Annotated in this window: 53 protein-coding genes (1 of these 53 running past the window's edge); 37 read left to right on the forward strand and 16 right to left on the reverse strand. The window is 40.3% G+C overall.

All coding sequences use genetic code 11. The features are described 5' to 3' along the window. The coding region (locus F3059_RS09740) for a T9SS type A sorting domain-containing protein (RefSeq protein ID WP_151168700.1) at positions 1 to 1,589 on the forward strand (1,589 nt) is incomplete at its 5' end. A gap of 103 nt (positions 1,590 to 1,692) precedes the next feature. Further along, on the forward strand, positions 1,693 to 2,445 hold the full coding sequence (locus tag F3059_RS09745; protein ID WP_151168702.1) for a glycosyltransferase family 2 protein: 753 nt from the start codon (positions 1,693 to 1,695) through the stop codon (positions 2,443 to 2,445). Here F3059_RS09745 and F3059_RS09750 read toward each other — a convergent pair. Next, entirely contained in the window at positions 2,426 to 3,451 is a 1,026-nt protein-coding gene (locus tag F3059_RS09750; RefSeq protein ID WP_151168704.1) for a glycosyltransferase family 9 protein, read from the reverse strand. The two genes, F3059_RS09745 and F3059_RS09750, sit on opposite strands and share 20 nt — an antisense overlap. 54 nt (positions 3,452 to 3,505) lie before the next feature. After that, positions 3,506 to 4,609: a putative type IX sorting system protein PorV2 gene (locus tag F3059_RS09755; protein ID WP_223274593.1), complete on the reverse strand. Its 1,104-nt coding sequence runs from the start codon at positions 4,607 to 4,609 to the stop codon at positions 3,506 to 3,508. Between the two features lie 68 nt (positions 4,610 to 4,677). Between F3059_RS09755 and F3059_RS09760 the strand changes: the two genes are divergently transcribed. The 8 genes from F3059_RS09760 (at position 4,678) to F3059_RS09795 (ending at position 10,438) form a co-directional block, all read left to right on the forward strand. Further along, entirely contained in the window at positions 4,678 to 5,667 is a 990-nt protein-coding gene (locus F3059_RS09760) for a cation diffusion facilitator family transporter (protein WP_151168706.1), read from the forward strand. A 12-nt stretch (positions 5,668 to 5,679) separates the two neighbouring features. Then, positions 5,680 to 6,048 (forward strand): hypothetical protein, encoded by a 369-nt coding sequence (locus F3059_RS09765; protein ID WP_151168708.1) that lies wholly within the window; start codon positions 5,680 to 5,682, stop codon positions 6,046 to 6,048. Between the two features lie 6 nt (positions 6,049 to 6,054). Then, positions 6,055 to 6,441 carry an OB-fold protein gene (locus F3059_RS09770; protein WP_151168710.1) on the forward strand — a complete coding sequence of 129 codons (387 nt, stop codon included), beginning with the start codon at positions 6,055 to 6,057 and terminating at the stop codon, positions 6,439 to 6,441. Between the two features lie 3 nt (positions 6,442 to 6,444). Then, positions 6,445 to 6,990 (forward strand): YceI family protein, encoded by a 546-nt coding sequence (locus tag F3059_RS09775; RefSeq protein WP_151168712.1) that lies wholly within the window; start codon positions 6,445 to 6,447, stop codon positions 6,988 to 6,990. Then, positions 6,987 to 7,895 carry a DUF5777 family beta-barrel protein gene (locus F3059_RS09780; RefSeq protein WP_151168714.1) on the forward strand — a complete coding sequence of 303 codons (909 nt, stop codon included), beginning with the start codon at positions 6,987 to 6,989 and terminating at the stop codon, positions 7,893 to 7,895. Before F3059_RS09775 ends, F3059_RS09780 begins: the two co-directional genes overlap by 4 nt. A 36-nt stretch (positions 7,896 to 7,931) precedes the next feature. Continuing rightward, positions 7,932 to 8,804: a CDP-alcohol phosphatidyltransferase family protein gene (locus F3059_RS09785; protein WP_151168716.1), complete on the forward strand. Its 873-nt coding sequence runs from the start codon at positions 7,932 to 7,934 to the stop codon at positions 8,802 to 8,804. A gap of 54 nt (positions 8,805 to 8,858) precedes the next feature. Then, a complete protein-coding gene (gene purS / locus F3059_RS09790) occupies positions 8,859 to 9,119 on the forward strand; it encodes a phosphoribosylformylglycinamidine synthase subunit PurS (protein ID WP_151168718.1) in 261 nt (86 codons plus the stop codon). A gap of 203 nt (positions 9,120 to 9,322) precedes the next feature. Further along, positions 9,323 to 10,438, forward strand: coding sequence for a hypothetical protein (locus F3059_RS09795; protein WP_151168720.1), 1,116 nt, complete (start codon positions 9,323 to 9,325; stop codon positions 10,436 to 10,438). A 20-nt stretch (positions 10,439 to 10,458) separates the two neighbouring features. Here F3059_RS09795 and secA read toward each other — a convergent pair whose 3' ends face one another. The 4 genes from secA to F3059_RS09815 all read right to left on the reverse strand — a co-directional run bounded on the left by secA (position 10,459) and on the right by F3059_RS09815 (position 15,608). Beyond that, entirely contained in the window at positions 10,459 to 13,854 is a 3,396-nt protein-coding gene (gene secA / locus F3059_RS09800; protein ID WP_151168722.1) for a preprotein translocase subunit SecA, read from the reverse strand. 193 nt (positions 13,855 to 14,047) lie between these two features. Continuing rightward, positions 14,048 to 14,269 (reverse strand): DUF2795 domain-containing protein, encoded by a 222-nt coding sequence (locus F3059_RS09805; protein WP_151168724.1) that lies wholly within the window; start codon positions 14,267 to 14,269, stop codon positions 14,048 to 14,050. 95 nt (positions 14,270 to 14,364) lie between these two features. Then, positions 14,365 to 14,916: a cob(I)yrinic acid a,c-diamide adenosyltransferase gene (locus F3059_RS09810; protein ID WP_151168726.1), complete on the reverse strand. Its 552-nt coding sequence runs from the start codon at positions 14,914 to 14,916 to the stop codon at positions 14,365 to 14,367. Continuing rightward, a complete protein-coding gene (locus tag F3059_RS09815; protein WP_151169131.1) occupies positions 14,913 to 15,608 on the reverse strand; it encodes an ABC transporter ATP-binding protein in 696 nt (231 codons plus the stop codon). The genes F3059_RS09810 and F3059_RS09815 overlap by 4 nt, the downstream gene beginning before the upstream one ends. A gap of 114 nt (positions 15,609 to 15,722) precedes the next feature. On the opposite strand from F3059_RS09815, the gene F3059_RS09820 reads away from it, so the two are divergent. The 10 genes from F3059_RS09820 (at position 15,723) to F3059_RS09865 (ending at position 24,011) form a co-directional block, all read left to right on the forward strand. Further along, complete coding sequence (locus tag F3059_RS09820) at positions 15,723 to 16,634, forward strand: DMT family transporter (RefSeq protein WP_151168728.1); 912 nt, start codon at positions 15,723 to 15,725, stop codon at positions 16,632 to 16,634. A 74-nt stretch (positions 16,635 to 16,708) separates the two neighbouring features. Continuing rightward, the gene (gene rplU, locus F3059_RS09825) at positions 16,709 to 17,290 is read left to right on the forward strand and encodes a 50S ribosomal protein L21 (protein WP_151168730.1); all 582 of its coding nucleotides are present in this window, start codon (positions 16,709 to 16,711) and stop codon (positions 17,288 to 17,290) included. A gap of 20 nt (positions 17,291 to 17,310) precedes the next feature. Beyond that, positions 17,311 to 17,574, forward strand: coding sequence for a 50S ribosomal protein L27 (gene rpmA / locus F3059_RS09830; protein ID WP_151168732.1), 264 nt, complete (start codon positions 17,311 to 17,313; stop codon positions 17,572 to 17,574). 117 nt (positions 17,575 to 17,691) lie between these two features. Beyond that, a complete protein-coding gene (gene serS, locus F3059_RS09835; RefSeq protein ID WP_151168734.1) occupies positions 17,692 to 18,960 on the forward strand; it encodes a serine--tRNA ligase in 1,269 nt (422 codons plus the stop codon). A gap of 4 nt (positions 18,961 to 18,964) precedes the next feature. Further along, entirely contained in the window at positions 18,965 to 19,513 is a 549-nt protein-coding gene (locus F3059_RS09840; RefSeq protein ID WP_151168736.1) for a hypothetical protein, read from the forward strand. A 7-nt stretch (positions 19,514 to 19,520) separates the two neighbouring features. Continuing rightward, the gene (locus tag F3059_RS09845; RefSeq protein ID WP_151168738.1) at positions 19,521 to 21,347 is read left to right on the forward strand and encodes a tetratricopeptide repeat protein; all 1,827 of its coding nucleotides are present in this window, start codon (positions 19,521 to 19,523) and stop codon (positions 21,345 to 21,347) included. Then, positions 21,344 to 21,661, forward strand: a complete 318-nt coding sequence (locus F3059_RS09850) for a DUF4286 family protein (protein WP_151168740.1) — start codon at positions 21,344 to 21,346, stop codon at positions 21,659 to 21,661. Before F3059_RS09845 ends, F3059_RS09850 begins: the two co-directional genes overlap by 4 nt. Next, on the forward strand, positions 21,661 to 22,434 hold the full coding sequence (gene rsmA / locus F3059_RS09855) for a 16S rRNA (adenine(1518)-N(6)/adenine(1519)-N(6))-dimethyltransferase RsmA (RefSeq protein ID WP_151168742.1): 774 nt from the start codon (positions 21,661 to 21,663) through the stop codon (positions 22,432 to 22,434). The genes F3059_RS09850 and rsmA overlap by 1 nt, the downstream gene beginning before the upstream one ends. Then, the gene (locus tag F3059_RS09860; RefSeq protein ID WP_151168744.1) at positions 22,431 to 23,369 is read left to right on the forward strand and encodes an NAD(P)-dependent oxidoreductase; all 939 of its coding nucleotides are present in this window, start codon (positions 22,431 to 22,433) and stop codon (positions 23,367 to 23,369) included. Before rsmA ends, F3059_RS09860 begins: the two co-directional genes overlap by 4 nt. A gap of 33 nt (positions 23,370 to 23,402) precedes the next feature. Further along, complete coding sequence (locus F3059_RS09865; RefSeq protein WP_151168746.1) at positions 23,403 to 24,011, forward strand: porin family protein; 609 nt, start codon at positions 23,403 to 23,405, stop codon at positions 24,009 to 24,011. Positions 24,012 to 24,024: 13 nt separating this feature from the next. Here F3059_RS09865 and F3059_RS09870 read toward each other — a convergent pair whose 3' ends face one another. Next, positions 24,025 to 25,290, reverse strand: a complete 1,266-nt coding sequence (locus tag F3059_RS09870; protein ID WP_151168748.1) for an aspartate kinase — start codon at positions 25,288 to 25,290, stop codon at positions 24,025 to 24,027. A 112-nt stretch (positions 25,291 to 25,402) separates the two neighbouring features. Between F3059_RS09870 and F3059_RS09875 the strand changes: the two genes are divergently transcribed. Continuing rightward, positions 25,403 to 27,136: an OmpL47-type beta-barrel domain-containing protein gene (locus F3059_RS09875; RefSeq protein WP_151168750.1), complete on the forward strand. Its 1,734-nt coding sequence runs from the start codon at positions 25,403 to 25,405 to the stop codon at positions 27,134 to 27,136. 38 nt (positions 27,137 to 27,174) lie between these two features. On the opposite strand, the gene F3059_RS09880 is transcribed toward F3059_RS09875, so the two are convergent. Continuing rightward, on the reverse strand, positions 27,175 to 27,690 hold the full coding sequence (locus tag F3059_RS09880) for a hypothetical protein (RefSeq protein WP_151168751.1): 516 nt from the start codon (positions 27,688 to 27,690) through the stop codon (positions 27,175 to 27,177). A 209-nt stretch (positions 27,691 to 27,899) separates the two neighbouring features. On the opposite strand from F3059_RS09880, the gene F3059_RS09885 reads away from it, so the two are divergent. From F3059_RS09885 to F3059_RS09925, 9 genes are read left to right on the forward strand one after another with little or no spacing between them, the layout of a single operon-like run. Continuing rightward, positions 27,900 to 29,189, forward strand: a complete 1,290-nt coding sequence (locus F3059_RS09885; protein ID WP_151168753.1) for a c-type cytochrome — start codon at positions 27,900 to 27,902, stop codon at positions 29,187 to 29,189. A gap of 28 nt (positions 29,190 to 29,217) precedes the next feature. Continuing rightward, a complete protein-coding gene (locus F3059_RS09890; protein ID WP_151168755.1) occupies positions 29,218 to 32,511 on the forward strand; it encodes a TAT-variant-translocated molybdopterin oxidoreductase in 3,294 nt (1,097 codons plus the stop codon). A 38-nt stretch (positions 32,512 to 32,549) separates the two neighbouring features. After that, positions 32,550 to 33,956 (forward strand): NrfD/PsrC family molybdoenzyme membrane anchor subunit, encoded by a 1,407-nt coding sequence (gene nrfD / locus F3059_RS09895; protein ID WP_151168757.1) that lies wholly within the window; start codon positions 32,550 to 32,552, stop codon positions 33,954 to 33,956. Positions 33,957 to 33,969: 13 nt separating this feature from the next. Then, positions 33,970 to 34,518 carry a DUF3341 domain-containing protein gene (locus tag F3059_RS09900; RefSeq protein WP_151168759.1) on the forward strand — a complete coding sequence of 183 codons (549 nt, stop codon included), beginning with the start codon at positions 33,970 to 33,972 and terminating at the stop codon, positions 34,516 to 34,518. 3 nt (positions 34,519 to 34,521) lie between these two features. Then, positions 34,522 to 35,160, forward strand: coding sequence for a c-type cytochrome (locus F3059_RS09905; protein WP_151168761.1), 639 nt, complete (start codon positions 34,522 to 34,524; stop codon positions 35,158 to 35,160). 28 nt (positions 35,161 to 35,188) lie between these two features. Continuing rightward, positions 35,189 to 36,382 carry a quinol:cytochrome C oxidoreductase gene (locus F3059_RS09910; protein ID WP_223274594.1) on the forward strand — a complete coding sequence of 398 codons (1,194 nt, stop codon included), beginning with the start codon at positions 35,189 to 35,191 and terminating at the stop codon, positions 36,380 to 36,382. Positions 36,383 to 36,399: 17 nt separating this feature from the next. Next, a complete protein-coding gene (locus F3059_RS09915) occupies positions 36,400 to 37,608 on the forward strand; it encodes a cytochrome c oxidase subunit II (RefSeq protein WP_151168763.1) in 1,209 nt (402 codons plus the stop codon). Between the two features lie 19 nt (positions 37,609 to 37,627). Continuing rightward, entirely contained in the window at positions 37,628 to 39,403 is a 1,776-nt protein-coding gene (locus F3059_RS09920; RefSeq protein ID WP_151168765.1) for a cytochrome c oxidase subunit I, read from the forward strand. After that, on the forward strand, positions 39,390 to 40,088 hold the full coding sequence (locus F3059_RS09925; protein ID WP_170265147.1) for a hypothetical protein: 699 nt from the start codon (positions 39,390 to 39,392) through the stop codon (positions 40,086 to 40,088). The genes F3059_RS09920 and F3059_RS09925 overlap by 14 nt, the downstream gene beginning before the upstream one ends. Here the strand turns inward: F3059_RS09925 and F3059_RS09930 are convergent. After that, positions 40,046 to 40,378 (reverse strand): hypothetical protein, encoded by a 333-nt coding sequence (locus F3059_RS09930; RefSeq protein WP_151168769.1) that lies wholly within the window; start codon positions 40,376 to 40,378, stop codon positions 40,046 to 40,048. The two genes, F3059_RS09925 and F3059_RS09930, sit on opposite strands and share 43 nt — an antisense overlap. 61 nt (positions 40,379 to 40,439) lie before the next feature. Here F3059_RS09930 and ruvB point away from each other — a divergent pair, with 61 nt between their 5' ends. Next, positions 40,440 to 41,462: a Holliday junction branch migration DNA helicase RuvB gene (ruvB, locus tag F3059_RS09935; protein ID WP_151168771.1), complete on the forward strand. Its 1,023-nt coding sequence runs from the start codon at positions 40,440 to 40,442 to the stop codon at positions 41,460 to 41,462. Then, positions 41,459 to 42,424, forward strand: coding sequence for a tRNA epoxyqueuosine(34) reductase QueG (gene queG, locus F3059_RS09940; protein ID WP_223274595.1), 966 nt, complete (start codon positions 41,459 to 41,461; stop codon positions 42,422 to 42,424). The genes ruvB and queG overlap by 4 nt, the downstream gene beginning before the upstream one ends. Here the strand turns inward: queG and F3059_RS09945 are convergent. From F3059_RS09945 to F3059_RS09965, 5 genes are all read right to left on the reverse strand, one after another. Then, the gene (locus tag F3059_RS09945) at positions 42,373 to 43,029 is read right to left on the reverse strand and encodes a porin family protein (protein WP_151168775.1); all 657 of its coding nucleotides are present in this window, start codon (positions 43,027 to 43,029) and stop codon (positions 42,373 to 42,375) included. The genes queG and F3059_RS09945 overlap by 52 nt on opposite strands. Continuing rightward, complete coding sequence (locus F3059_RS09950; protein WP_151168778.1) at positions 43,026 to 43,940, reverse strand: Omp28-related outer membrane protein; 915 nt, start codon at positions 43,938 to 43,940, stop codon at positions 43,026 to 43,028. The genes F3059_RS09945 and F3059_RS09950 overlap by 4 nt, the downstream gene beginning before the upstream one ends. Positions 43,941 to 43,943: 3 nt before the next feature. Next, complete coding sequence (locus tag F3059_RS09955) at positions 43,944 to 45,623, reverse strand: DUF6029 family protein (protein ID WP_151168780.1); 1,680 nt, start codon at positions 45,621 to 45,623, stop codon at positions 43,944 to 43,946. Positions 45,624 to 45,649: 26 nt separating this feature from the next. After that, positions 45,650 to 46,168 carry a TlpA family protein disulfide reductase gene (locus tag F3059_RS09960; RefSeq protein WP_151168782.1) on the reverse strand — a complete coding sequence of 173 codons (519 nt, stop codon included), beginning with the start codon at positions 46,166 to 46,168 and terminating at the stop codon, positions 45,650 to 45,652. Between the two features lie 78 nt (positions 46,169 to 46,246). Beyond that, on the reverse strand, positions 46,247 to 48,166 hold the full coding sequence (locus tag F3059_RS09965; protein WP_151168784.1) for a T9SS-dependent choice-of-anchor J family protein: 1,920 nt from the start codon (positions 48,164 to 48,166) through the stop codon (positions 46,247 to 46,249). Positions 48,167 to 48,279: 113 nt separating this feature from the next. Between F3059_RS09965 and F3059_RS09970 the strand changes: the two genes are divergently transcribed. Then, a complete protein-coding gene (locus F3059_RS09970; protein ID WP_151168786.1) occupies positions 48,280 to 48,981 on the forward strand; it encodes a T9SS type A sorting domain-containing protein in 702 nt (233 codons plus the stop codon). A gap of 145 nt (positions 48,982 to 49,126) precedes the next feature. Here the strand turns inward: F3059_RS09970 and F3059_RS09975 are convergent, their stop codons facing one another. Further along, positions 49,127 to 51,220, reverse strand: coding sequence for a T9SS type A sorting domain-containing protein (locus F3059_RS09975; RefSeq protein WP_151168788.1), 2,094 nt, complete (start codon positions 51,218 to 51,220; stop codon positions 49,127 to 49,129). Between the two features lie 213 nt (positions 51,221 to 51,433). On the opposite strand from F3059_RS09975, the gene F3059_RS09980 reads away from it, so the two are divergent. Then, the gene (locus F3059_RS09980) at positions 51,434 to 52,021 is read left to right on the forward strand and encodes a T9SS type A sorting domain-containing protein (RefSeq protein WP_170265148.1); all 588 of its coding nucleotides are present in this window, start codon (positions 51,434 to 51,436) and stop codon (positions 52,019 to 52,021) included. A gap of 11 nt (positions 52,022 to 52,032) precedes the next feature. Here the strand turns inward: F3059_RS09980 and F3059_RS09985 are convergent, their stop codons facing one another. Then, complete coding sequence (locus tag F3059_RS09985; protein ID WP_151168792.1) at positions 52,033 to 52,725, reverse strand: SIR2 family NAD-dependent protein deacylase; 693 nt, start codon at positions 52,723 to 52,725, stop codon at positions 52,033 to 52,035. 98 nt (positions 52,726 to 52,823) lie between these two features. Between F3059_RS09985 and F3059_RS09990 the strand changes: the two genes are divergently transcribed. The 3 genes in view from F3059_RS09990 to sov are tightly spaced (at most 21 nt apart) and all read left to right on the forward strand, a layout consistent with a single transcriptional unit that may run on beyond the window. Beyond that, a complete protein-coding gene (locus tag F3059_RS09990; protein ID WP_151168794.1) occupies positions 52,824 to 55,094 on the forward strand; it encodes an NADP-dependent malic enzyme in 2,271 nt (756 codons plus the stop codon). Next, positions 55,094 to 55,675 carry a Holliday junction branch migration protein RuvA gene (ruvA, locus tag F3059_RS09995; RefSeq protein WP_151168796.1) on the forward strand — a complete coding sequence of 194 codons (582 nt, stop codon included), beginning with the start codon at positions 55,094 to 55,096 and terminating at the stop codon, positions 55,673 to 55,675. Before F3059_RS09990 ends, ruvA begins: the two co-directional genes overlap by 1 nt. 21 nt (positions 55,676 to 55,696) lie before the next feature. Next, on the forward strand, positions 55,697 to 57,671 hold the 5' portion of the coding sequence (gene sov / locus F3059_RS10000; RefSeq protein WP_151168797.1) for a T9SS outer membrane translocon Sov/SprA. The gene runs 5,375 nt beyond the window's last position; the window shows 1,975 of its 7,350 coding nt (coding positions 1-1,975); it begins with the start codon at positions 55,697 to 55,699; its stop codon lies off the right edge, out of view.

Raw genomic sequence — 57,671 nt, forward strand, 5'->3', positions numbered from 1 at the left:
TTGATGTTTGTATAAGTTCAAACTCAATAACACTAACAGGTGGAACACCAACTGGCGGAACATATTCCGGCCCCGGAGTATCAGGAACTCAATTCGACCCATCAGTAGCAGGAGTCGGAACGCATGTGATTACCTATTCTGTAACAAACAGTAACGGATGTACTGATTCCGACACAACAAGTATTACAGTAAATCCATTGCCAACTGTTTCCTTCACTTCACCGGGCACATTCTGTGAAAGCGATGCAGCTATCACCCTAACAGGAGGCTCACCGACTGGCGGAACGTATTCCGGCACCGGAGTAACAGGAGGTCAATTCGATCCATCAGCAGCCGGAACGGGAACCTACAGTCTGGTTTATACCTATTCAGATCCTAATGGCTGTAGTGATACAGCAATGACAACGGTGACTGTAAACCCAACCCCACAGGTTACACTACCATCATTAACCGACAGATGTATCGATGCCGGAGTTGTAACACTTCCAGCAGGCTCACCATCAGGCGGGACGTATTCCGGCCCGGGAGTAACAGGAAATCAGTTTGATCCATCCGTAGCCGGAGTTGGCACACACAATATTGTTTACTCATTCACTAGCACAAATGGCTGCACGGGATCAGACACCCAACAGGTTGAAGTGAATCCATTGCCGACAGTGAATTTAGATTTAGACACCTCACTTTGTGAGTCGGCTGATACGCTTTTACTTTCAGGAGGTACTCCTCAGGGAGGAGTTTTCAGCGGAAATGGAGTTACTGGAAACACATTCAATATCTCACAAGCCGGGTTAGGAACTACAGTTGTTCAGTATGAGTTTACTGACTCCAATGGCTGCTTGAACAGTGATAGCGGAACGGTAGAGGTTCTGAGTAATCCGTCTGTTTCGTTGGGATCTGACATTGATATTTGTGAGGGATTACAGGATACACTTGTAGCAACTGGTGCTTCGACTTATACCTGGTCTACAGGCTCACAGACAAACTCAATTATTGTTTCTCCAATGAATGACACTTCATACAGTGTAGTAGGAGAAGGGTCAAACGGCTGTTTGGGATCAGACACAATAGATGTGACAGTACTGGAGAGTCCGCAAGTTGAATTGAATGAAATAGACACAGTTTGTGCTGATACGGTATTTAGCATTGACGCAGGATCTGGCTACAGTTCTTACTTGTGGAATAATGGTGAAACCACACAGTCTATTGATGTAGGTCCTTTTGTTCAGGATACGGGATATTCTTATGTAGTAGTCGTTCAAAATAGTGCTGGATGTTCAGGAATTGATACAGTATCATTTGCGGTTATAGATTGTGATCCGAGCGGAATTATAACGGAGGATCCACGCTCAGTAAGGTTGTATCCAAATCCGAGTAATGGAGTATTCACAGTGGAATCTGAAGACTGGTATGGAGATGCAAAAGTTGAAGTGATATCTTCTACAGGCGTACTCGTACACAAGTCGAATATCAGTGATCAGTCTTACTGGAAAAAGAGGTTTGATTTGAGTGAAGCGAGTAATGGTGTTTACTTCTTTACGATCAAAACACCAACTAAAGTATTCCAAAAAAGAATCATTATCAATCGATAACCTGATGAATAGATTTTGATAGAAAAGCTCACCAATTTGGTGGGCTTTTCTTTTAAATGAGATTATTCACTTAATCGTATATATTTGCGGCAAACTCGAACCGATGGTCAACAACAAAAAGGTCGTAGTTGTAATGCCTGCATACAACGCTTCAAGGACCCTTGAAAAAACCTACAATGAAATCCCACGGGATCTTGTCGATGAAGTAATTCTGGTTGATGATAAAAGCCAGGATAATACTTCTGAGTTGGCAAAAAAGTTAGGTATCGATCACATCATCACTCATCAAAAAAACAAGGGGTACGGAGGAAACCAAAAGTCCTGCTACAATAAAGCCCTCGAAATTGGAGCTGATATTGTTATCATGGTTCATCCCGATTATCAATACACGCCCAAGTTGATTCCTTCAATGTGCTACATCATTGCAAATGACCTTTATCAGGTTGTGTTGGGATCACGTATTTTGGGAAAAGGAGCTCTAAAAGGTGGAATGCCCATTTACAAATACATTGCGAATAGAATTTTGACTTTGACGCAAAACCTGTTGATGAATCAAAAGTTGTCAGAATATCACACAGGCTACAGAGCATTCTCAAGAGAAGTACTTGAAAGCATCGATTTTGATGTGAATTCTGATGATTTCGTTTTTGATAACCAAATGCTTGCTCAAATTTGCTTTGCCGGTTTTGAAATTGCTGAGGTAACATGCCCAACAAAATACTTTGAAGAAGCTTCGTCAATCAATTTTAAAAGATCATCAGTTTACGGGCTGGGAGTTATCTGGACGTCATTAGCCTATCGTATCCAAAAAATAGGATTGACAAAATTCAAGATTTTCAGGCGCCCGGTTCGGTAGTTTTGGTCAGATCCAGAGCTTCCTCAACAGCTTGTTTCACTTCGTTAACATCGATTTTTTCCATTCCCTTAAATGGTGGTTTGTACCACTTTCTATCTCCCAGCTTGGAGTATGGACGATCCCGGTAATCTTTTGGTTCAATGATTTTTGATCCTTTCCCGGGCATGTATGGATACATTCCAAATTCAGGCACTGTGGCACCCCAAATTGAAATAACAGGCTTTTTAAATGCTGCTGCGATGTGCATCAAACCGGTGTCGTGAGAAATGACCACTTCAGCTTGATTGACTAAACTCGCTGATTCGTTGAGGCTCAACTCACCACAGGTGTTTTTAACTTCATGGTCAGATCCCTGCTCAATTAACTTTCCCGTTTCGTAGTCCTCAGGGCCACCTAGAAGAATGACGGGTAGAGGCAGTGCATTACAAATTTCAATAATCTTTGTAGCTGGCATTACTTTGCCTACATGCTGGCCGCCAATAGCAATAGCTACATATTGCTTTGAGAATGGCTCTGACAGTGATGATTTATCGAGAAATTCATCTTTTGGGATGAAATAATCCAGTCCTTTATTGTCGTTCTCAATTCCAAAAGCTTTTGTCGTGTCCATGTAGCGATCAACGATGTGCTTTTTGGGCATCAGGTTGATCTTGAAATTTACATAGAGCCATTTTTCTATGTTGTGCTTCTTGAAAGTGAATGCCAGGGTGCCGATTAATCTTTTAACCTGAGCTGATCGAAGGTTGTTGTGCAAGTCAAAAATGTAGTCGTACCCTTCATTTTGAAGCTTTTCAGCTACTTCGCTAACTTTTTTTTCGATGTAAATTACTTCATCGAGATAAGGGTTGGTTTTGACAATTGGTTTGAATTGTTCTTTTGTAATGAGATGTACTTCGTTGTTTCCTTCATTGAGTTGTTGTTTGACACAACGAATGACAGGAGTCGTGAGCACGATGTCGCCAATGGAGCTAAACCTGATGATTAATACCCTTACTTTCGGATTCATACGACTCGATAAAAAGTTGGCGCGAAGCTAATAATTCTGGCTCTGACCATTAGCTTACTCGTGAATATGGAACTTGAGGGAAAAGACGTTTGAATAGAGCAAGCCAGAAGTAGAGCCTACATCAGTGAGTGCGTAATCAATTGCTAAATCTCCAAGACCGAGAATGTTGCGCAAATAAAGACCAACTCCCAGGTTTGGCTGAAAAGTAGTTTCCTTGTAGTTCCCAACTTCTGCTTTTACACGTTGAAAATTGCCTACACCGCCACGCAAGTAAATGAGTTTGTCGTAGCTAACTTCGAGTCCAAAATGCGGATCAACACTCACAGGATCTGACTGAATAACCGTTTGGCGTTGGCCATCAAAAGTGATGTCGGCATTGAGCTCAGGGAGCAGTCTGAATTTTTCGTTTCCAAAATAGATTTTGTAGCCACCCCCTACGATTAGTCGAGGTGGAGTAATTTCAAGATCGTTTTGTGGTAGTTCGTTATCAGTTTGTAGAAAGACTTCTTTGGTTCGGTCGTCAAGACTGTAGCTCCAGGCGTTGAAAGTGGAAGTTACGTCTCTTGCAGCAGCACCTAACAGCCAGTTGTTTTTTTCATATTTAACGCCAAGATCGATTCCAAACCCCCAGGCCTCAGCAAAATCTCCAATTTGGCGATGAATGATTTTTGCGCTTCCGCCTGCTGATAGACCTTCAACTTTGAGCTTTTTAGCGAAGGAAATAAGCGCTGCGTAATCAGCAGCAGAAAACTTTTCAATTCGGTTGTAATCGGGCTGACCTGTATTTGGGTCGATAAGGTTGACGGTGTTTTGAATATCGTCAACGCCAAACCGAATGAGTGATATGCCTATTACACCAGATTCAATTGGAATTGCTGCTGCTCCGTAATCGAAGTTGGCAATGCCCGCAAAATATTCAGAGTGCATTAATGACCCCTGAACTTTACCGGTTACGCCTGTCAATCCGGCCGGATTCCAGTATGCTGAATGCACATCATTACTCGATGCCACAACAGAGTTTGACATGCCAAGTGCTCGAGCTCCCACACCAATACTGAGGAATTCATTACTGTATTTTCTCGTTTCCTGAGCAAAATAAGAATTAGTAAACCCCATTAATGAGAAAAGAAATAGATATTTTAGAATGATATTATTCATTTTGCAGGCGAGCAAATTTAACTGAATAACTCATTTAGCTTAAAAAAATTGCCTTAATTGTAACTGAAGTGCGAGAAAAGAAGAATTTACATATTCAGGTAATTGTTTTATTGGTCGGAACCGGGCTTATGATGATCAAGTTTGGTGCCTGGTGGATCAGTAATTCAAATGCGATATTGACCGATGCTGCTGAAAGCATTGTCAATGTAGTAGCAGCTGCACTGGGTGTGTATGCACTTTACCTGTCCTCGCTTCCGCGCGACAAAAACCATCCTTATGGTCATGGGAAAGCTGAATTTTTATCAGCCGGTGTTGAGGGTAGTTTGGTTCTGACCGCGGGAGTCATAATGATTGTGAAATCAGTTTACGGGTTTACTGAAGAGCGTGAACTAGGAGCAATTGATTATGGCTTGTACATTGTGATTTTTGCTGGAGTTGTCAATCTGGTTATGGGGCTAATTCTCAAAAAGCGCGGTAAAAAAGTAAATTCATTAGCACTTGAATCGAGTGGGAATCATTTGCTCAGTGATGTGTATTCAACAATTGGGTTAGTAGCAGGGTTGATTTTACTCTACTTTTTTCCATACACATGGATTGATAACGCTCTCGCCATACTCTTTGGTGGAATAATCGCATTTAGTGGATTAAAAATAGTAAGAAAATCTGTTGCAGGTATCATGGATGAAGTAGATGAACAACTTATTAACGAGCTTGTTCGTCATTTAAATAAGCATCGCAAGCCGGAGTGGATCGACATTCATAATTTTAGAGTAGTGAAATACGGTCCCAAACTACACATCGATTCGCATCTTACACTACCTTACTATTTTGATGTGGAAAGAATGCACGATGAGGTTGAGCAGGTGAATAAGGTGGTGAATGATTTTGCAGGAGAAAAAGTAGAGATGTTTATCCATGTTGACCCCTGCATTGAGGAAGCTTGCGCTTATTGTTTGATGGAGGATTGCCCGGTTCGTAAACATGCTTTAAAAGAGAAAATAGACTGGAATTATTCCAACGTTATAAAAAACCAAAAACACGCCTACCAAAAATCTTAAACAGTGAAGAGAATGAACAAGTTAATCGCGATTTTATGTCTTTTGGGAATTGTGTTTTTAATCGACTCGTGTGAATACAATAATGAAGAGGAGCTCTATCCAGAAAATGAATCCTCAACAAATTGCGATACAACTTCAATTACTTATGCCTCAGGAATAGAAACGATTATTTTGGATAATTGTGCTCTTTCTGGTTGTCATGATGGAAGTTCTGGCTTGCCGGCAATAAACAACTACACTTCAGTGAAAAAATATGTTGATAATGGTTTGCTGGAACAGCGTGTTCTCGTTCAAAAAGATATGCCACCATCCGGCCCGCTTTCAACTTGCAATCAGCAAAAAATAAGAAGTTGGCTTATGGATGGAGCGCCACAAAATTAAAGAGCTATGAAAAAAATTTTATTCGCATTAGTTATTGCCGTGCTCGTTGTTGCGGCTTACGGGATTTACCAGTGGAACAAACCACACCGCGATGTTCAGGGTGAAGAAACTAAACTTATCTTGTCATCAGATTCGCTTCAAATGCTCTACGGTCAGAACCCGGATAGCGCGAACAAGATGTTCCTCGATCAGGCTGTTGTCGTGAAAGGTGAGGTTCAATCAATAGAAGGCGATAGCACAACCACTGTTTTATTGCCTGGAGCAGCTTGTAGCATGGAAGTTGATAAGCTATCAGTGAAAAAAGGAGATAAAGTAAAGATTAAAGGAATCTGCACCGGTTATGATGACCTTTTTCAGGAGGTCAGAATTGACAGAGGTGTACTAATTCAATAAACTATGAAACAGCTATTAATTATTGCTTTTACTGTATTGTCAACAGTGGCCTACAGTCAAAAATACTTCACGAGAAGTGGCGAGATCAGTTTTTACAGTTCAACTCCGGTTGAAGATATTGAAGCCCATTCAAATTCAGCATCGAGTATTTTTGATGCAAAAACAGGAGCGGCTGAGTTTTCTGTCCCTATGAAGTCCTTTCAGTTTGAAAAAGCACTCATGCAGGAGCATTTCAACGAAAACTATGTAGAGAGTGACGAATTTCCAAAAGGAACATTTAAGGGAAAGTTCACAAACATTGAAAACGTAGATTTCTCTAAAAAGGGTGAATATCCGGTAAATGTTGAAGGTGAACTCACTATTCACGGGGTTACAAAAGAAATTAAAACATCAGGTTACTTCATTATTGATAATGGAATTAAAGGTGAAGCCCAGTTTACTGTGAGTCCTTCAGATTTTGATATCGAAATTCCTGATGTGGTGCGCGATAAAATCGCCAAAGTGATTAAGATCAAAGTATCCATGAATTACAAAGAATTCAAGCGATGAAGAATAGTTTAAAACTCTCCCTCGCAACGCTGCTGCTATTTTCTGGCAATCTTCTCTTTTCTCAAAATGACACGAGTATGCTTTCCATGCTCGATCCTGAAGAAGAAACTGTTTATGTAGGGTCAACTTATAAATCTACCCGAATTGTCAATTCACATTCTCTAAAGACAACCCCAAAAGGTGTTCTCGACTTTCGAATAGCACACCGTTTCGGATTTGTAAATACCGGAATTTACGAGATGTTTGGATTGGATCAGGCTACGATTCGCTTAGGATTTGATTACGGTATTACAGATTGGTTGATGGTTGGTGTTGGAAGAAGCTCGTTTGATAAAACATATGATGGCTTTGTCAGAGCCAAAATACTTCGACAGTCAACAGGAGCTAAAGAAATGCCTATTTCACTTCAATATTTAGCAACAACCGAAGTAAACACACTAAAGTGGGAAAACCCAGATCGTGACAACCTTTTTTCCTCCCGATTGGCTTACACTCATCAATTGATCATCGGTCGTAAATTTTCAAAATCGCTCACCTTGCAGTTGATGCCAACACTTGTTCATCGGAACCTGGTCGAAAATAAAGACCTGAGTAACGATGTGCTCGCACTTGGTGGCGGAGGTCGCGTGAAGATCACGAACCGTGTGGCAATTACCGGTGAGTATTATTACGTATTACCTGATCAAATCCAGGATACTTATGAAAATTCTATTGCAATTGGAGTAGACATTGAAACTGGCGGACACGTTTTCCAACTTCATGTTACCAACTCAACTCCAATGGTTGAAAATGGATTCGTTACTCAAACTACAGGAAATCCTTTTGATGGAGACATTCATTTTGGGTTCAATATTTCCAGAGTCTTTACACTCGTAAAACCAAAATCATTCAGAAAATCCAAATAAGCTGGCAGGCAGAATGATTCAGCTATATTTGCAGCTATGAATTGGAGAGCTGCTATACCAAATTCACTAACACTGAGTAACCTTGTTTGCGGTTGCCTCGGGATCATCGCTGCATTTGAAGCTGAAATGTTGTGGAGTACCGCATTTATCTTTTTAGCAGCAATCTTTGACTTTTTTGACGGCATGGTAGCTCGTCTTCTCAAAGTGAGTGGCGAGTTGGGAAAACAGCTCGATTCACTTGCCGATGCTGTCACATTTGGTGTTTTGCCGGGCATTCTACTCTACCAGTGGATCAGTATCGGATTTGGAGATTACTTCACACCATTCTTCGAGCGACCACTCGATCATCAAATCCTGGAAGGACTCGGCTTACTTGTTGCTGTTTTCTCGGTTCTGAGGTTAGCTATTTTCAACATTGATGAGCGCCAATCTGATGTGTTTATAGGAGTTCCAACTCCTGCTAATGCAATTTTGATCAGTTCATTTTCCATCATCATGGCTACCCAATACGGACTCAATTTTTATAACCCACTCGATACCGATGAAGCAATGAGCGCTTTGGTTCAGCTTCATTACTGGTGGCAACCATATGATTTTCACCTGATTTTGCTTTTATGGAATCCCTGGTTTCACATTGTACTCGCAATTGTGAGTAGTATTTTGCTCGTAGCACCTTTTCCGCTTCTCAATTTCAAATTCAAAAACCTCAAGTGGGAGGGGCCCAATAAAGCACGCATTATCTTTATCGGGTTGGTGTTTCTGGCTCTGATCATGACCTGGTTGCCTTATCAAAGTTGGTTTCGGGTTCCATATTATCCCTATTTTGATTACACCATCATTCCCATTATTATACTTTTGTACATTATTTACTCGCTGATCGTACATCTCGTAAACAGAGCAAGGAAATAGCATTGCTCTTTGATAAGAGACTTGTAATCAGTTTAATAATTAAAATTTAAGGACATGAAATTTCAGGCTTCAATTGATGTAATGCCACATAAAGTTATTTTAGACCCACAAGGGAAAGCTGTTTTGAGTGGTCTAAAAAACCTGGGTTTGAATAAGATGGATAACGTTCGTGTTGGAAAGCACATCACGCTTGAGGTAGAAGCTGATTCAAAGGCTGAGGCAGAAGAAAAAACGACTGAGGCTTGTGAAAAGCTATTGGCGAACAAAATCATGGAATATTACGAATTTGAAGTTACTGAACTTCAGGAAGCTTAATGTTTTCTTTTTGGTCAGAGCCCCCATTCAGCTGAACCTCTGCAGCTCCTTTAAATTGATTGTTTCATTGCATGATTGATGGGGCCAAATCAGGCCTAAGCACAATTTGTTGGTGACCATCATTTGGCAGTTTCGAGCATACGATTTATTTTGCTTTCAATTTAGTAAGGAGCACACCCATGTGCCAGCCCTAACAAAAGGATATGCAAAAAGCACTATTTGAAAAAGGATCATTTCAGTTGAAACTTTCAACTGAAGAAGTCCCAACTGACTTACAGCGTTTAATAGACAGTACTGTTCTTGGAACTAAAGGCCTTATCTATCGTCATGGCAGAGTTGGTGATCGCCTCAAATTCATGCATCATCCTTACCACCTGAGCCTGTACCGTGGTGAAAAAATGCTTGGAAATCTTTCATTGGCTCATTATGATACAAAAATGAGCTTTGGTATGGCCAATGCTTATTACATCCGGTATTTCGCTTTTGATAAAATCTTTAAAACGTCCTCACAGGAAAAGAAGAAACGTTCAAGCGATAATGTATTTCGCAGGATTATTGCGAATATCATGACAAGGCACCCTTCTGAACACGGGATAAATTATAACGAAACAACTGAAGCTCCGGCTTATCATTACGCATACATAGAGCCTGATAATATGCGCTCATTGCACCATGCAATGGGTTTTGATTTTGAAACATCCCGCAAATTTGAGACAATCCCTTTTTCAAGAATTAAACCAAAAAAAACGGTTGACTTTGAAGAGGTTTTGGATAAAAAATCTCGCAGTGAGGTGAAAGAACTACTTAGCGAGTTTTATTCAGGTCACAATGGTGTACATTTTGAATATCTTTTTCATCATGACAACTACTTTGTGGTTCGTGATAATGATGGGAAAATAATTGCAGGTTGCCAGGTTAATGACTGTATGTTCCACGTAGAAAATGTTGGTTCACCAATGTTTCAGGCAATTACTCGCGGACTCAAAATTACAGGTCTCGACAAAGCTGTTCTCGATATCGAAAACCTCCGTTTTCTCAGCTTTGACCATGTTTATACAACTCCGGGAAACGAGAAAGTTCTCATCAAATTAATGGAGAGTTTGCTGGCTATATTCAAACTGAAATTTTCTCTACTCTGGTTTGATAGTGAAGATCCAACTCTTAAAATGCTCGTCAATTCCGGAAAACTAGGTTGGGTGAGTAAAGTGTATAAAGCGAGTCCAAATAACATTGTTACGCATAGTATAACACTCGATGAGAAACAAAAAGAGGCGCTCAGCGAGCGCCCCTGGTTCATTGCAACTTTTGACATGACCTAATTCAATCAGGTCGAGTTGCGTTATTCCTTAATTCTCCACTGTCCGCCTTTCAAGAGCGGTTCAGCTTGTTTGTATTTCACTTCTTTTTCTTCACCTGTAGTGAGGTTGAGAACCGTTACTTTATCATTACGCCCGTAAGTCTTTTCAGATTTAGCAGGCTGAGGTTTCGGTTGCTCTTTGTTTTGTGAAGGATCGTGATATTGCGGTCCTGATGATTGAGAAGGAAGCTCTTCTTTTTGTGTTTGAAGTTCAGGTTGTTTTTGCTTTTCCTGAACGCGGTTTCCTTCCTGTACAGGAGCATCCTCAGCTTGTGGTAAAGTAGCTTTCATCAGGAATGAGATCACTTCACGACTCACTTTTTGCATGATCTGCTTGAACAATTCAAAAGACTCAAACTTGTAAATCAATAGAGGATCTTTCTGTTCGTAAACAGCATTTTGAACTGATTGACGCAATTCGTCCATCTCGCGTAAGTGATCTTTCCAGTTGAGATCGATCATCGCGAGGGTCACCGATTTTTCCAGCGCATCAACTAATTCAGCACCTTCAGAGTTGTAACTCTTTTCCAAATCAGCAACTACCTGAAGCGATTTTCTGCCATCAGTAAATGGTACAGCTATTGTTTTGAAGTTAGCTTTTGGATCTTCGTGAACGCGTTTAACTACTGGGTAAACGATTTTGCTCATCTCCTCAGTCCGTTTTTGATAGTTGGCTACCGCTTTTTCAACGATATGATCAACAATATCTTTTGGCTGTTTTTTGATGAACTCATCTTCACTGATCGGGCTTTCAATATGCAGCGAACTGATCAATTCAAGATTGAAACCATCAAAATCTTTAGTCGCATGATAATCGTAAACAATTGCTTCAACCAACTCAACCATTGAATTGGCGATATCGAGTTTGAGTCGTTCACCGTAAAGCGCGTGTTTCCTGCGATCGTAGATCACTTCACGCTGTTGGTTCATTACATCATCGTATTCGAGAAGCTTTTTACGAATACCAAAGTTGTTTTCTTCAACTTTCTTTTGAGCACGCTCAATAGAGTTTGAAATCATGCGGTGCTGAATCACTTCTCCATCCTGGTGCCCGAGTCTGTCCATCAATTTAGCGATACGGTCAGATCCGAATAAACGCATCAAATTATCTTCGAGCGAAACAAAGAACTGAGATGAACCCGGATCACCTTGCCTACCGGCCCTACCGCGCAACTGGCGGTCAACACGCCTTGATTCGTGACGTTCCGTACCAACAATTGCCAAACCACCGGCCTCTTTTGTCTCTTTTGTCAATTTGATATCAGTACCACGACCCGCCATATTTGTAGCGATCGTTACTGTTTTTGGTTCACCGGCATTCTTGACAACTTCAGCCTCAGACTGGTGTTTTTTCGCGTTCAGAACCTGGTGCTCGATTTTGCGCATTTTCAACATGCGGCTGAGAAGCTCAGATACTTCCACGCTTGTGGTTCCGACCAAAATTGGTCTTCCTTCTTCTCTCAACCGAACAACTTCATCGATAACTGCATTGAATTTTTCTCTTGCAGTTTTATAGACAAGATCCTGCTTGTCATCGCGAACAACCGGTTTGTTCGTTGGTATCACGACAACATCGAGTTTGTAGATTTCCCAAAACTCGCCAGCTTCTGTCTCAGCAGTACCGGTCATACCCGCAAGCTTATTGTACATGCGGAAGTAATTTTGAAGCGTAATAGTGGCGTAAGTTTGAGTAGCGTCCTCAATTTTCACCTGTTCCTTAGCTTCAATCGCCTGGTGTAAACCGTCAGAGTATCTTCGGCCATCCATGATACGGCCTGTTTGTTCATCAACGATTTTCACCTGGTTATCCATCACTACGTATTCCACGTCTTTTTCAAACATGCAATACGCCTTGAGAAGTTTATCTACTGTGTGAACGCGTTCAGTTTTTACTGAAAAATCGTTCATCAATTCTTCTTTTTCCTGAACTTTTTCTTCATTCGGTTTTTCTGATTTCTCAATTTGAGAGAGCTCAGTCGCAATATCCGGCAGAATGAAAAAGTCTTTGTCGTCAGTGTTTGATGTTACCAGGTCGATTCCTTTTTCAGTGAGCTCAACCGAGTTTTGTTTTTCATCGATCACGAAGAAAAGTTCGTTATCGACAAAAGGCATTTCTTTTCCCTGATCTTGCAGGTAGTGATTCTCAACTTTTAACAGTTGCTGACGCATTCCGGGTTCGCTGAGGAACTTGATGAGCGCCTTGTTTTTCGGTAACCCACGATAGGCTCTGAACAGAGATAAACCGCCTTCCTGGCGCATTTTACCGGCAGCCTTTTTATCCTCAGTAGTTTCAGCCTCACTCAACTTCTTTTTAGCTTCAGTGAGCAGGTTGTTCACGAGTTTACGTTGTTCACCAACCAGTTTCTCAACTTTTGGTTTGAGCTCGTCAAACATGTGCTGATCACCTTTTGGCGTTGGCCCAGAAATGATGAGTGGAGTTCTGGCTTCATCGATCAGAACCGAGTCAACCTCATCGACAATGGCGTAGTTTGGTTTGCGCTGAACGAGATCCTCTGGCGAGTTGGCCATATTGTCACGCAGGTAATCAAAGCCGAATTCGTTATTGGTACCGTATGTGATATCTGCCTGGTAAGCTTTTCTTCTCTCTTCAGAATTTGGTTGATGCCTATCGACACAATCGATTGATAAACCGTGGAACTCATAAATTGGTCCCATCCATTCGGCATCCCTTCGAGCGAGGTAGTCGTTCACCGTTACGAGGTGTACGCCACGACCAGATAGTGCATTCAGGTAAACAGGAAGTGTTGCCACAAGGGTTTTACCTTCACCCGTTTGCATCTCTGCAATTTTACCCTGGTGCATAACGATACCACCAATAAGCTGAACTTCGTAGTGGACCATGTCCCAGGTTACTTTGTTGCCTGCTGCATCCCAACTGTTATTCCAAATAGCTTTATCTCCGCTTATTTGGATAGAGTCACGATTTTGGGCGAGCTCCTGATCAAATTCGCTGGCGGTAACTTCAATTGTTTCGTTTTCCTTGAATCGTCTTGCCGTTTCTCTTAAAACTGCAAAGGCATCGGGTAAAATTTTATTGAGAACATCATCGATTTTTTTCGTGATATCCTCTTCAATTTTATCGATCTCGTTGTAGATGTCTTCTTTGTCGAGGATATCTACTTCGTCAGATTCTGCTTTTTCTTTGAGTTCAGCAATGCGGTTATTTTCTTCCTTTATTTCTTCTTCAATGATGTTTTTAAACTCAGTGGTCTTGGCTCTGAGTTCATCATTGCTCAGGCTATCCAGTTTAGAATATGCCTCTTCAACCTTATTGACGATGGGGGCAATGGTCTTAATATCCTTTTCACTTTTCGTTCCAAAGATCTTCTGTATAGCCTTAGTGACCGTTTCTAACATATCGTGTATTAATTATCAGTATTTTGAATAGTTAAGTGGTTTAGGTGAAAAATGGCCCACAAAGTTAAGGTTATTCATCTGTTTATATTTAATTTTTAGATGGTCAGATGCAGGAAGTGTGAATAAATTTTGGGCCAAAACAAAAAAAGCCGTTTCGCGTGAAACGGCTCAAAATATTATCGAGTAATAGCCATTAATACTCATCTTCATTGAAGAAAAAGTCTTCCTTGGTAGGATAATCTGGCCAAATTTCTTCTATAGTTTCATATTGCTCGCCCTCATCTTCGATTTCCTGAAGATTTTCAACCACTTCAAGAGGAGCTCCTGTACGCAGTGCGTAGTCGATTAGCTCATCCTTGGTTGCGGGCCATGGAGCATCTTCTAAATAACTTGCAAGTTCTAGCGTCCAATACATAGTACAATTGTATTAATTGTTAGGCATTTTCAAAACGCAAAAGTAGTTTTTTAAGTTACATGCACAATTGTTGTGTAAAAAAAGTCTAAAGCCTTCTATTTGCGAGGCTTCCAGGCTATTTCATTTGCGTTTAATTGCTTTGCGGTGTATCTCGAAAGTACAAAAAAGTAATCGCTTAGTCGATTGACGTAAGGTTGAACGAGTGGTGGCGTAAATTCGTGTTCTGATAGTGAAATAACTCTTCTTTCTACTCTCCTGCAAACGGTTCGGCAAATATGGGATGTGGAAACGGTGTTGTGTCCACCGGGCAAAATGAAGTTTTTCATAGGAGGCAGTTGCTCGTCCATGAAATCCATTTCTTTTTCGAGAAAAGTAATGTCACTTTCTTTTAAGTCAGGAAGTTTCGTCTCAGGACTTTCATTTGGGTCAGTTGCCAGTGAAGAGCCGATGGTAAATAGTCTATCCTGTATTTCTAGCAGGGTTTGGTGAGTTCGCTCGTCAACTTCACTATCGCGCAACATTCCTACCCAGGAGTTGAGTTCGTCAACAGTTCCGTAAGCCTCAATTCTAACGTGATCTTTTGTTACACGAGTTCCTCCTATGAGAGAGGTTTGTCCTTTATCTCCTGATTTGGTATATATTTTCATTCCTTTCTGTTTTGCTGAGTGTCACTTTCAACTAATCCATCCATCAAACGAACGATTCGCTTTGCGTGTTGGGCGATGTCCTCTTCGTGAGTTACGAGAATAACGGTGTTCCCATTTTGATGTATTTCATCGAATAACGCCATTATTTCATAAGATGTTTTAGAATCGAGGTTTCCAGTGGGCTCATCTGCTAAAATTATAGATGGCTTATTCACAAGTGCACGAGCCACTGCAACACGTTGACGTTGTCCGCCAGAAAGCTCATTTGGTTTGTGATCCATACGATCCTTTAGACCAACTAATTCGAGAACTTCTTTAGCCCTTTCATTTCGGTCAGATCGCTTCATGCCCGCGTACACCAGGGGAAGAGCCACATTGTCGAGAGCCGAATACCGCGGGAGAAGGTTAAATGTTTGAAAAACAAAACCAATTTCTTTATTCCTGATTTCTGCGAGTTCATCATCTGATAGTTGGCTTACTCGCTGTTTATTTAGGATGTATTCTCCACGTGTGGGAGTATCCAAACAACCTAAAATATTCATGAGTGTCGATTTTCCAGAGCCCGATGGCCCCATCAAAGCAACGTATTCGTTTTTGTCGATAGTTAAAGAAACAGATTGAAGCGCTTTTACGAGTTGGTTTCCAATGCTGTATTCTCGTGCTATTTCTCTTACTTCAATGATTTTCTCCATATTGCGAACAAAGGTAATGGGCTCTGACCGATAGAAAGTCAAAAATACACAAGCGGTTGAAATAATGCTTAAGCGCATTGGAGTTGATTTGTTTCGGCTACTTTTGCGCGACTTATGAAAATCGATTTTAGCAATAAAGTAGTTCAGTGGGTTACGCTGATTTTCCTGGCTTTCATTTGGGGATCATCTTTTATTCTCATGAAGAAAGGCCTTATTTCATTCACACCTGAAGAGATAGCTTCATACCGTGTGTTTTGTGTGGCTCTGGTGCTTTCACCATTTGTGATTAAGTACTTTGGTTATCTGAGAGGAAAGCGCTTTTGGGTGTTTTTCCTGGCGGGAATATTCGGTAGTTTGTTGCCTTATTTCTTGTTTGTGAAAGCTCAAACAAACATCGATAGTTCATTGAGCGGAATTCTGAACTCAACAACTCCAATTTTTACATTATTGCTTGCGGTTCTGGTTTTCAAACAAACATTTAAACCGATGAGTGTATTGGGTGTGATTGCCGGTTTTGTCGGTGCAGCCGGACTCATCGCTTTTCGGTCAGATTCATTTGATTTGGGTTCTTTTTCCCTGTACGCGATTTTGCCGGTCATTGCGGCTTCGAGCTATGGTGTAAATGTGAATCTGATTAAAATGTACTTGCAGGATGTACGCCCAATGGCGGTTACCTCATTGTCGTTTTTTACAGTTGGAATAATCGCTGGAGTTTACCTTTTTGGATTTACTGATTTTGTGGACAAACTCGCGCATGGTGGAGCAGAAACCTACAAAAGTCTTGGCTTCGTGACAATTCTAGCCGTTGTGGGCACAGCTTTGTGCGTTTACATTTTCAACATGTTGATCAAAGAGACCAGTGCTTTATTCGCTTCGAGTGTCACCTACATGATTCCGGTATTTGCTATCTTTTGGGGTGTACTTGACGGTGAAAACTTCAACGCGATACAGGCCATTTTTGCAGCTGTTATTTTGTTAGGTGTGAGCCTAATTAACAGCAATCGCAAATTTAAAAGGTCTAAGTAGTTGCTAACAAGGAGAAAATATTTATTTTTGCACCCCTTTTACAATAAAAAAGTAACAGTTAAAATTTAATTGAGATGTACGCAATTGTAGAAATAGCAGGGCAGCAGTTTAAGGTTGAGAAAGATCAACAGCTCTTTGTACATCGTTTAGAGAATAAAGAAGGTGAAAGCGTATCTTTTGATCGCGTACTTCTTATCGATAACGATGGAAAAGTGAATGTTGGCGCCCCAGCTATCAGCGGAGCTTCAGTTACCGCAAAAGTGCTAGAGCACATGAAAGGCGACAAAACAATCGTCTTCAAAAAGAAGCGCAGAAAAGGCTATAAGAAGAAAAAAGGCCATCGCCAGTATATGACTTCAATTCAGGTTGAGTCGATCAGCGAAAAAGGCGGTGCCAAAACAGCTGCTAAAGCTAAGCCTGCAGAAGAAAAGAAAGAAACTAAGGCTAAAAAAGAAGAGGGTTCTGAAAAGAAAGCCTCTACAGCCAAAAAGACTACTGCTAAGAAGTCGACTAGCGAGAAAAAGTCTACTTCTGCTAAAAAGTCAACAAGTACTAAAAAGGCTTCTGGAGATTCAGCTAAGAAAGCTTCTTCAACAAAAGCGAAAAGTACTTCAACGAAGAAATCAACTTCTACTAAAAAAGAAGATAAAGAATAACACAGTAAACCTCATTCATTATGGCACATAAAAAAGGTGTAGGTAGTACTAAAAACGGTCGCGAGTCGGAATCGAAACGACTCGGTGTTAAAATCTATGGCGGACAAGACGCGAAAGCCGGGAATATCATCGTTCGTCAAAGAGGAACTAAACATCGTCCAGGTGAAAATGTAGGTATGGGTAAAGATCATACTCTATTTGCATTGACTGATGGCGTTGTTAAATTTCAACGTAGAAAAGGAAATAAATCTTACGTTTCTGTTGAGAACGAAACTGAAGCGTAGTTGAAATATTTTATTTTTTGAGAAATCCCGGTCGCTTTGATCGGGATTTTTTTGTTTACACCCCAAAGGGATTGGAATAACTCCTATTAATCTTAATTTTACAGCAAAATACTTACCATGCTTCAACTGAGCTATATCAGAGATAACGCAAACGAGATCATCGAACGATTAAAAGTTAGAAACTTTGATGGTCAGGAGGTAATCGACTATATCGTGAGCCTCGACAAAGAGCGCAGAGAAACTCAAACGAAACTCGATACTGAACAGGGAGAGATGAACAAGATCTCCAAAAAAATCGGGGAGTTGTTTAAGTCGGGAAAGCGCGATGAAGCAGAGGAGTATAAAGCTAAAACAGGCGAGCTCAAAGAAGCGGTGAAGAAGCACCATACTAAGCTGAATGAGATTGACGAAAAGCTTCAGGGGTTGCTCTATCAGGTTCCGAATGTGCCTAACAAAATTGTTCCTGCAGGTAAGAGCGATGCTGACAATGAAATAATTGAAGAGGTAGGCCAAAAGCCAACTTTCGATTTTGAACCCAAGCCACACTGGGATTTGGCAAAGGAGTTTGAACTGATCGATTTTGAGCTGGGAAATAAAATCACTGGAGCCGGTTTTCCATTGTACACAGGAAAAGGAGCCCGGTTGCAAAGAGCTCTGAAAGAGTTTTTCCTGAATGAAGCGATTGAAGCAGGTTATGTTGAAGTGATGCCTCCGCTACTTGTAAATGAAGATACAGGAAAAGGAACCGGTCAGCTTCCCGATAAAGAAGGGCAGATGTACCACACCGAGCTCGATCATCTTTTCCTCATTCCAACTGCTGAGGTTCCGATCACGAATATTTACCGCGATGTAATTATTAAAGAAGATCAGTTCCCGATCAAGCATTGTGGTTACACACCGTGTTTTAGACGTGAAGCCGGATCTTACGGGAAAGATGTTCGCGGGTTGAATCGCTTGCATCAGTTCGATAAAGTGGAAATCGTTCAGGTTACACACCCTGAAAAGTCTTATGAAGCTTTGGATGAAATGGTGAGTTACGTGCGCTCTATAATAGAAAAGCTCGAGTTGCCGTATCGCGTTGCCCGGCTTTGTGGCGGAGACTTAGGATTTACTTCGGCTCTGACCTATGACATGGAAGTTTATAGCGCTGCTCAGGATAAATGGCTTGAAGTGAGCTCTATTTCAAACTTTGAAACGTTCCAGGCGAACAGGCTCAAAGCGAGATTCAAAGATAAAAACGGAAAAATGCAATTGGCTCACACACTCAACGGATCTGCGCTTGCATTCCCAAGAATCCTCGCTGCTATTTTAGAGAATAATCAAACAAAGGACGGAATCAATATTCCGAAAGCACTCGTGCCTTTCACAGGCTTTGATAAAATTTAAAAAGATGAAAAAAACAGCACTTTTTGTACTTTTAGGAGTTCTCGTGATGGCTTGCACATCAAATGTAAACCAGGAGCAAATTGACAAAATTGATAGCTTAATTGTAACACTGGAGCATTCTCAAAAAAGAATGGATAGTCTCAATTTTCAAGAAATAGCTGAGAAAAAAGAAAAAATTGAGGAGCACATTGACTTCATTCACAACAACTATCACGATACCTTGTCAAAGTATCTCGCTAATAATTTGAGCGAATACAAGATGACAGAGGAAGAGATTAAAAAAATTGTTCTCGACAATCGCGAGAAAGTAGAAATGGAGCTCGATAAGTCTATTGAACAACTCGAAAACCTGAAAGCTGATATTCAAAATAACCTGCTGGAAGAAGAACAGGCCAAAGCGTATTACGCTGATGAAGAAGAAGCAGCCAAAAAGATGAATCAGGCTACAGATAAGATTGTGAAATCCTATCAACGATCAGAAAGAAGGTTCAAAATCTTTTATCCGGTTGCCGATTCACTTATTACACAACTCAACCGCAAGGGAATTCGTTAACTAATGCATGATAAGATTTAGTATCATCCTTCTTTTGCTATTTGTCACGGTCAGAACCACAGTAGCACAAACACAGGACCGCCAACTTGCCGATCAATATTTTGCTGATGGTGAGTACAGCAAAGCGGCCATGTATTACGAAAAACTCTACGATGATACTGATCAGCCGTTTTATTTAAAGAGACTAGCACTTTGCCGTTTTAATGTCGAGGACTACGATGTAGCAGAAAGTCTTTTGAAAAAGGCTTCGCGTAAAATGCCTAACGACCTCGATTTGCTGATCACTCTTGGGCAGGCTTACAAAAGACAAGACGATAATCGCAGAGCAGAAAATACCTGGGATGATGTTATCAATGGACTCGGCAACAACCGTAGTGAAATCATCAATGTAGCTGATAAGTTCACCAAAATTGGCGAATATCAGTATGCACTTCAGGCTTACGAAAAAGGCAAGAAAAACATAAGGGGATTTTACGTTTTCAATTCGCGAATAGCCGAATTGTACGGTCAGATGGGGCAAAACGATAAAATGATTGAGCTCTACCTCGAGCTCATTGAGAAAAACCCATCGTATCAGCGGAGCGTACAGGTGAGGTTGAGCAGAATTATCGACTTTGAAGAAGATCAAATGATCGTGGAAACGCTTCGCCAGGAGTTGCTCAAGAAAGTTCAGGACAATCCTGATAAGCCCATTTTTGCCGAAATGTTGATTTGGATGTTCCTCCAACAAAGTGATTTTTACGGAGCATATGCTCAGGCAAAAGCCCTCGATCGCAGGCTTGATGAAAACGGTTCCAGACTCATGTCACTTGCCAATGTTGCTCGCAACAATAAAAAGTTTGATGTAGCTCGTGATGCTCTCAAATACGTTGTTAAAAAAGGTAAGAAAAACCAGTATTACGATCGCGCATTGCAGGAATACCTAACGGTGAGTAAACTGCATCTTGATTTTGATCCGCAAACAGCGACTGAAAGATACGCTCAACTTAAAGACGAATATTTAGATGCTATCAGTCAATGGTCAGAGCCAAACCTGGTAGCAGCATCTTCCATAGAATTAGCCGAGATTGAAGCGTACCAGCTCAATGATCTCGACACGGCAATTTCGAGGCTCGAAAACAACCTGGAGAATCTCACAATGAGCGACAGGAATGTGGCTCTGACCAAAATAAAACTGGGCGACTTTCTTGTCGTGAAAAACCAGGTGTGGGACGCTGCTCTTTACTACATGCAGGCCGAAAAAGCATTCAAGTATGACGAGTTGGGAGATAAGGCAAAATTTAAAGCAGCTAAGATCTATTACTACACAGGTGAGTTTGATTACGCGCGTTCTCAACTCGATGTTTTAAAAGGGTCAACATCAAAGTTGATTGCCAACGATGCCATGTACTTGTCAAACCTGATCAATGACAATACAATTATCGACACGACATTTAAACCCATGGAGATGTTTGCCCGTGCCGATTTACTCCTGGAACAAAAAAAATACGCTGAAGCTTTTGCTACGCTCGATAGTATTGATTCTGAGTATCCGGGCCATTCGCTACAGGACGATATTTTGATGAAGCGCTTCGAGCTCAATAAGAAAATGGGGCAATTTCAGGAATCGGCTCAAGACCTGGAAAAGCTCATTGAAAATCACGGGGATGATATTTTAGGAGATGATGCACATTTCAAACTCGCTGAGCTTTACGAACATCATTTGAATAATGAAGACAGAGCACGCGAACTCTATCAAAAAATTCTCACGGATTATTCAGGGAGTTTGTACGTGGTTGAAGCGCGTAAGCGATTTAGGAAATTAAGAGGAGATTCAACAACTGAGGAATTATGATTATTTACAACGTAACGATAAAGATCGATAAAGAAGTAGAGAACGATTGGTACAAATACATGATCACGCAACACATACCTGATGTGATGAGTACCGGCAAGTTCAAAGAGTACCGCCTGTCAAAAGTCATGGTGGATGATGATGAAGGCACAAATTATTCTATCCAGTACTTGTGTTCAGATATGAAGACGCTTGAAGATTACCAAAACAACCATGCTGAACCACTTCAGGAAGAGCACACTGAGCGTTACAGAGATAAGTTTGTAGCATTCAGAACCTTGCTCGAGGTCGTTGACCACAATTCAAAAATTTGATGACAAAACGCGTAAGACCAAAGAAGTTTTTAGGTCAGCACTTTCTCAAAGACCTGTCAGTAGCTAAAAGAATTGCAGATTCTCTATCACTCAATGGCTACAAGAGAGTTTTGGAAGTTGGGCCGGGAATGGGAGTTTTGACAAAGTTTTTATTGGAACGACCTCTCGATCTCACCGTAATCGAGCTGGATCGTGAATCAGTGCCTTATTTAAGAAACCACTTCCCCGAGCTTGAAGAAAATATCATTGAAGGAGACTTTTTGCGTTTTCCGGTCGATCAGGTTTTCAAAGAGCAATTCGCACTAATTGGAAACTACCCTTACAATATTTCCAGTCAGATCCTTTTCAAAGCTCTGGAGCACCGCGATCTGATTGTAGAAGTTGGCGGAATGTTTCAGCGGGAGGTTGCTCAGCGAGTTGCGTCAAAACCCGGATCAAAAGTTTACGGAGTCATTAGCGTGTTGATTCAGGCATATTACGATGTGGAGTATTTATTCACTGTTGATGAAGGAGCTTTTAATCCGCCACCAAAAGTGAAGTCGGGAGTTATCTTGTTGAGAAGGAAAGAAAATCAAAACCTGGGTTGTGATGAAAAGCTTTTCAAACGAGTTGTTAAAATGTCTTTCAACCAGAGGCGAAAAACGATAAGAAATTCATTAAAGGCCTTGACAGGAAAGGAATTTGAAAACGAGTTTTTGAAACAACGCCCCGAACAACTATCGGTGGATGATTTTGTTAAACTGACGAGAGAAATAGAAAAACTACAACTATGAATGTTCTATTTATAGATACTGTTCACCCTGCTTTGTGGCAAGATTTAACGAAAAACGGATTCAATTGTATCGATGGAACTTACTGGGATCGTGATGAGGTTTTAGATGCATTGAATGATGTCCAGGGAATTGTGATTAGGAGTAAGTTCAAGATTGATGAAGAGTTCCTCGAAAAGGCAAAAGATTTACGGTTTATTGCCAGAAGTGGATCGGGTCTTGAAAATATTAACCGCGAACTAACTGAGAAAAAAGGAATAAAGGTCTTCAATTCTCCTGAAGGTAACTGTGATGCTGTAGCAGAACATGCAATGGGAATGTTGTTGTCGTTATTCACGAATTTGATCAGATCTGACAGAGAAGTGCGCGAAGGACATTGGTATCGCGAGGAAAATCGCGGAATAGAATTGGGAGGGAAAACGGTTGGAATTATCGGTTACGGTCACACAGGACAAGCCTTTGCAAAGAGACTTTCTTCATTTGGCTGTGAGGTGTTGGCATACGATAAGTTCAAGTCTGATTTTGGATCTGACCATGTGAAAGAAGTGTCTTATGAAGATATTTTAGAGAAATCAGATATTATCAGTTTTCATGTTCCTTTGACTGAAGAAACACGCTACATTGCTGACCGAAGGTTCTTTTCACAATCGAGAAAAGCTGTTTACCTGATCAATACATCTCGTGGTGAGGTTGTCAATACTGAACACCTTGTTGAAGCATTGAAGGGAGGCTTAATTATGGGAGCTTGCCTCGATGTTTTAGAATATGAAAAATCGAGTTTTGAAAACATCGACCACAAAAATCTCCCCGATTCATTTAAATATTTGACTGAAAGTGATCAGGTAGTTTTGAGTCCGCACATTGCCGGCTGGACGTTTGAGTCTTATGAGCGTCTTTCTACAGTTTTGGCTACTAAGATTTTGGGAGAGTTTAAATAATGCTATCTTAGTAGAAACCAAAACGATTAACTTATGAAACGATTGACTTTAATTATCGGCATCTTCTTTTTTGCTGGTCTTTTACGTGCTCAACTAGATAGTGTGAACTTTTCTATAGGCGGCAACATTGGATTTGATATAATGGATAGAGAGACCAGCACTACAAATACGTTTAATTTAGCCTTAAAACCTGCTTATCATTTTAACGAAAACATTGCTGTAGGAATAATTGCTGAAAACACTCTTGTAAACCGAATAGATGAGTCGCAAAACTCCATACAAAAAGACTCAGAATTAACTGATAACTTTCTTACTCTTGGCCTTTTTGGTAGATATTATAAACCTGTAGCCAATAGAGCTTATCTTTTTGGAGAGTTGAATGCTGGCTACCTCTTTGGATCACGTACTATTGATAACAGTAGTGGGAAGAGTGTTAATGATGTGAATGGATATTCAGCAAATCTCCTTTTAGGAGCTAGCTACTTTTTCACACCACGATTGAGTGGAAGTTTAAACATAGGAATGCTTGGATACAGATCTGAGACGTATTCACCCGAAAATGGAAATGAAAATACCACAACGTACTTTGAATCTGGTATTGACGCAGCTAATCCTAGTCTGTCAGTTCGCTTATTCTTTTAAGCATAAAATATTATCACCTCATCAAAACGCGCAGTGTATTGCGCGTTTTTTGTTCCAGTAAGATTTTTCGATCAGAGGTGAGTTTTTTGAAAATCTCATCATTAAAATGCCTTATTGTCAAAAGCTCGAGCCCTTGATTGTAAAGGATTTGATAGCGTTTTGATAACTCATCAATGAGTTCATTCAACTGAAATGAGTTTTCATCTACACTCACAGAAAAGTTGATTGCAGAGTTTTGCATCATGTTGATCTTAACTCTGAATCGCGCGAATTCCTCGAAAATATCGCTCAGGTGGTCTTCTACAATAAATGAAAAGTCACGCGTAGAAATCGATACCAATCTTTGATCTTTTCTGATTATGAAAGAAGGAACAGTCTCGTCATTGTTGCTTGAGCTATCGATTAATGTTCCCGGCTCATTGAAATTTTTAAAAGATCTCACATAAAGTGGAATCTTCTTATTTTGAAGAGGCTGAATTGTTTTAGGGTGTATAACTGATGCTCCGTAATAAGCAAGCTCAATTGCCTCCCTGTAAGAAATGTGATCGAGAAGCGTGGTTTCTTTGAAGTGTTTAGGATCAGCGTTGAGCACACCGGGCACATCTTTCCAAATCGTGACATTTTTTGCATGTAAAGCAAAGGCAAAAATAGAAGCTGAATAGTCAGATCCCTCCCTGCCGAGTGTCGTTGGATTAAGCGCGTCAGCTCCGGCAATGAAACCCTGGGTTACAGCAAATGGAGAAGCAGAGTTTTTAAGGAACTGTGCAATAGTGTTTTCAACCTGTATTTCAGTTCGTTTCCAGTCAACATTAGCCGATTTATATTGATAATCCGTTTTGATTATATCACGGGCATCAAACCACTGGTTATTTACACCTTCATGCTTTAGAAACTCGCTGAATATCTTTGTACTCAATAATTCCCCAAAAGGAACCAATTGATCATACAGGTAATCAGGTTTTCCGGTATTCCCCGTATCAATTATTTCATTAGCCTGCTCGCTCAACATGTCAATCTCATTGTAAATGTGCGATTCAGCTTCAAAGAGCTCGTTTACGATTTCAAGATGATCATCAATTACCTGTTTAAAGATAGCGCGAGCATTTTCCCTGTTTTTTAAAACTTCAATAAGAACGCGCTCCATAGCATTGGTCGTTTTCCCCATTGCACTCACAACAATGAGCAACGGACCTTTACCTTCATTTTTAATGATCTGTATTGCGTTTCTTACAGACTCAGCATCTCTAACCGATGCACCTCCAAATTTGAAAACTCTCATACAACAAAAATGAAATAAGTTTAGGAAAATAGAAATGTGTAAAAACAGGTTGATAGCTAATAAAATTCGGATAGTTTATTACTTTTATGCAGAATTTTGAAAAACCTTCATTATGAATATCAAAGGAATACTACTGGGAGCGGGCGGTTTGGTTATATCTGCTTCACTTTTTGCACAGTCAGAACCGAACAAGCCAACCTACGAAAATGTCGTATATCAGGCTAACGGGAATTATTATATCCAAAAATCTTTACCACTTTACCTGAAATTCTCAACCACTCCAGATGGGAAGAACTATCCTTTAAAGAGTAAAAGCAATCCATCAGATGCGAATCCACTGTATCTCGATACTGAAGGGATAAACTATATTAGGAGTAAGTGGGCCGTAGATCCTGAAACAGGAGATCCTGTTCGCCCTCAGCGTGAAGTTTTAATGGAGGTTTATGCTGATGGAATTTCTCCAAGAACAACACTGCGTTTTTCAGGAGCCCCTAAATATGTTAAAGGAGGTACAGTTTATTATGGTAAAGGGCTAAACTTTAGTTTGACTGCCAGAGACGGTGTTTCAGGCGTAAAAGAAACACAGTATGCATTAGGAGGAGGATATTCAAAGTATTCAAATGAAGTAGCGGCTAATAATGAAGGAGCTCAAACGCTTTACTATTATTCTGCAGATAATGTAGGAAACGCAGAAGATACGCGCTCATCAGATTTCACTGTCGACTTATCGGCTCCCACTTCAAGTCATTCAATTGACGGGATAACGCACAATCAAAATATTCTTGCTCCAAGCACGGTATTCAACCTTTCATCATCTGACAATTTAGCCGGAGTGAAAGTTACTCGTTATTCATTCGACAATGGATCTGACCGAAATTATCCTGGCCGAATTACAATGGCTGGGTTAAAAGATGGAAATCATACTCTTTATTATTATGCTGAGGATAATGTTGAAAATACAGCAACTAAAAAGTCTTTTAAGTTCTACCTCGATAGAATTGCGCCTGAGGTGAACTCAAAAGTTGTTGGTGATCAGCATAAAGGAAAGTATTTATATGTGTCGCCTCGCACTAAGGTGAACTTGACGGCTAGTGATAATAAGGCGGGTGTGAAAAACATCTATTACCGTATTGATGGTGGAAACCGCAATACTTTTTCAAGTGACTTTAATATTCCTAATGAACTCGGTACTCACAGTGTTAAGTACGATGCCAATGATAATGTTGAAAACCTATCAACTAATCATTACCTGAATGTTTACATGGATAACAAGTCTCCAGAGACTGGTATTAAGTACGGAAGTCCGCAATTCTTTGATCGTGATACATTATTCATTACAAGTGAAACGAAAGTGACACTTTTCAAGAGTGATGTTGGGTCAGGAGTTAAATCCACAAAGTACAGTATTGACGGAGGCGGAGAAAAAGACTATTCTACATTCACAATACCGGGTGAGGGATATCACACAACTGCATTCTATTCTACTGATAATGTGAACAACAAAGAATCTAAAAAGACGAGTAACGTTTTTGTAGATAATACTGCTCCTGATATTTTCGTGAATTTCAGTATTGACCCAATCGGTAAGAAAGGAGACAAAAACATCTATCCTAATTATGTGAGAATGTATGTTGGGGCTACTGATAAGCACACAGGTACTAAGCAACTTTTTTACTCAATTGACGGTGAACCTTTACGCGAGTATTCTAGTCCGCAAACACTCGATATTTCAGAGTTGAGCAGATTTAGACAAAAGAAAAAATACGAGGTTAAAGTTGTTGCCCGTGATATGTTAGGCAATGAATCTGAAGAGACTTTTGAGTTCTACGTGGGCAGACAAGACTAATACTGTAACAACATATTATACCAAACAGAAAAGGCATCTTAATCAGATGCCTTTTTGTCTTTTATATCGGTTGATTTTTTCTTCTTATCGAGATCAGGAGGATCAATCATGTCCTTTTTCACAAAAGCAAACGGATACTCTTTTTGTACTTTGATTAAAGCACCCTCAGCTTCAACCTTGGATCTGAAGTTGCCAACATTAATTTCAAAGTTAGGGTAGCTCCAAACCAGGTTGGCCGGAATATCAGGGAATTTAGATCGAAATTCGAGTTGTTTTTCCCTTGCCTTTTGCTTGCTATTAGCACCACTTCCAGAATAGACCTCAATTCTAAAACCGTCCATTTTCTTTTTCTCAGACGTGTAGTTGTCGTAGTACTTTACAAGCTTGTCGAGTTTTTTAGTACTCTTAATAGAAATTGAATCCTGTTGAAATTGAATGGTGTCTTTTATCTGTTGGTCAGATCCGTTCCAATTGAGTGTTTCCTGAGACATAGCCTCAACCGAGAGAAGTGAAAAAACAGAAAAAAGCAATACCTTATTTTTGGTAATTAACATGGAATGATTGTTTTACTTCAATTTGTAACGAAGAATGTTTAGCTAAAGTAAAATATTCATGAATAAAACGCGCAATTTAGAAGGAGTCTAAATTAAATTGGAGTAATTCTTTTTTTTAGGCTTTGTTAACAGTAGTTAAGGCTTTCTGCTATTTTTGCCCTTAAAATCTAGGGAAGAAAAAGCCTTCTAAAGGTCATAAATTATTGGTAATGAGTAGATTTTATTCAAAAATCGGCAATGTTAAGGTATTGATGCACGCCTGCGTGCTTTCTTTATTTATAGCCTTATCGCTACAGGTGGATGCCCAGGACGGCAAGAAGCTATTCAGAGGAAACTGTGCCTCGTGTCATAAGTTGGAAGGTAAGTTAGTTGGGCCGGCTTTGAGTGGCGTTCAGGATCGATGGGATAGCAAAGAGAATCTCATAGCCTGGATTCAAAATTCTCAGCAGTACCTTTCTGATAATCCTGGTGATGACTATGCTCACAGCTTATACGAAGAGTATAATAAATCTGTAATGCCAGCTATGCCGCTGGATGAAGCACAGGTAAACGCAATCCTTGACTACATTGCTAATCCTTCAGCCGGAGAAGAGAAAGAAGCAGGAGCTGGTGATAAGCAAATGGTCGCTGCTCAGGATTCTGGTGAAGATTACACGCTTTACTGGTTGCTTGGCTTCCTTGTTGTATTGCTGATCGTGATCAAGGTTCTTTTAGATGTTAAGCGTTCTGTAAAACATCTGCTCTATGATGTTAAAGGAGATGAAGGATTTGAGAAAGATGGGGAAGTTCAGGACTTTAACTGGTCAACAAAAGAAAAACTTCAACATTGGGCAGGCCGCAATAAAGTGTTAGTTGCCCTTATGGGTGTTGTTGTGCTTGTTGTGGTTCTGAATGTTGTTTGGCAGGGATTGCTTGGTGTTGGTGTTTACCAGGGCTACGCTCCGGAGCAGCCGATTAAATTCTCTCATAAAATTCACGCTGGAGACAATGAAATTTCTTGTGTTTATTGTCACCACGCAGCTGAAAAAGGAAAGCATTCAAACATTCCTTCAGCTATGCTTTGCATGAATTGCCACCAGGGTATTCAAGAAGGCAGTCGCTGGGGAACAGAGGAGATTTCAAAAATATATGAGGCAGTTGGTTACAATACTGAAACTGCAGAATATGATAAGCCTAAAAAACCGATTAAATGGGTTCGTATTCACAACCTTCCAGACCTCGCTTACTTCAATCACTCTCAGCACGTAGTTGCTGGTGAAATTGAATGCCAGGAGTGTCATGGACCTGTTGAAACTTACGATTACCCGATGAAACAATACGCTCCGCTCACAATGGGCTGGTGTATTAACTGTCACCGTGAAACTGAAGTGAAGATGAATGGTAATGACTACTACGATGATCTTCACGCTGAACTTGTAGAGAAATACAAGGAAGAAGGAATTGAGAAGTTTACAGTTGAACAGATCGGTGGTTTAGAATGTGCTAAGTGCCATTATTAATTATTATTGACTTTTAGTTTTACGCAATATGAGCAATTCAAGAACATACTGGAACAGTCTCGAGCAATACAACAACGATCCTGAGTTTGTTGAAAATGCACAGCGCGAATTCGCTGAAGATTTACCGGTAGATGAATTCTTAGCTAAAGAGGAGGCGAGCCAATCCTCTACATCGAGAAGAGACTTTTTGAAATTTGTTGGCTTCAGCGTTGCAGCTGCTACAGTTGCTGCTTGTGAAGCACCCGTTACAAAGTCGATTCCTTATGTGGTGAAACCTGAGGAGATTGTTCCCGGGGTGGCTAATTATTACGCTTCAACATTTTTTGACGGTGTCGATTTCGCCAATGTTTTAGTAAAAACACGTGAAGGTCGCCCAATTCATATTGAAGGAAATAAACTCTCACCAATCAGTAAAGGTGGTCTCCACGCTAGAGTGAACTCATCTGTACTTTCACTTTACGACTCTGGCAGACTTCAGGGGCCAACAGTTAAAGGTGAGAGCGCTAACTGGGAAAAGGTTGATTCTACGATAGCTTCGAAATTGGATACGGTCAGAGCCAACGGAGGCACTGTGCGTTTCCTCACATCATCTTACATTTCGCCATCTGGAAAGAAAGCCATTGGTAAATTGAAAGATAGCCTCGGTGAAAATGCCGATTTCAAATCAGTAACTTACGATGCGTATTCTTATGCCGGAATGCGTTACGCCAATGAAGAAAGCTTTGGGAAAGCAATGATTCCTCAATATCACTTTGATAAAGCAAAAGTGATCGTAAGCTTTGGTGCTGATTTCCTCACTAACTGGCTGTCACCAATTGAATTCGCTAAACAATATTCTGACAGACGTAATCCATCTAAAGATTGGATGAGTCGTCATTTTCAATTTGAATCTAACTTCTCAGTAACTGGTACAAATGCTGATGTAAGAGGAGCTGTAAAATCTTCTCAACTAGGCTTGTCTGTTTTGGCTCTTTACAACGAGCTTGCAAAAAAAGCCGGAGCAGCTACAGTTTCAATGAAGAAGATTGATGACGATAATAATGTATCAGACAAAATTAAAACGGCCGCAAATGAATTGTGGTCTAATAAAGGTAGTGCTTTAGTTGTATCAGGATCTAACGATAAAGATACACAGGTTGTGATCAACGCGATCAACGACTTGTTAGGTTCTTACGGTAAAACGATTGATCCTAAAACTGAAGTTTACCTCAAACAAAGTGATGATAAAGCTTTTGTTGAGCTTGTTAATGAAATGAAGAGCGGGTCAGTTGATTTACTCTTCGTTAACGGAGTGAACCCTGTTTATTCTGCACCTTCATCACTCGGCTTTGATAAAGCATTATCCAAGGTTGGTTTGACAGTTTCATTTGCAGACAGACTTGAAGAAACAGCTTCAAACTGTACTGTTAATGCTACTCCTCATCACTACCTTGAATCATGGAACGATTTCAATCCTAAAACTGGATTGTACAGTATTTCTCAGCCAACAATTCGCCCATTATTCAATACCCGCCAAATGGAAGACAGTATGTTGGTTTGGGCTGGAGAAAAAGACACTTATTACGATTTCATTCGCAAGAATTGGGAAAAAGATTTGCTACCTAAGCAATCAAAATACTCTTACTTCGATTCGTTCTGGAACTCAGCTGTACACGATGGCTTGATCGAAGTAGCTAAGTCTGCTGGTTCTGACAGTGAAGAAAGTGGAAAAGCTTCAATGACATTTGGTGCTGATGTAGCCAAAAGCGCATCAGTTGTTTCAAATGCAGCTAAATCTTCAAATTGGGATGTAGAGCTTTACATGGAAACATCAATGGGAGTTGGTAATCACGCGAACAACCCATGGTTGCAAGAGCTTCCACACCCGGTTAGTAAAGTTACCTGGGATAACTACATTGCTATGAATCCTGAAGACATGAAGGATGAAAACGGTAATGAAGTTTACCCGATTAAGATTGCTGAAAAGTATCCTGCTAAAACAGCTAAAATCACGGTAAACGGTAAAGCTGTTGAGTTACCAGTAATTGCTCTTCCCGGACAACGTAGAGGGGCTGTTTCTATAGCGCTTGGATACGGAAGAACGAAAGCCGGTAAAGTTATCCTTCAGGGTGATCAAAAGGCAGGAGATCAAAAAACGATTGGTGCTAATGTATTCCCATTTGTGGAAGTAGTTAACGGAACAATGCAATATGTAGCTTCCGGAGCGTCAATTGAGCCAACCGGAACTGAGTATCCAATCGGATCAACTCAAATTCACGATACCATGATGGGTAGAAAAATCGTGAATGAAACTTCTTTGAAAACTTTCAACAAACACGGAAAGAGTGTTTGGAACCCTGATATTGAGATAGCAAACGCATATGGCAAAAAGACGCCTGTGCAAAAGCTCGATATGTGGAACGACCACGATCTTAAAATTGGTCACCACTGGGGAATGACGATTGACTTAAATGCATGTATCGGTTGCGGTGCTTGTGTGATCGGTTGTCACTCTGAAAATAATGTGCCAGTAGTTGGTAAGGATGAAGTTCGCAGAACAAGAACAATGTCCTGGTTGAGAATTGACCGCTACTTCAGTTCAAACATGACGAAACCAAAGGCTAAAGAAGAAGGCATTGGTAAAATCGACATGTATCACAAGATGGAAGTTCCATCTGATTACCCTGAAGCAGTTTACCAGCCGGTAATGTGCCAGCACTGTAATCACGCTCCTTGTGAAACTGTTTGTCCGGTTGCTGCGACAACACACAGTAATGAAGGTCTTAACCAGATGACTTACAACCGTTGTATCGGTACGCGTTACTGCGCGAATAACTGCCCTTACAAAGTTCGTAGATTCAACTGGTTCAACTACAAAGCTGATTACAAGTTTACAGGTGTTAATCCATCTCAGGATGATCTCGGTAAAATGGTACTCAACCCTGATGTTACGGTCAGATCCAGAGGTGTTATGGAGAAATGTTCTTTCTGTGTTCAACGCATTCAGGAAGGCAAACTCAACGCTAAGAAAGAAGGTCGCCCTGTTAAGGATGGAGAGGTTACGACTGCTTGTGCTACGGCATGTCCAACAAACGCAATTCAGTTTGGTGACCTTAACGATGATAATTCACAGGTAAACGAGATATCGAATTCAGATCGCTCTTACAATCTCCTTCAGGAAATAGGTACTAAGCCTAATGTGTTCTACATGACGAAAGTTCGTAACGTAGACGAAGAAAGAGTTAGTGAAGCGGTTAAAAGTCACGGTGGATCATCACACGGCCATGAAGGTGAAGAATCGCATGGTCACGGTGAAGAAGAACACAGCGGACACGAAGCATAATTTTGAATAAGTACATACATCATTAAATAGTGATATAGATGGTTAAAGAAGCAGAAGTACGGGAGCCGTTAATTTTAGGTAAGGATGTAACTTACCACAAGATTACGGAAGAAGTATGCGCTCCTGTAGAAGGGCGAGCAAATAAGTTGTGGTGGTTTATTTTCACCATGTCTTTACTCCTTGGTTTATGGGGCCTCGGTAGTATTACCTATACTATCGGCCGCGGTATTGGAGTATGGGGCTTGAACACCACCGTTGGTTGGGCCTGGGATATTACCAACTTCGTTTGGTGGGTTGGTATTGGTCACGCAGGTACACTTATCTCAGCAGTGTTATTGTTATTCCGCCAGAAATGGAGAATGGCGATTAACCGTGCAGCTGAGGCGATGACAATTTTTGCCGTAATGATGGCTGCTCTTTTCCCTGGTATTCACATGGGACGTATTTGGATGTCATACTGGGTTCTTCCTATTCCAAACCAATTTGGTTCGCTATGGGTGAACTTTAACTCTCCACTTTTGTGGGATGTTTTTGCCATCTCTACTTACTTCTCTGTATCACTTGTATTCTGGTATATTGGACTTATTCCTGACTTCGCAACTATTCGCGATAGAGCTACGGGACCAATTGCTAAGAAGATCTATTCAATCCTGAGTTTTGGTTGGACTGGTAACGCAAAAGCGTGGATACGTTTTGAGGAAGTTTCACTGGTTTTAGCCGGTCTTGCAACTCCACTTGTATTCTCAGTACACTCTATTGTATCGATGGACTTTGCTACGTCTGTTATCCCGGGATGGCACACGACAATTTTCCCTCCATACTTCGTTGCAGGTGCGATCTTCTCAGGTTTTGCCATGGTGCAAACACTCCTGTTGATCGCCAGAAAAGTATTGAATTTTGAGCGTTACATTACAATTCAGCACATTGAGTTGATGAACGTAGTAATTGTTGTTACAGGATCGATGGTTGGTACAGCTTACTTATCAGAGTTGTTCATCTCATGGTATTCTGGTGTTGAATATGAATCTTACGCATTCCTCAATCGTGCTACTGGTCCTTATGCATGGTCTTATTGGATGATGATGACTTGTAATGTGATTACACCTCAATTCTTCTGGTTTAGGAAATTGAGAAGGAGCCTTACAGTTTCGTTTATACTATCGATTTTTGTAAATATCGGTATGTGGTTTGAGCGTTTTGTGATCATTGTAACATCACTACACCGTGACTACATTCCATCAAACTGGTCCTGGTTCCACCCAACTTGGGTTGATATTGGGGTATTCATTGGTACAATAGGTTTGTTCTTTACTTTATTCTTGCTCTTTACAAGGTTCTTCCCTGTACTGGCATTGAACGAATTGAAGAGTATTTTGAAAGGTTCTGGTGAATCTTACCGAGATGGTAACAAGCCGGAAAAAGAAAACGAAGAGTTAGCAGCTTAATTTGGATCTGACCATGACAAAAGAAAAATACTTATACGGTTTATACAACGATGATGAACTCCTGGTAGATGGCATAAAACATGTGCAATCTAAAGGGATTAAGGTAAATGATGCTTATTCGCCATTTCCTGTTCACGGTCTTGAAGATGTTCTTGGAATAAAATGGACGAGACTTGCGATTGCTGCGTTCTTGTTCGGACTTACCGGACTTACGCTCGCTATGCTCGCCATCAATTATTTCATGATTATTGACTGGCCGATGAATATTGGAGGTAAGCCGAGCTTCAATTTCTATGAGAACCTTCCGGCTTTCGTTCCGATTATGTTTGAATTTACTGTATTGTGTGCAGCTCACGGAATGGCAATTACTTATTTCTTTAGAAATATGACTTTCCCTGGAATGCCTGCACGTAATCCTCATCCGAGAACGACTGATGATCACTTTGCTGTGGAGATTTCTCCTGAAGGAAATGGAATGTCTGTTGAGGATTTGAAAAATGCTCTCAAGGAGACTGAGGTTGTTGAAATTTTTGAAAAAGAACGCATAACGAAATTTGTTTAAACTATGAAGCGAGTTCTACTCATTTGTTCAGTAGTTGCGGCTTTTGCTGGATGTTCAGATCCTCAAAGTCCCGGGGTAGAGTATATGCCTGACATGTATCGCTCTCCATCGATTGAAGCGTACGAAGAAGAAAAACTCTTTGCTGATCACTCTGGTGCGAGAATGCCTGCTGAAGGGTCTATTCCCAGAGGATTTATGCCATATCAGTATGAGAACACTACTGAAGGGTATGAAATGGCCGGGAAAGAATTGAAGAATCCACTTCCTTACAGTGAAGAACTAGTAAGTGAAGGGAAAGAAATATACGGTAAGTTTTGTGTTCATTGTCACGGCAAAAAAGGTAAAGGAGACGGTGCTGTTGCATCTAATCCTAAGTGGCCTGGACCTCCACCAGCATACGATGGTGCCAGACTTAAGGATTTACCTGCAGGAAAGATTTTCCATTCCATTACTTACGGTAAAGGTTTGATGGGGCCACACGCTGGTCAAATCAACCAGGAAGATCGCTGGAAGCTTGTTTACTATGTTCAAACTTTACAGGGTAAAGATTTGAAAGCTATGCAAGCTGAAGCTGGTTCTGACCAGAAAGAAATGGAAGAAGAAAATAAAGAAGATAATAATACAGAGAATCAAGATGCTTAAGAGCGTCTTATAAGTAAAAAAGTCAGTGATGGATCAATTCACATTTACAGATAAGTCTAAAAAGCTTTTCATTGGATTAATCGCTGTTGGAGTAATTGCTACTCTTTACGGTATTTTCAGTGGTCAGGGTGCCAGAACCTGGACTAGTGCTATGATTAGTGGCTGGTTCTTTTTTGGTATTGCTTTAGCAGCAGTATTTTTCATCGGAGTTAATAATGCAGCACAAGCTGCATGGGGCGTTGTTTTGAAGCGTGTTTTTGAAGGTGTTTCAATGTTTATGCCTTATGGTACTCTATTACTGCTTATTGTTTTCCTTGGTGCTACTTTCCATTGGAATCATATCTATCACTGGATGGATAAGAGTTTATACGATCCATCATCATCACATTACGATGCTATTATTGCAGGTAAAGAGCCTTATTTGAATTTACCTTTTTGGTGGATTAGAGCTATTCTGTTGTTAGGAGTTTGGAACTTGTTTACATTCCTTTTTAGAAAGCGCTCGCTTGTTGAAGATCAGGAAGGAAAGACTTCTAAGTGGTTTAAGAAGAACCTGACTCTTGCGGCTATATTCCTCGTATTCTTTGGTTATACAATCCATATTGGATCATGGGATTGGATTATGTCAGTTGATACTCACTGGTTCTCAACACTATTTGGATGGTATATATTCTCTGGTATTTGGGTATCCGGTATTGTGATGGTTTTATTGATCACGATTTTCCTCAAGAAAAATGGTTACCTCAAAGAGGTTAATGATAGCCACATTCACGATATGGGTAAATGGGTATTTGCTATCTCATTCCTTTGGACGTATTTGTGGTTTAGCCAGTTCATGTTAATATGGTATTCTGATATCCCTGAAGAGGTTACTTATTTCCTCGTTAGACTTGAAGATTATGGTCTTACATTCTGGGGAATGGTACTTATAAACTTTATTTTCCCAATGATCTTATTAATGTCAAAAGACATGAAACGAAATGCGGGTGTACTTACGTTTGTAGGGGTAATTATTTTATTTGGTCATTGGATGGATTCTTACTTCTTATTTACGCCAGGTGTTATGAAAGATCAAGGTGTTATTGGTCTTGTTGAAATAGGAATGATGCTGGGTTACTTAGGGTTGTTCTTGTTTGTTGTATTCAATCAATTGACTAAGGCACCGCTCGTTGTGAAGAAGCATGCATTGTTAGAAGAGAGTTTACATCACCATATCAATTAATAGAAAGCTAGAGAGAAATGAATTTTTTGATCATACTATTATCAGTTCTCGGTTTAATTGCTCTTATACAACTTGTAAGAGTATTTGAAATTACTGGAAAATTAAGAGGTAACAACCAGGATGATATCGATTTCCAGGAGAATAAACTCAGAGCCAAGCTCTGGCTACTGTTCGGTATCGCTTACTTTGGTTTTTTCATTTGGTTAGCCTGGGAGTATGGCGATGATCTATTGCCTGTAGCCGCTTCAGAACACGGAGCAGTTATTGACAATGTTCTCAATTTTAACTGGGTGATCCTTATCATCGCATTTGTTCTTACCCATGTTTTATTGTTCTACTTTGCGAGCAAGTACTACTGGAAGCCTAATCATAAGGCAGACTTCATTACACACAGTACTAAATTAGAGCTGATATGGACAACATTTCCAGCAATTGTTTTAGCTGTAATTGTAATTTATGGCTTATCAGCATGGAATGATATTACTGATGATGCACCCGAGGATTCAATCAATATTGAACTTTACTCAAAGCAATTTGCATGGGTTGCTCGCTACGCTGGAGAAGACAATAAATTAGGAGAAGCGAATTACAACTTTATCGGTGGTTCTAACCAATTAGGTTTGATCACTCCCGAAACTATTCAGGAAAGAAAGTCTAGCCTCGAAGATGAAGTTATAAATATCGAAGCTAATTTAGCTAATGCTCCTGAAGGTGGTGCTAAAGAAGAAGAGCTACAGGAAAATCTCGATAAGAAGAAAAGACAATTGGCTAAGATCAAAACTTACGAAAGACAAAATGAAGTTGATCCTTTCGTAAATGCTGATGATGATAAAATTGTAAATATGGAATTTCATATTCCGGTTGATCAGCCTGTTAACTTTCAGTTCCGTTCTCAGGATGTAATACACAGTGCTTACATGCCACATTTCAGAGCACAGATGAACTGTGTTCCAGGAGCTAAAACACGTTTTCACTTTACTCCAACTATCACAACGGAGGAAATGCGTGAAAAAACAGGAAATGATGAATTCAATTATTTACTGTATTGCAATAAAATTTGTGGAGCGGCTCACTACAACATGCAAATGACCATTGTAGTTGAGTCACAGGAAGATTACGAAAAATGGCTTTCTGAACAATCTACTTTTACTAGTGTTGAGACTGCTCAAAGTAGGGAAGAAGAAAAGGAAGTAAGTGAAGAAGAAGTATTAGCAGAAAAAAATTAGAATTTAAAGATCTATTGTCATGAGTACTCAAGCGCACGCTGCAGAACATCACAAAGAATCATTCGTGTCTAAATATATCTTTAGCCACGATCATAAAATGATTGCCAAACAATTCCTTATTACAGGAATGGTAATGGCAACTATCGGAATGGCAATGTCTCTTTTGTTTAGGCTACAATTAGCCTGGCCTGGAGAGAGTTTCAGTGTCCTCAATTTTTTCCTCGGAGATAAGTGGGCCCCTGATGGTGTCCTTGACCCAAACATGTATTTAGCTCTGGGAACTATTCACGGAACTATCATGGTGTTCTTCCTCTTGACTGCAGGATTGAGTGGGACATTTGCTAACTTGCTTATTCCACTTCAAATTGGTGCTAGAGACATGGCATCAGGATTCATGAACATGCTTTCTTATTGGGGGTTCTTTATTTCTTCAGTAATTATGGTTATTTCATTGTTCGTTGAGTCTGGACCAGCGAGTGCCGGTTGGACAGTTTATCCACCACTGAGTGCGCTACCTCAGGCAATGCCAGGATCAGGTCTTGGAATGACACTTTGGTTAGTTTCAATGGTGTTCTTCATTGCCAGTCAGCTGATCGGAGGTCTTAACTACATTGTTACTGTAATCAACCTCAGAACAAAAGGAATGAAAATGACGAGACTTCCACTTACAATTTGGGCTATTCTCGTAACAGCAATCCTCGGATTGTTATCGTTCCCGGTTCTTTTCTCAGCAGCACTTTTACTACTTTTTGACCGCTCATTTGGAACAGCATTTTATCTTTCAGATATCTACATTGCAGGTGAAGCACTTACACAAACAGGAGGTTCGCCAATTTTATACCAGCACTTATTCTGGTTCTTAGGTCACCCTGAAGTGTATATCATTCTACTTCCAGCTCTTGGATTGACATCTGAAGTTATTTCAACAAATGCACGTAAGCCGATCTTCGGTTACAGAGCGATGGTAGGTTCTATTCTCGCGATCGGTTTCCTTTCTTTCATAGTGTGGGGACACCACATGTTTGTTACAGGAATGGATCCATTCATCGGTGCGGTATTTACATTTACAACACTTCTTATTGCGATTCCATCAGCTGTAAAAGCGTTTAACTACATCACTACATTGTGGAAAGGTAATATTCGCTTTACTCCGGCTATGATGTTTTCAATCGGTATGGTATCAACATTTATCTCGGGTGGATTGACAGGTATTATCCTTGCCGATTCAGCACTTGATATCAACTTACACGATACATACTTTGTAGTAGCTCACTTCCACATTGTAATGGGATTATCAGCAGTACTTGCAATGTTTGCAGGTGTTTATCACTGGTTCCCTAAGATGTACGGAAGAATGATGAACATGAAGCTTGGTTATGCGCACTTCTGGTTGACATTTATCTCTGGTTACGGAGTGTTCTTTCCGATGCACTTTTTCGGGCTAGCAGGTGTGCCAAGACGTTATTACACAAACTCTGAGTTCCCTATGTTTGATGTATTCATCGATCTTAACATCCTTGTTACCGTATTTGCAATTATCGGTGGCTTTGCTCAGTTGTTGTTCTTCTTCAACTTCTTCTATTCAATGGTTCGTGGTCCTAAGGCTAGTCAGAACCCATGGAAGTCGAACACACTTGAGTGGACTACACCAGTTGAGCACATTCACGGAAACTGGCCAGGTAAACTTCCTGAAGTTCACCGTTGGGCTTATGATTACAGTAAACCAGGAAAAGAAGACGACTTTGTTCCACAAACAGTACCGCTTGAAGAAGGCGAAAAAGATGGCGAACATTAAGAGTCTATCGACATACAAAATCCTTAAAATGCCCTTTATTGCGAAGGGCATTTTTTTTGCATTTTTTTCTTTTCTATCAATAGCCAGCTATTCTCAAGCCGATTTCTTTTCCAGTATAAGTGATGCTATTCGGTCAGATCCCAAGCTCGATTTCAAGATTGACTCTCGAAACTCGTTTGTTGGTTCGCGCTATGCACGTATCCTGGGTGTAAAAATTGGTGCAAATTATGATGATGTGTTCAAAGTTGGTATCGGTTACAATATGTTACTTTCTGAGGTGAGAACTAACAGAATGATAACCAATAGTGCCGGACAAAGAGAGCTTGTATCAGCCCGTTTTAGAATGCGATACGTTTCCCCGTACGCTGAATACAATTTTTATAATGAAAGCCCATTTCAGCTCAGTATTTTGGTTCTGACCGGTATAGGGTCTTCAAATTTCACTTATCAGGACTTGTATGGAGTTGAGCATGTTACACCAAAAAAGATCAACTTCATTTATGAGCCTTACATGTTGGGAGAGTTTAAGCCATTTAAATATGTTGGTTTTGGAGCAGGTGTAGGCTATCGATTAATTGCTTCGGGAAATAAATACACTCAAAGAAAAGTCAATTCACCAATTTATGTGTTCAACCTCAAAATTTACTTTGATGAGATTTGGGATGATGTTACAATTGAAAAATAATCGTTGAACACTTTTACAGGGAAGATGTATCGTTTGTCGTAATAAACTGTAACCCGGTTTGATTTAATTTTATACGGATATGATTTTCCCACTTCAAAGCACTTGTATTTCTTCGTGCAATAAGCTTTAGGCCTGGCAGGGAGAAAAGGCACTGCTACAAACATTACAAATGGTGTTACCAGTATGCTCAACAAAAAAATTGTCCATACCGATAGCGATTTGGAGTTATTGATGAAAATTGCAACAACTCCACACAGGAACAAATAAACAAACGGGACTACTAAGAACATGTCTGCAAATTTGATTGATGTGGTAAAAACGTAAAACGTTTAATGTGTACTTTTGTTAATCATGAACGAGTATTTGAATGCTGAGGGCGATAATTTAAGCCAAACGGATAAAGAAGTAGAGAAGGTGTTGAGGCCTAAATCATTCAGTGATTTTACAGGTCAGGGAAAAGTAGTAGAAAACCTTCAGGTATTTGTGAAAGCCGCTCTGCAGAGAGAGGAATCGCTCGATCACGTTTTGCTTCACGGTCCTCCTGGACTAGGGAAAACGACTCTCGCTAATATTATCGCGCAGGAGCTCGGTGTTGGGATAAAAATCACATCAGGCCCGGTACTGGATAAACCAGGAGACTTAGCAGGGTTATTGACAAATCTTGAAGAGAACGATGTACTTTTCATCGATGAAATACATCGTTTGAGTCCGGTTATTGAAGAGTTTTTGTACTCTGCAATGGAAGACTTCCAAATCGACATCATGATAGATACGGGCCCAAATGCAAGATCGGTCCAAATTGAAGTCAATCCATTCACTTTGATTGGGGCCACAACACGATCTGGCTTACTCACATCTCCATTGAGAGCTCGATTTGGGATTAACTCAAGGCTCAGCTATTACAATGCAGATTTGCTCGCTTCAATCGTAAAGAGATCATCTTCAATTCTGAATATCGATATCGACAATAAAGCTTCTATGGAAATTGCCAGGCGCTCGCGCGGTACTCCAAGGATTGCCAATGCACTGCTGCGCAGGGTTAGGGATTTCGCTCAAATTAAAGGGGATGGTCACATAGATTTGGAAATTACTAAGTACTCCCTGGAATCTTTAAACGTAGATAAATACGGGCTCGATGAAATGGATAATCGTATTTTATCGACTATTATCGATAAGTTTAAGGGAGGTCCTGTTGGAATAAGTACCGTAGCCACGGCTGTTGGTGAAAATGCCGGAACCATCGAAGAAGTTTACGAACCGTTTTTAATTCAGGAAGGATTCATAGCCCGTACACCACGCGGACGCGAAGCAACTGCTTTGGCATTTGAACATCTAGGTCGCACCAAACAAAACGATCAGGGAAGCTTGTTTTGATGGATAAGAAGCAGGCCACAGCTATGATCAAGAGTAAAGCCCATGAGCTGGGTTTTATGTTTTGTGGTGTGTCGCGCGCGCAAAAGTTGGAAACTGAAGCTCGCAGACTTGAGGATTGGCTCAATAAAAACCGAAATGGTGAAATGCAGTGGATGGAGAACCACTTTGAAAAGCGCATTGATCCAACAAAGTTGGTTCCCGGTTCAAAGAGCGTGGTTTCAGTCGCAATGAATTATTTTAATGGTCAGAACCGGCAGCCGGCCGATTCACCAAAAATCTCAAAATACGCTTACGGGCGAGATTATCACAAGGTTCTGAAAAAAAGACTGAAACAGCTGTTTCAATTTATCAATGAAGAAATTGGAGAAGTTGAAGGGCGTTTTTTTGTGGACTCTGCTCCCGTGATGGACAAAGCCTGGGCCAAAAGGAGCGGACTTGGATGGCAGGGAAAAAACACGAACCTTATTTCACCAAAAGTTGGATCTTTTTTCTTCCTGGGTGAGTTGATCATCGATTTAGATCTCGAATACGATGGTGAAATTAAGGACTTTTGCGGCACTTGTACGCGCTGTTTGGATGCTTGTCCAACTGGAGCGCTAAATCCTGAGAGACCTTACGAAATTGAAGCGAATCGCTGTATTTCTTATTACACAATTGAGCTGAAAGGCAGTTTGCCAGATGGACTCAACGATCAGTTTGAAAATTGGATGTTTGGCTGTGATATTTGTCAGGACGTTTGTCCGTGGAACAGAAAGAGTATTCCTCATGATGAACCTGATTTCAATCCAAAAAGTGATTTACTCGAAATGACAGCAGCGGATTGGCAAAACCTTACGAAAGATGTGTTTGATGAAATATTTGCCGGATCTCCTGTTAAGCGTACCGGGTTTGATGGACTCAAGCGAAATATTCAATACGTTGCAGAATCTACAGGAGCGCGATCAGATTTTAAGAATTCATAGTTGATCGTAAACTGAGCTACAGTATTGTAAGACCCTCCAAAAAAACCGCCAAATCTGGGTCTGAAAATGACTTCATTGGCTATTGGAAGAAAGGAGCGTGAATAGCGTACGTTAACAGCAAAGCGATCAGATAGTGAATAAGTAAGGCCCAGATTGACAGCCAATTCAAAGTCTTTAAATTCTAAGAATGCCATCTGTTCTGATATTGGCCCATTTTCATCTTCCTGTGAACTCGACAAAAGTGTTCCAAAAGAAACTCCTGTTTCCCAATCAAATTTCCCTAGTTTGTAGGTAGCCATCAACGGCAGCTCGATATATGAGAGGTTAATCCTGTAGCTTTCAAATTTCCCGTTTTCCGGATCTGCCGGATCCCAACTTCCTTTTTGGATGTAGAGCATTTCGAGCTTTCCGCCAAATTTATCAGAGAATTGAGTTGAAACATAGGGGCCAGCTATAACTCCGGCCTTATTAAATCCCTTATATCCGTCACCCGCAATTTGGGTGCCAGCTACACCGGCTCTAATGCCAGCGTTAAACCGGGTGCTCTGGCTCTGACCGATAAATGACAAGCTAATAAAAAATGCTATGAAAAGAACTCTAATCACTCATTTGTCATTTTAAAGTGCTCAGCGTGAATTATTTCGTTTGTGTTGACTTCAGTTAGATAAACAACAACCTCCATGTTATTGGCGGTCCATTCTTCTAGTACATTAGTGCGAAGCTCGTCTTCTGGTGCTTCAACTGTGAACTGAGCTCCAGCCTGTGGGTCAGTGAAAATTGTACGACCAGATCCATTTCCTGGAAAACCGAGCCTTAAAATATGGTTGTGCTCGTAGTTAGGAACTTTAGATGGCGTTTTACGATTATCGATTTGAGGGCCAATAATCCCGTTTTCGAGTAAAAATGCGTGAAGTCTAACCTCTCCGCTAATTGACTGTAAAACTTCTATAGTGGGAATAAGACGAAGGATTCTACTCTCAGTATTGTAAATGCTTTGAACTTTCATTTCAAACCTTGGCTCAATGAATGATTGATCCTGAACCATTTGGTCGATTGTGTTTTCCCATTGCGGAATTCCGGTTATTGGGTCATCATCATTGAAGTAATCAGCACGATTGATTAATCCGCTAGGGAAAAAACTCATTTGAAACTTATTGCGTAAAAACTCACCGGTTTCAGTTCTGAGGTCTAGTGTGAATTCATCATCGGGTTCACTGAAGTTTCCTGAATTGTGAATTGCCACAGCGATAACTAAATTAGGGTATTCAGATTTGAGAGTGTCAGCTATGTCTGTTGCTTTGGGGCAATTAGGACATTTCATTCCAGTGAAGTCCTCAATAATAATACGTCTTGAGTTTTGGATAGTGGTATCGGAGTAAACTGTATCATTGAATCTGATGTCACCCGTTTCAGAGATGAAAGCATCGAGATGCTGATAAGGGTCATCTACTTTGTCGCAACTGTTAAGTGCAACAGTCAGAACCAAAATTAAGGGTAAATAAAGTTTCTTCATCATAACTTAGAATGTTGTTGTTACACTTAATGTAGCTCCGTTTGATGCGGGTACTGTTCGGCAAACACCACCTACACAAAAAATTCCTTCTCGTTGTCTTCCGTAACCCAATGTAATGCGTGTTGGTCCTTGAATATATCCTACATTTACGTTAGGATAATGAAGTCGTTTCTCTTTATCGCTATTTCCGTAGTTGTATTGATCCATAACTGAAACGAACCAATGTGGAGATCGAGTATACTCGATTACAACTGTTGCCCAGTCACCTTTATCCTGCTCAGTAAAGAGACCTTGCAATTCTGTTCTAATCGCATTTTTTGTGTTGATTTTATAGAGACCTTCTATAACTCCAACATTAGCAATTACATTTGGTACTCCAGGCTTTCCTTCAATTATTTCCTGATTGTAAACCAAATGTTGATAGGTCACTTTCGTTTTCCACTTTTTGTTCAACTTACGTGATACTTCAATATTAAAGTCTCCGTAATATTGATCAAGGTCGCCATTTTCATCAGTTCCCGGTTTAAAGAGGTTGTAGCGGTGCCCTGTTCTTTGTCCTTGCAAATCTGGATCTACATCCTCAACAGGGGTTCTTTCCACAGCTGTGGCAATTGAGTAGTTCACATTGATAGACGTACCATGTTTACCTCCGTACCAGGTTCCGCGTTTGAGGCGACCAACGATATCTGCCTGGAATGCCATTTCACCATTTGGCTGTGTGGCATAAGGGTAGAGAGTTGCCATAAGGTTGTAAGTGTGTTGTTTGGTCAGAGCCGGTATGTAGTTGATGAACAAATCCTGAAACTGAGAGGAGTTGTTGCGATCTGACCGAAAAAACATATTGTCTAATGTGTGTGCACTCAAATTGATTCCCAATCCTTTTCTCGCGTAAGATGCCGAAACAGATAACATTTCTCCGCTTTGGTATATGTATCCGTTATCAGCATTGGGATCATTGAACTTATAAGTGTATTCCCCGCTAAGTGATAGCGTTTTGTGTTGAAGTAGGAATCGGCCACCGTAAGCTAATGTGTTTTCTGGTAATGTGAGATTAATGTTGTTATCTTCCTGGTATTTACTCACAACGCTACCTCCAAGAGTAATGCGAGTTGGTCCGTTCAGGGCTGATCCTAAAAGTTCATTCAAATTTACTTCGGCATCACCAGCTCTAACAATTCCGGGCCCTTTATCGAAATACCAGCGTTGCTTCCCTATGAGAGCAGTCAAATAAACACCATTTGTGTTGTACTTCATTCGGGCTCCATCAAATGCGTTATCTAAACCAAGAGATCTTTCTTCGTAGGCTCTCAGGATTTGACCATTACCAAATTGCTCGTAAAAGTTACCGATAGTTACATCGAGATCACCAACGGTATAGCCGGCATACCGATATGTTAAGCCGCTACCTTCATAGAGCGGACTAAAGCCTAAAAGGACGTTTTGGTATGTTTCATAACGAACGCCTGCCCTAAAATCACCTCGTGTGTAATTGATATTACTAAACCCATTAAAAAGGATTTTTTCAGGAACTCTTGGAGTACCAATATCGGGGTCGTAAGAATAGTACTGTCCTATTCCTTCAAAGTTACCTGTAATTCTGCCTAAGTCTTCCTGCTTATTGAGCTGGGCGTTGGCCAGAACCGGAAACAGAATAACAACCGCGAGCAATTTGAATGGGGCTTTCATAACGGAGTATTTTTGGGATGTTAGACTTAATGATCTAATTCTTTACCGTTAGAAAGAGCCTGGACTAACCTAAAGAGTTCTTCTTCATCTCCAGGTTGGTAAGAGTTATGGTGCCAAACAATTTTACCATCACCATCGATTAAAAATGTGTGAGGAACGTTGTTGACATTCATAGCTCGTTTAAAATCTCCATTTGGGTCGAGTAGTACATCGTACTCCCAACCTTGTCCATAGACATAAGTAGGGACTTTATTGATGTTTCTGGCATCATCAATAGATACTGCAACAAGTTTAACGCCTGTTTCAGCCTGCCAGTCAGGATACATGTCTCTGATTGTATTCAGCTCTCTTTTGCAAGGACTACACCATGTTGCCCAAAAGGATATGATAATTGGATCACCCCCATTCTGAATCACATCAGCTGTGTTGATGTTTTCGAAGTCGAGGTTTTTGATTTTGACAGAAGGCACCTGACGTCCTTTAATTTGAGCAAAGGAAAACGTTACAAAGAGTAGAAATGCTGCGAGAGAAAGTACTTTTTTCATAACCTGGTAGATTTAAATAAAAACTGCCCGAAAAAGATCGGGCAGTTCATTATAAATAAGGCTGTAAATTTAGAAAATTTATTCAATAACTAATGGTTTTACAGTTCTTGCCCCATCATTTGAAGTTATTGATACATAATACATGCCACTATTCAAATCAGCAGTTTGAAGTTGAACAAGGTTGTTACCCTGTTGAACAGAAACACGTGGCATATTCATTACTTGCTTACCTGTAACATCGTAAACAGCAACATTGAATTCATCACTTTCAGAAGCAACGATATTCAACTTGGCGTTACCGTTTGTAGGATTAGGGTAGAGGTTAAATGAATTTGATTTCTCTAATTTATTTTCAACTGAAGATGGACCGTTTGTACTTACTTTTCTTTTATTAGCGTTAACTATTCTACCAGTTGAAGATTCGATGATCATTCCCACAGCAGTAAGCTTTGAAGGATCGTCAATGTTAACTGCAATAGGTTCTTCAAATTCATGAACATTGTAATCATTTGCAGTAATAGGTGAAGAAATGCTTCCTGCTTCTCCATTGTAACCACCCATTAACATACGGCCAACGTGATTATAGGTCATATCAGCTGCTGGTACAGGATCTGGTTTATTTTCGTAACCGCCCATAGCTCCATTAGCTCCACCTGCATAATAATTTACCTGAGCATAGCCACTAGTCGTTCCAGTGACTTCGTCTTCCATGATAACTACTGCATATCGATATTCATCAGATAAATTCGCAGCAAACTGAGAAACTAAAATCACTTTAATATTCGAGTCCGTAGTGATATATGCATCAGCAATATCCATTTCAGCAAGTGCTAACCTATCCATAAATTGGTTGTAAGCAGACTCCATGTTATTTTGACTCACACCTGCTCCAAGAATTGAGCGATTAATGTGCATGCCAGGGAATCCAGTGAAAGCCGATCCATTATCGTATTCTGTTACTACCATTGGGTCATTATTGTGAACTGCAATTCCAATAAAGCCCTGATCAGCATAGTTGTCATACATATAGTTCATAGCTATTTCACCTCTAGGACACCATCCACACCATGTGCCAGTTCCTTCTTCGATAACTACAGTATTGTCAGATTCAAACATGAGTCCAAAAACAGCAGAACCTGTAATCTCATTATTAGTATTGTCTGCATCATTGGCAACTGAAATTGATACATCAATGTTGTATGTTTCTCCTCCTGTTATGCTTAACTGATCTGAATGAGTGAAATCATACTCCTGATATGAAGCAATTGACAATCCTGTAATGTTATCAGTGTATGAGTTTGTTCCGTCTGTCCAGGTAACGTCAACAGAGTTGATTGTAGAGGATCCATTATTTTTGATCGTTCCGGAAATATCAACAACATCACCATCTACACCTCTATCATTAATGTCAACAGACTCCAAAGAAACCTCTACTGGAGCCAATGTTTTTACAGAGATGTCATCAATGTTAAGCCTATACTGATCAGTAACATTATGGTGTCTAAATGCAACATAAATATTTTGACCAGCAAATGATGAAACATCAAGTGATCTAACCAAATATTCATCGTTGGAAGTACCTACAACCTCATTGAATGTTGTTGAAGATGCTGTAAAGTCATTGGTTGAGTTTCCTGTAGCAACATAAACAGTGTAGTTTTCATCAGCCCAGTTTTGATCCTGCCCTTTAACCAACCAGGAAAGAGAGATTGTGCCAGAAGCATTACTCAAATCAATTGCTGGAGTTATTAACCAGTTATCTGGTGTAAGTGGGCCTGTCCCACTTTGCCATGATTCAGAAGTAGCGACATTGCCTTGTCCGTCACCATAATCAGTGGTTAGCCAGTTATTACCGTCACCATCAGCATCGACAGAATTCATATTCGTTGGAATAGTATTATTTGAAGCTGATGAAAAATCTTCAAAATAGTGCGTAGTTTGACTTTGAGCAAATGAAAAGGCTCCAAGAAAAGCACCAAAAAGTAATAATTTCTTCATACGTTTGGGTTTAAATAATTAATAATGTGCTAAGATAAAGTTATTTTAACTAAAACAATGGATTGTTTTAAAAAATGATTTTTGAGAGATTTAATCTATAAAATTCTTTGATCATGAAAAATTTGGTTTTGTTTTTAGTTGCTTTAGTTTTTGTGAATATTTCAGTTGCTCAGTTGACATTTTCTTCGAAGAAGGTATCTCTTCAAATGGAGCCAGGTGAAGATAACAAGGCAACAATTGAGATTTTCAATAATACAAATTACGATATTGATCTTGAATGGGAGTTAGTATCTAATGATTTGAATGAGAACTGGTCAATTCAATTTTGTGAATGTAACACGTGTTATACTAATGACTTTGCCCCTATTGACCAGGTTACTCAGGGTGGAATGTCTTGCCCAACAATGAGCTCAGGAGGGCCTAATGCTGCATGGTATTTGATAGTTGATCCTGGTTCTGAACCGCAAACATATGCAGAATGGAAAATTGTAGTTGAAAATATTACTGATAGACTTTATGATACACTAACATTTGCTGCTGAACCTACAAATAGCATAAATACTGTTTCAAGGACAGGTGAAATTTCTGTTTACCCTAATCCAGCATCAGATATTGTAAACGTCAAACTATTAAATTCAAAATACGAATCGCTTGATTTCACTTTGATGAATGTTGTTGGTAAACAAGTATTGTCTGGCCGCTTAAATACTGGCCAATCTGAAATCCCTACAAGTGATCTAAACAGTGGAATTTATTTTTTGAATATTAAATCTAATGGTTCCGTTATTTTTAATGAAAAACTTATCGTTAATTAAAGTCTGAATATATTACACATACAAAAGCCAGTGATTATGATTGATCATTGGCTTTTTTTGTTGAAGTGAGCTATTGTTAATAGCAAAAAAAGGGTCGCGTTTAGCGACCCTTAGACCAAATTTCAATGGTTTTTGTACTACCTACCTACTTAACAACAAGTTTCTTTGTGATAGATTGACCATCGTTTGTTGTAATAGCTACATAATACATTCCATGATTCAAATTAGCAGTTTGAAGTTGAACGAGGTTTTTTCCTTGTTGAACTGCTACTTGTGGCATATTCATAACTTGTTTACCTGTAACATCATATACTGCAATATTGAACTCATCGCTTTCTGAAGCTGTAATGCTCAATTTAGCATTACCATTTGTAGGGTTAGGGTAAAGGTTGATAGAGTTTGCAGAATAAATTGATGAAATTGAAGTCGTGTCACCAGGATTGTCTGGATTATCTGGATTTTCATTTATTTCAGTTCCAATTGCAGCTTGATGAACTTCGTTCGTTGTTGAGTTTTGAACCCATGCAATAACATAAAGGCTTTCAAAGTCTTCTACACTGTGCTCAGTTAAATGATTGATCCTGTTTCCTGATTGACCATCAGCTGGTAGTCTGTAATCACCTTCAAATACATAGTTTCCAGAAATGTTTTCCTGAGATCCCTGGCTCAATGAAATTGACTGACCATTTTCATCTGGAATCATTTTTTTCATTACCTGGAAAAACTCAGTCTCACCATTTGTCTTTACATTATCTGTAGTTGTATCTTCAACTATAGCGATGTAAAGATTATTATTACCCAGGTTTGTGAATGATTCAACGTCAATGTCGTAATACACTTTCTGAGAGTCGGGAACTAGATCGTATTCTATATCGATAGATACAAAGGATGGAACTGCTCTGGCATCATTGTGAAGCGATATATCAAATGCATTTGCGTTTTCATCCCAACCACCATCGATTTCCATTCTTGGAATTGAGTTAATGCTGTAATAGTTGCGTCTGTTTACTGACTCATCTGTAGCATAAGGGTCTCCTGTTCCAGGGAAGTTTTGTTGATACTTAAGAGCTACAAACTCTCCTTCGTAGTTTGCTAAAGTATTATGGAAGTTTTCATTTCCTGGACGGCATGGACCACAGGTAGAGCTAGTGAACACTTCGTAAAATGGCATTCTTTGAATTACTGTATCAACTACTTCAACTGTCTTAGTGAGAGTATCATTTGAATTGTCACCATCAGTAGATCCATTTGGGTTTGAAACCCATGCTTTAATTGTGTAGGCACCTGTTGAGGATGGGGACCATGTGTTATTGTTGTTAAAAGCGTCACTGTTAAATGTGTTGATAGTGAGGTTGCTAATTGTGTTCGATTCTACAGAACCGCCATTAATAGTATAATTTATATCGAAGTTGTTCAAAGTTGCTGATCCCATGTTTCTAACTTCACCATTAATAGAAAATGGAGCATTAGCTGAAGGAAGATAATCATCGATAGTAAGTGAACTCAAAGCAACATCATTAGCTGGCTGAGTGCCGGGGATAAATGAAACATATCCATTGTCATCCGGAGCAGATCCGTTTTCTGCACTACCGGCATAAGAGTCATATCCAGCAGGCTGAATAGCTGTTGAATTGTCTATTTGAATACCAACGCTAAGAGAAGGCCTTCCCGTACAAGTTGATTGTCCCTGAATACATTGCACTCTTTGGTCTACAACGTAAATCTTGTTTGAAGATTCTTCAAGAACAAAGCTCAAATATACCCATCCGTCTTGAGTGCCTGCAGAATGGGCTGAATTGAACATTATCCAATGTTGACGATTAGGAGCACTTCCAAAAGTTTTAGAAACAATATAGTCATTGTTTTCTATTGATAAACCCCATGCACAAACAGAGCTATCTGGAATAGACGCGTCTGGTAATGAACTGGGAGTAGCTGGAGTTGTAGTTGAAGTGCTAAACGTCAATACTCCTGAAGGGTGAACATTGTAATTTGAAACAGTAGAACCATTAAACGAAAAGTTGAATGGAATTGATTGTTGACCCGTCCAGGTAGTACTAGGCCCAGTTGAAATAGTATTCCAGCCACCAGGCAGTCCTCCCCCAACAGGGAATTCGTTGTCGGTGTTTAATCCACCAGGATTCTCTCCGGCCTGATCAAATGGCACAGCATAATATTGCGCTGTAGCTATGCTTGAGCTAAGAAACAATATTAATGATAATAGCGTAAGTTTTTTCATGATTGTTACTTTTTGATTTGATAATCAATAATTAAGAATTTCAAATATTGTACATTTGTTAGATAAAAGCAACTTTAAATACACATAATGATGATCAAAAAATACATTTCTAAAGCTTTGTTGCTGTTTTTTATTTTTTCGAGTAGTGCATTAACTGCTCAATATCTTGATTTTTCAAGAGACTCAGCATCTGTTTCCTTGTTCAAAAATATAATGGATACCGCTAAAATTAATGTGGTAAATAATTCAGGCCAGGGTGTTTTGGTTAGCTGGAGAACAATCGAAAATAACTTAAATTCTAATTGGGACCTTCAATTCTGTGATTACACTACATGTTACACGAATAATTTTCAGCCATTAATAGAGGATGGAGATACTGCTACACTTCCAGATGGGTATAACGGAAGCTGGTATTTAGGTGTTGATATTGGAGATCTTGATGGCGCGTTTAGTGTATGGAAAATCGAAGTGAATTTCATCGATTTTGGCGTTTATGATACTTTAACATGGACAACTGAAGACTTAACAAGCTCAAAAAGTCTCAGTCTAAATTCCCGAAATGTTTCAATCTACCCAAATCCAGCTAATGATCAGCTCAATCTTGTTTTTGATGATGCTTCTATTAGTGAAGGTATGAATTATGATCTTTACAGTATTGTGGGTAGATCTGTTAAAAATGGTGTTGTCAATAGAACTAAAACTATAATTGAAACATCTAACCTTCAAAGTGGTGTTTACATTCTTCAGGTCAATTCAGAATCTGGGGAAAGCGTGCTTCATGAAAAAATTGTAGTCGAATAAGATTTCAAAAACTATAAATTGAATTTTTGAGCCAGCTTCTTCATCCCGATGCTGGCTTTTTCTTTGATAACCGTTAGCTTTGGATTAGGCCAGGGCTCGCCCTGTGGGTCTATATAGTATATTTCGCAGTCTGGATTGCAAACGTCTACCAATCCGGCTGCCGGATAAACCTGAAGTGAAGTGCCCACTACAATCAAAATTTCTGCTTTTTGTACTTCCTCCATCGCTTCACTCATTGCCGGAACTGCTTCGCCAAACCAAACCACATGAGGCCGTAATTGAGAACCATCAGGTGCTTTGTCGCCTAATTTTATATCCTTTCCTTTCAGATCCACAATCACCGTTTCATCAACACTGCTACGGCCTTTGTCCAGTTCTCCGTGTAAGTGTAGCACTCTTTCAGATCCTGCACGTTCGTGCAAATTGTCAACGTTTTGAGTGATCACGGTTGTGTCAAACTTCGTGTCCAACTCGGCTATTTTGTAATGCGCTTCGTTGGGCTCAACCTCATAGAGTTGTCGCCTGCGATGATTGTAGAATTCGAGTACTTTTTTGGGGTTCTGACCAAAAGCTTGTGGAGTTGCTACTTCTTCAATGCTGTGTTTTTCCCATAAACCACCAGAATCGCGAAATGTACTAATGCCACTTTCAGCGCTCATGCCTGCTCCAGAGAATACAACTAGCTTTCTTTTCTTTTCACTCATGGTGCTAATTTACAAGATGATTGCGAAACACAGAAAACTCTCGTGTTGGTGTGTGATCATTTCTTATTTTTACGCCCATTTTTGCGAATCTTTTCATTATGGTAAAAATCAGAAAACAAGAAGCACTCGATTATCACTCTGAAGGAAAACCAGGGAAAATTGAGGTGATTCCAAGCAAGCCGTACAACTCGCAACGCGATCTATCACTCGCGTACTCTCCGGGTGTAGCTGAGCCGTGTAAGGAAATTCATAAAGATCCTGAAACGGTTTTTAAGTACACGGCTAAAGCAAACTTAGTGGCTGTCATCAGTAATGGTACTGCTGTACTAGGTTTGGGAGATATTGGTCCTGAAGCCTCAAAGCCGGTGATGGAAGGTAAAGGTTTGCTCTTCAAAATTTTCTCTGATATTGACGTTTTTGACATAGAAGTTGACACGAAAAATGTTGACGAGTTCGTGAAAACGGTCAAAAATATTGCACCAACATTTGGAGGAATCAACCTTGAGGATATAAAAGCTCCTGAAGCTTTTGACATTGAACAAAAACTCAAAGAAGAGCTCGATATTCCGGTTATGCACGATGACCAGCACGGTACTGCAATAATCTCCGGAGCTGCTCTACTCAACGCACTTGAACTGGCCGAGAAAAAAATTGACGAGGTTAAAATCGTGGTGAATGGTGCCGGTGCATCAGCCATTTCCTGTGCCAAGCTCTACCAGTCGATGGGTGCAAAGCCAGAAAACATTTTAATGCTTGATAGTAAAGGTGTTATTCGGTCAGATCGCGATGACTTATCGTCACACAAGCGTCAATTCGCTCGCGATACAAAGCTGGAAACGCTCGAAGATGCCATGAAAGGAGCTGATGTATTCCTCGGTTTGTCGACCGGAAACATCGTTTCGCAAGCGATGGTAAAAAGCATGGCTGATAATCCGGTTGTGTTTGCGCTCGCTAATCCGGAGCCTGAAATACCATACAACAAAGCAATGGCTGCCCGAAAAGATATTATCATGGCTACCGGGAGATCTGACAATCCCAATCAGGTTAATAACGTACTCGGTTTTCCATTTATCTTTCGAGGAGCTCTCGATGTTCGCGCAAAAGCGATCAACGAAGAAATGAAACTGGCTGCCGTTCACGCACTGGCAGAGCTCGCAAAAGAAACTGTTCCTGATGAGGTGAATGAAGCCTACAACATGCGTGGCTTATCATTTGGGAGAGATTATATTATTCCAAAACCTCTTGATTTTAGATTGATCACTTCAGTGGCTCCTGCAGTTGCTGAGGCAGCGATCAAGAGCGGTGTGGCTCGCACGAAAATTAAAGACTGGGAAAAGTATCGCGAAGATTTGAGAAGACGTCTCGGGCTCGATAATAAATTGGTGAGCAGTATTGTTCAACGTGCCAAGAGCGACCCACAGCGTGTTGTTTTTGCTGAAGCTGATCACTACAAAATATTAAAAGCAGCTCAAATCATTAGTGATGAAGGAATCGCTGAACCAATTCTCCTCGGTAAAAAAGAGAAGATAGAATCGATGGCTGAAGAATTTGCTATTGAGATTAGCGACCTTGAAATCATCGATCCGCGTGAAAATGATATGCAGGAAAAGCGAGAAGAGTTTGCTGATATCTATTACGAAAAACGCAAGAGAAAAGGAGTTACGTTATACGAGTCACAAAAGTTGATGCGTGAACGTAATTATTTTGCTGCGGCAATGGTTGAGACGGGGAATGCAGATGCTGCAATTTCGGGTCTGACCAGAAACTACCCGCAAACCATTCGTCCTGCTCTCCAAATGCTGGGCAGAGCTCCGGGAGTTTCAAAAATTGCCGGTATGTTCATCCTCATCACGAAGAGAGGTCCGCTTTTCCTTGCTGATACAACAGTGAATTACAACCCAACAGCAAGAGAGCTGGCTGATATTGTCGTAATGGTTCATCATGCTGTGAAGAGATTGCGCGTACAGCCGAATATCGCAATGCTCAGCTACAGTAACTTTGGCTCGTCAAAAAGCCCTGAAGCAGTGAAGGTGGCTGAAGCAGTAGAAATTCTACATGATGAGCATCCAGAGATATTGGTTGATGGAGAAATTCAGGCAAATTTTGCTTTGGACAACGAGTTATCAAAAGAGATTTTTCCATTCTCTCAACTGAAGGATAAAAAAGTAAACACTTTAATTTTCCCTACGCTTTCAGCAGGGAATATTGCGTATAAATTAATTCAGGACATGGCTGCTTCAGATTCGATAGGGCCAATTCTCCTCGGACTCAAAAAACCTTTCCATGTGTTGCAAATGGGGAGCTCAGTCCGTGAGATTGTCAATATGGTAACCATAGCCGCAGCCGAGGCACAAACGCGAAAAATGTAATGATTACCCATCTAAACGGAACCCTCATTGAGAAAAACCCATCCTACCTTGTTGTTGAATGTAATGGAGTGGGGTACATGGTGCATATCTCGCTCCACACTTATGGTCAGATCCCAGATAAAGGCCAGTGCAAGGTGTTGACTTATATGCAGGTGAGGGAAGACGAGCACAAACTTTTTGGATTTGCTCAAAACGGAGAGCGTGAAATTTTCAAGCAATTGATAAGTGTATCAGGAGTGGGAGCTTCTACAGCTCAAACAATGTTGTCTTCCATGGGCCCCGATCAGGTTACAAATGCAATTCTTAACGAAGAAGCCAAAACCCTTCAATCTATTAAGGGGATAGGTGGTAAAACAGCCCAGCGTGTGATTGTCGATTTAAAGGACAAACTCGCCAAGTTAGCAGAAGAATTAGAATTTTCTGGTTCAGAACACAATACCACAAAACAAGAGGCGTTATCTGCCTTAACCGCGCTCGGATTTGATAGAAAATCAGCTGAGAAATCGATAGATAAGGTTCTGAAAAACAGCGATGAACTAAGCGTTGAGGAGTTGGTAAAGCATGCTCTTAAGAGTTTGTAATCGAAAGCACATTGGGGTTTGTTGGAGAAAATTTCTAGTGAAAATAGAATAAGGCTATTCGTGTTTTTTATCTTTAGCCTAATTGCTGCATTGACTGATGTCGTCAAAGCAGATGATATTCCTATGCCCCAGGTTCAGCCTGCTGATAGTAATGATAATGATACTGTTCCCAATCTAAAATATCCCATACAAGATCAAAGCAACACTCCTTTCAATCAGGATTACACCCCAATGGATCTCGATGACCCCAGTAACATTAAAAAGGAGCTGATCTACGACCCTGAAACAGGTAAATATTACTACCGCCAAAAACTGGGTAACAGCCTCAACTACCGTCCTGAGAACTACATGACCTTTGATGAATACCGAAACTACAAAGACAAGGAAGCTACGAGCAAGTACTGGTCAGATAAGGTTGCAGCCGAGAATGAGTTCAATAAAGAAGGCGGTTTTGAAGTCCCCGATATTAAGGTAGAAAACAAAACATTTGATCGAATCTTTGGTGGTAACACGATTGATATTAGACCATCAGGATCGGCAGAGTTGATCTTTGGTGTCAATGTTTCAAAAACTGAAAACCCCGCTTTGCCAGAACGTCAACGCAGAATATCAACTTTCGATTTTGATCAGCGCATTCAGCTCAACGTAATAGGTAACATAGGTGACAAGCTCAAGCTCACAACAAACTACAATACTGAAGCAACTTTTAGTTTTGAAAACCAGGTAAAACTCGATTACACGGCTTACGAAGACGATATCATTCAAAAAATTGAAGCTGGTAACATTTCAATGCCCTTGAATAGCACCCTAATTCAGGGTTCTCAAAGTCTTTTCGGATTTAAAACGCAACTCAAATTTGGCCGGTTGACTGTCACGCCATTTTTCTCTCAACAGCGCGGAAAAAAGAAAAACATCACTGTTGAAGGAGGGGCCCAGGTAACTGAATTTGAAATCAAAGCCGATAATTACGAAGACAACAAACACTTTTTCGTCAGTCACTTTTTTCGAGACAATTATGAAGATGCAACCAGCAGCCCGCCTTATGTAACGTCAAAAGCTAACATCACTAAAATTGAGGTTTGGGTTACCAATACGAACAATAGAGTTCAAAATGTTCGAAATATCCTGGCGTTTCAGGATCTCGGTGAATCGAATCGCAACAGACTTTACAATGGCTCAGGAAATATTCAGGTTCTCTCTCAAACAGGTATTGATGATAACAGAGCCAACTCCCTTTATGAAAATGTGAAAAACGTTCCGCAGGTTCGTCAATTCCTCAACGCTAATCAATACCTCGATGCTCAGGGCTATGAAGCGCGAGTAGATTACCACAAAGTTGGCCTGGCCCGCAAACTCGATCAGTCAGAGTTTACTTACCATCCCCAGCTCGGTTACATCTCAGTCAATCAAAAGTTACAGCCCAATCAGGTTTTAGCAGTTGCTTTTCAGTACACATACCAGGGAAGAACCTATCAGGTAGGTGAGTTTTCAACTGATGTAAATGGCGATCAGCCACTCATGCTCAAATTATTGAAAAGTACTGAGCTCAGAACCGATGTTCCGATGTGGGATCTGATGATGAAAAACGTTTACTCACTCAGCGCTTATCAGGTTCAGAGCAATGAATTTAAACTCAACGTTTGGTACCTCGACCGCGACAGAGGTGTTGAAACGAATTTTATTGATGATGGTCCGGCTGATGTTAACGGCAGGCCTTTGATTCAGGTTCTCGGTCTCGATAAATTGGATGTCAACAAAAAACCAAACCCCGATGGTGTTTTCGATTTCCTCACCTTTCAGAACCAGTATGTGCCTACGATTAATCCTGACAATGGCCGTATTTACTTCCCAACGCTTGAGCCGTTTGGTCAAACTATCAGAGAAAAGATGGGTACTGAAGAACTGGGAGACCTGTACGCTTTTGACTCCTTGTATACGGTTCCGAGAGAGATTGCAAAAGTTTCTTTCCCCGATAAAAACCGCTTTACCATTAAAG

Origin of the sequence: Salibacter halophilus (assembly GCF_008806325.1) — a bacterium.
In the GTDB taxonomy this organism is placed as follows: domain Bacteria; phylum Bacteroidota; class Bacteroidia; order Flavobacteriales_G; family Salibacteraceae; genus Salibacter; species Salibacter halophilus.

Bases quoted from the DNA above. Each gene is read 5' to 3' on its own strand.
- F3059_RS09745 (WP_151168702.1), top strand. From the start codon at position 1,693: ATGGTCAACAACAAAAAGGTCGTAGTTGTAATGCCTGCATACAACGCT.
- F3059_RS09750 (WP_151168704.1), bottom strand. From the start codon at position 3,451: ATGAATCCGAAAGTAAGGGTATTAATCATCAGGTTTAGCTCCATTGGC.
- F3059_RS09755 (WP_223274593.1), bottom strand. From the start codon at position 4,609: ATGAATAATATCATTCTAAAATATCTATTTCTTTTCTCATTAATGGGG.
- F3059_RS09765 (WP_151168708.1), top strand. From the start codon at position 5,680: ATGAACAAGTTAATCGCGATTTTATGTCTTTTGGGAATTGTGTTTTTA.
- F3059_RS09770 (WP_151168710.1), top strand. From the start codon at position 6,055: ATGAAAAAAATTTTATTCGCATTAGTTATTGCCGTGCTCGTTGTTGCG.
- F3059_RS09775 (WP_151168712.1), top strand. From the start codon at position 6,445: ATGAAACAGCTATTAATTATTGCTTTTACTGTATTGTCAACAGTGGCC.
- F3059_RS09780 (WP_151168714.1), top strand. From the start codon at position 6,987: ATGAAGAATAGTTTAAAACTCTCCCTCGCAACGCTGCTGCTATTTTCT.
- F3059_RS09785 (WP_151168716.1), top strand. From the start codon at position 7,932: ATGAATTGGAGAGCTGCTATACCAAATTCACTAACACTGAGTAACCTT.
- purS (WP_151168718.1), top strand. From the start codon at position 8,859: ATGAAATTTCAGGCTTCAATTGATGTAATGCCACATAAAGTTATTTTA.
- F3059_RS09795 (WP_151168720.1), top strand. From the start codon at position 9,323: ATGCAAAAAGCACTATTTGAAAAAGGATCATTTCAGTTGAAACTTTCA.
- secA (WP_151168722.1), bottom strand. From the start codon at position 13,854: ATGTTAGAAACGGTCACTAAGGCTATACAGAAGATCTTTGGAACGAAA.
- F3059_RS09805 (WP_151168724.1), bottom strand. From the start codon at position 14,269: ATGTATTGGACGCTAGAACTTGCAAGTTATTTAGAAGATGCTCCATGG.
- F3059_RS09810 (WP_151168726.1), bottom strand. From the start codon at position 14,916: ATGAAAATATATACCAAATCAGGAGATAAAGGACAAACCTCTCTCATA.
- F3059_RS09815 (WP_151169131.1), bottom strand. From the start codon at position 15,608: ATGGAGAAAATCATTGAAGTAAGAGAAATAGCACGAGAATACAGCATT.
- F3059_RS09820 (WP_151168728.1), top strand. From the start codon at position 15,723: ATGAAAATCGATTTTAGCAATAAAGTAGTTCAGTGGGTTACGCTGATT.
- rplU (WP_151168730.1), top strand. From the start codon at position 16,709: ATGTACGCAATTGTAGAAATAGCAGGGCAGCAGTTTAAGGTTGAGAAA.
- rpmA (WP_151168732.1), top strand. From the start codon at position 17,311: ATGGCACATAAAAAAGGTGTAGGTAGTACTAAAAACGGTCGCGAGTCG.
- serS (WP_151168734.1), top strand. From the start codon at position 17,692: ATGCTTCAACTGAGCTATATCAGAGATAACGCAAACGAGATCATCGAA.
- F3059_RS09840 (WP_151168736.1), top strand. From the start codon at position 18,965: ATGAAAAAAACAGCACTTTTTGTACTTTTAGGAGTTCTCGTGATGGCT.
- F3059_RS09845 (WP_151168738.1), top strand. From the start codon at position 19,521: ATGATAAGATTTAGTATCATCCTTCTTTTGCTATTTGTCACGGTCAGA.
- F3059_RS09850 (WP_151168740.1), top strand. From the start codon at position 21,344: ATGATTATTTACAACGTAACGATAAAGATCGATAAAGAAGTAGAGAAC.
- rsmA (WP_151168742.1), top strand. From the start codon at position 21,661: ATGACAAAACGCGTAAGACCAAAGAAGTTTTTAGGTCAGCACTTTCTC.
- F3059_RS09860 (WP_151168744.1), top strand. From the start codon at position 22,431: ATGAATGTTCTATTTATAGATACTGTTCACCCTGCTTTGTGGCAAGAT.
- F3059_RS09865 (WP_151168746.1), top strand. From the start codon at position 23,403: ATGAAACGATTGACTTTAATTATCGGCATCTTCTTTTTTGCTGGTCTT.
- F3059_RS09870 (WP_151168748.1), bottom strand. From the start codon at position 25,290: ATGAGAGTTTTCAAATTTGGAGGTGCATCGGTTAGAGATGCTGAGTCT.
- F3059_RS09875 (WP_151168750.1), top strand. From the start codon at position 25,403: ATGAATATCAAAGGAATACTACTGGGAGCGGGCGGTTTGGTTATATCT.
- F3059_RS09880 (WP_151168751.1), bottom strand. From the start codon at position 27,690: ATGTTAATTACCAAAAATAAGGTATTGCTTTTTTCTGTTTTTTCACTT.
- F3059_RS09885 (WP_151168753.1), top strand. From the start codon at position 27,900: ATGAGTAGATTTTATTCAAAAATCGGCAATGTTAAGGTATTGATGCAC.
- F3059_RS09890 (WP_151168755.1), top strand. From the start codon at position 29,218: ATGAGCAATTCAAGAACATACTGGAACAGTCTCGAGCAATACAACAAC.
- nrfD (WP_151168757.1), top strand. From the start codon at position 32,550: ATGGTTAAAGAAGCAGAAGTACGGGAGCCGTTAATTTTAGGTAAGGAT.
- F3059_RS09900 (WP_151168759.1), top strand. From the start codon at position 33,970: ATGACAAAAGAAAAATACTTATACGGTTTATACAACGATGATGAACTC.
- F3059_RS09905 (WP_151168761.1), top strand. From the start codon at position 34,522: ATGAAGCGAGTTCTACTCATTTGTTCAGTAGTTGCGGCTTTTGCTGGA.
- F3059_RS09910 (WP_223274594.1), top strand. From the start codon at position 35,189: ATGGATCAATTCACATTTACAGATAAGTCTAAAAAGCTTTTCATTGGA.
- F3059_RS09915 (WP_151168763.1), top strand. From the start codon at position 36,400: ATGAATTTTTTGATCATACTATTATCAGTTCTCGGTTTAATTGCTCTT.
- F3059_RS09920 (WP_151168765.1), top strand. From the start codon at position 37,628: ATGAGTACTCAAGCGCACGCTGCAGAACATCACAAAGAATCATTCGTG.
- F3059_RS09925 (WP_170265147.1), top strand. From the start codon at position 39,390: ATGGCGAACATTAAGAGTCTATCGACATACAAAATCCTTAAAATGCCC.
- F3059_RS09930 (WP_151168769.1), bottom strand. From the start codon at position 40,378: ATGTTCTTAGTAGTCCCGTTTGTTTATTTGTTCCTGTGTGGAGTTGTT.
- ruvB (WP_151168771.1), top strand. From the start codon at position 40,440: ATGAACGAGTATTTGAATGCTGAGGGCGATAATTTAAGCCAAACGGAT.
- F3059_RS09950 (WP_151168778.1), bottom strand. From the start codon at position 43,940: ATGATGAAGAAACTTTATTTACCCTTAATTTTGGTTCTGACTGTTGCA.
- F3059_RS09955 (WP_151168780.1), bottom strand. From the start codon at position 45,623: ATGAAAGCCCCATTCAAATTGCTCGCGGTTGTTATTCTGTTTCCGGTT.
- F3059_RS09960 (WP_151168782.1), bottom strand. From the start codon at position 46,168: ATGAAAAAAGTACTTTCTCTCGCAGCATTTCTACTCTTTGTAACGTTT.
- F3059_RS09965 (WP_151168784.1), bottom strand. From the start codon at position 48,166: ATGAAGAAATTATTACTTTTTGGTGCTTTTCTTGGAGCCTTTTCATTT.
- F3059_RS09970 (WP_151168786.1), top strand. From the start codon at position 48,280: ATGAAAAATTTGGTTTTGTTTTTAGTTGCTTTAGTTTTTGTGAATATT.
- F3059_RS09975 (WP_151168788.1), bottom strand. From the start codon at position 51,220: ATGAAAAAACTTACGCTATTATCATTAATATTGTTTCTTAGCTCAAGC.
- F3059_RS09980 (WP_170265148.1), top strand. From the start codon at position 51,434: ATGGATACCGCTAAAATTAATGTGGTAAATAATTCAGGCCAGGGTGTT.
- F3059_RS09985 (WP_151168792.1), bottom strand. From the start codon at position 52,725: ATGAGTGAAAAGAAAAGAAAGCTAGTTGTATTCTCTGGAGCAGGCATG.
- F3059_RS09990 (WP_151168794.1), top strand. From the start codon at position 52,824: ATGGTAAAAATCAGAAAACAAGAAGCACTCGATTATCACTCTGAAGGA.
- ruvA (WP_151168796.1), top strand. From the start codon at position 55,094: ATGATTACCCATCTAAACGGAACCCTCATTGAGAAAAACCCATCCTAC.